This is a genomic window from Vibrio sp. Vb0598 (assembly GCF_033338935.1).
Classification (GTDB): Bacteria; Pseudomonadota; Gammaproteobacteria; order Enterobacterales; family Vibrionaceae; genus Vibrio; species Vibrio alginolyticus.
The window spans coordinates 173,015-230,685 of the sequence record NZ_JAWOTP010000002.1 but is presented as its reverse complement, the minus strand read 5'-3'; the positions used below and the strand labels follow the sequence as shown (position 1 = coordinate 230,685).

Here is a 57,671-nt window from a genome sequence, read left to right as displayed (position 1 = left end):
GTGCACAGTGATAAAGCTGCTTTCTTCAACCGGCTTATCTAGCATTTTCGCTGCTTCACGGCTTACGTAATAGTGGCTTGTGCCGTGAGCACCGTAACGACGCACTTTATGCTCTTCGTAAAGCTCGTAAGGAAGTGCGTACATAAAGGCTTTGGCTGGCATTGTTTGGTGGAAAGCAGTGTCAAATACAGCAAATTGAGGCAGTGAAGGGAACGCCGCCATTGCCGCTCTCATGCCTTCAGCGTTCGCTTTGTTATGAAGTGGTGCAAGTTCAGCAAGGCGCTCTACTTCTTGAATAACTGTTTCATCAACTTTCACAGTTCCTTTAAAGGTTTCACCGCCTGCGACAATGCGATGGCCTACAGCGACAAATTTTGAGCTCAAACCTAGAGTTTCGAGTAGTTTTACCACTCGCTCAACAGCGTACTGATGATGGTTACCGCCAGCTGGAATTGCTTCAACGGTTTTTTCTCCCTGATATTTCCAACTGATTTCAGCTTCAGGTAGACCAAAACACTCACCAATACCTGATACCAAAGCTTCACCGGTTTCAGAATCAATAACAGCAAATTTTAATGAAGAGCTACCAGAGTTGATCACCAGTACAAACGAATTAGACATGAAATAGTTATCCTGTTGTAGAGCAGAGGTTGTAATAGCGCTTGTGCGCTGCGTACTTCTTGTTTGCCCCTCTATTATTCAATAATTTTTTAATCTTTCAACAATCTTTTAGTAAAAGCGATTTGATTGAACAAATTTTGTTGATCTGTAGCAAGTTTTGATTTTATTTGAAGACTAAAAAATATCACTTGTTAAACATAATTTATGAATAGGTCAATTTGTACAAAGTCAGATATATAAGCTACGTTGTTTATTGGGTGAACAAAAATAACAAACCAATCAATAAATCGGGGTAATAATGTGCCCACTATTGCATTTCTATTAGTGATCTTAGGTTTGATTTTGCTCTGCTGGGGATGGCAGATGACAAAAAACATCTGCTCGAAAACTGACGTAACCGGGTGGACTTTCCTATTATTGTTAATCAGCTGTTTCATTTTTGCTTATGCCGTTTTTTTGCACGCTATCATGCAAAAACCTATTGCTTCTCTCTTAGAAACGGGGGTTTCTCTTATACTTTTTGGCGGCAGTATCTTTGTCGTGCTGGTGATTAAGTGGAGCAACGATTCGATATTAGAGCTTCATACCGTTGCTGAAAGAGAGAAGCGCAATGCCGTCCATGACGCTCTTACTGGGCTCCCTAATCGTAAATACTGCTTTGAGTCTATCGAAGGCAGAATACAATCTAGAGACCCATTCTCGGTGATCCTTTTTGACGTGGTTAATTTTAAACAAGTCAACGATGCAATGGGTCACTTTTGTGGAGACCAGTTACTTATTCAAATTGGTCAACGCCTTCAGGGGAAACTGAAAGGCAATGACCAGATATTCCGCGTTGGTGGTGATGAATTTGTCATCCTGACATCTTCTGCATGCGAGGAAACGGGTAAAAAACTCATAGAAGAACTAGATTCTGCAATGTCTGAACGCTTTCATTTAGATGAGTTTCAAGTTTCCTGCCGCGTTGTTTTTGGTATAAGCACCTACCCATATGACGCCCTAACCAATGATCTTTTGATCAAGCACGCAGATATCGCTATGTATCACGCCAAGCGTAATGGCAATCTTTTTGCGTTTTATAATGAGGATATGAACGTCGGGGCTAAGTACCAACTTGAGATATCTTCTCGTATTCAATGTGCGCTTGAAAAAGAGGAGTTTCAGTTGTATTACCAACCGTTGATTGATGCACACACTAACTTAGCTGTCGGTTTTGAAGCAGTGATTCGTTGGCATGACGAAAATGGTAAAACGATCTCACCCAACGACTTCATTCCTATCGCAGAGCGTAGCAATCAGGTGCACAACATTACCATGTGGGTTCTTAACCAAGTAGAAAGGGATCTGCAAACATTTATAGAGAAAGGCATTAAGCTTCCTGTCCACGTAAACTTATCAGCGAAAGATCTCTCATCTAACTTGCTGTTTAATCGCTTAGAAACTTTGCTCAAAGTAAACCCGCAATTCGCTGACCTAATAAGTTTAGAGATCACTGAAACGATGGCGATCGATAGGGTCGTTGAGCTCAACCCCTTAATTCATCAAATTAAAGGATTAGGTATAAAGATCAGCTTGGATGATTTTGGCACTGGGTATTCATCTTTGTCACTGTTAAGAGATCTTCCGGTTGATCAAATTAAAATCGACCGCTCATTTCTCTCCACAGCAAGCCGCACAGAAGGCTCCCGCTCTATCGTTGAGAACACGATTGCGCTAGCACATGGATTAGGGTATTCGGTCGTAGCAGAAGGCGTTCAAGACATGGACACACTGCATTTTTTGAGAAGTCGAGGATGTGACATCATTCAGGGTTACTTGTTCTGTCCTGCCCTGCCCTTAGACGAAGTAATAAGTTGGGTAAACAAACACGATGAAAAGCAAAACCGTATTAGACGCGCATAAAAAAGCCGAGCGCTTTGCTCGGCTTTAAATTCTTTTTGTAGCGACTTAAACCGTCGCTTTAATCACTAGTGATTATGCGTCTGTACGACGGCCACGACCGTGACCACGTTCACCACGATGTGCACCACGGTGATCACCACCACGGTTGCGATCGAAACGACGTTCGCCACCTTCACGATTGCCATCGCGGTTGCCGTCACGGTTACCACGGAAGCCACCTTCGCGACGGCCGCCTTCACGACGATCACCACCACGGTTGCCGCCTTCGCGGTTGCCACGGTAACCACCGCCATCACGACGACCACCATCGCGACGACCACCGTCACGGCGACCACCACGAGACTCGCGGAAATCATCGAAATCACATACTACAGCACCAACATCTTGTTGACGGATACGTAGTTTGCTTAGCTTGTTCGCCGCGTCTGAAGTCATTGCTTTAGGTAGCTGTACGAATGTGTGACCTTGAGCTAGCTTGATCGCACCGATAGAACCTTTACCTAGACCTAGTTCGTTTGCTAGAGCGCCAACGATGTCTTTAACTTGAACGCCTTGCTCACGACCAACTTGAAGCTGGTAAGTATCCCAGTCTTGGTTGTTGAAGTTACGACCGCCGTCGCGACCACCTTCACGGCGCTCTTTACGACGTTGCTTGTCACGCTCAATTGCTTCAACCATTGGGTCTTCGCCAATGTAGAACAGAGGACGTTTGCCTTGCTGACGCTTAAGAAGCATAGCAGCAAGTGTTGCTGGGTCGATGTCTAGAGAAGTTTGTAGTTTCTCTACCAGCTCAGCAAATTTGTCTAGTGCTTTGTGCTCTTTCTCTGCTTCAAGCTCAGCGCCTAGCTTAGCTAGACGAGCTTCAGCAACTTGGTCACGTAGAGGAAGTTGGATTTCTTCCATAGATGACTTAGTTACACGCTCGATAGTGCGAAGCATACGAATTTGGTTAGTGCGAACTAGAAGGATCGCTTTACCCTTACGTCCAGCACGGCCAGTACGACCGATACGGTGGATGTATGACTCAACATCAAAAGGGATGTCGTAGTTAAATACGTGCGTAATACGTGGAACGTCAAGACCACGAGCTACAACATCAGTTGCAACTAGGATGTCAATAACACCTTGTTTGATGTGATCAACAGTACGTTCACGTAGAGACTGAGGAATGTCACCGTGCAGTGCAGCTGCTTTGAAGCCACGTGCAGATAGCCAGTCAGCCAGACGCTCAGTATCTTGACGAGTACGTACGAATACGATTGACGCGTCAGTTTCTTCAGTTTCAAGAAGACGAGACATCGCTTCATCTTTCTCTACACCTTTCACTACCCAGAACTGTTGTTGAACTTTGTCTACAGTGTGGTTTTTACCAGCAACGTCAACCGTTACAGGGTCACGAAGGAAGCGTTCAACGATCTTCTTCAGCATTGGAGGCATAGTTGCAGAAAACAGAACGCGTTGTGCTGACTCTGGAGCGTGCTCCATGATCGCAGTTACGTCATCTACGAAACCCATGTTTAGCATTTCGTCTGCTTCATCAAGAACGAAAGTACTAACTTCGTCTAGGTGTAGACGTTCGCGATTGATAAGATCTTGAACACGGCCTGGAGTACCGACAACTACATGAGCGCCACTTTTAAGAGCACGCATTTGGTCGACAATAGATGCGCCACCGTAAATCTCTAGAACTTTCAAACCTTTGATATTTTTACCAAGGTTTTTCATTTCCGCTGCAACCTGAATTGCCAGCTCACGAGTCGGAGCAAGTACAATCGCTTGCGGTTTGCGTTGGTTTAGATCGAGTTTGTTGAGAAGAGGCAGAGAGAACGCTGCTGTTTTACCTGTACCTGTTTGAGCTTTACCCAGCGCGTCAGCACCTTCCAATAGGTGTGGGATTGCCGCAGCCTGAATTGGAGTTGGTGACACGAAACCCATTCCGTCTAGAGCAGAAAGGATAGAATCATTCAGAGATAAATCACTGAATTGAATAACAGAATCTTGCATTGGGATCCTACTTAATTAAACAAAAAAACAGTCCCATATGCTCTTCCAATTCGATACTGATCCATCCAGATACTGATTCCATTCAGACGGGAACACAGCACAGTACACAACCGCGATAAGCCATTAGGGACGACTAAGGGAGGCGGATTATTCCTTAAAAGCATAAAAAAATCCAGAAAAAATTGAATTACATCACAATTTATTCTCAACAATGGTATTTTTAGCATATTTTTCCACCAGCCCTACCATTCCCCGTAGATTCGCGTAACTCACAGATGAGAATTTCATCAATATTTAAGCCAATTTCTCGTGGTTAAATTGGCAAAATTCACGGCGAAATTACGCTCCACAGGTAGTAATAATAGCTCGCAATGATTATAGTGTGCCCAACTCCATAGGTAATTTAAGAAAAGATGTTTCAAGATAACCCACTACTCGCTCAGCTTAAGCAGCAAATCCAAGAAAACCTGCCTAAAAAAGAAGGCTCAATAAAAGCCACAGATAAAGGCTTTGGCTTTTTGGAAGTGGACAGTAAGACTAGCTTCTTCATCCCGCCTGCGTACATGAAAAAGTGCATGCACGGTGACAAAGTCGTCGCCATTATCCGCACCGAAAATGAACGCGAAGTTGCAGAGCCACAAGAGCTGCTGGAACAAGCCGTGACTCGCTTTATTGGTCGAGTAAAAATGTTCAAAGGCAAGCTCAACGTAGCACCTGATCACCCACAGCTTAAAAAGCTGTCTCTTAAAGCGAAACTAAAGAAAGGTCTTAAACCTGACGAGTTCGCCGAAGGTGATTGGGTTGTCGCACATCTTATTCGCCACCCTCTAAAAGGCGATAACTCTTTCTTCGTAGAAATTTCTGAAAAAATCACTGACGCGAATGATAAAATTGCGCCTTGGTGGGTAACGCTTGCTCAAAACGATCTACCAAACTCTGAGCCAGCAGGCATCGATAACTGGGAACTGAAAGACGACGCGGAGCTAGAACGCGTAGACATGACTCATGTTCCATTCGTCACTATCGACGGTGAATCGACTAAAGATATGGACGATGCGCTGTACGCGAAGAAAACCGTATCTGGCGATTTCGAACTCACCATCGCTATTGCGGACCCAACCGCCTACATCACACCTGAAGATGAAATGGATAAAGTAGCACGTGAGCGTGGCTATACTATTTATCTTCCAGGCCGCAACATCCCGATGTTACCTCGTGATTTAGCGGACAACCTATGCTCTCTGATTGAAGGTGAAACCCGCCCTGCTATTTGCTGTACCGTAACGGTAAGTAAAGATGGTGTGATTGGCGACGATATTAAATTCTTCGCAGCAAACATCAAATCACATGCACGCCTAGCATACGATCACGTGTCTGATTGGTTAGAAAACGGCAGCTCTGAAGCATGGACGCCATCTGAAGAGATCGCGACCATCGTTCGCGATCTTTACGAGTTCTCTCTTGCTCGCGCTGAATGGCGTGAGAAAAACGCAGTGGTCTTCCCTGATCGTCCTGACTACCGTTTTGAGCTCAGTGAAGATAACGATGTAATTGCTATCCACGCAGACATGCGCCGCAGTGCAAACCGTCTTGTTGAAGAATCCATGATTACCGCAAACATCTGTGCAGGTCGTACATTACGCGATAAATTTGAAACAGGTGTCTTCAATACGCATGCAGGTATCAAGAACGAGAAGATTGAAGAAGTGGTTCAACTTGTCAATCCAGAAGGCCAGTTGGAGTTCACAGCGGAGTCTATTGCTACACTAGAAGGCTTTGCTGCGTTGCGCCGCTGGTTGGCAGCTCAAGAAACGTCTTATCTAGATAACCGTATTCGTAAGTTCCAAGCATACAGTGAAGTGGGTAATCAGCCTCTGCCTCATTACGCAATGGGTTTAGACATCTATGCAACTTGGACATCACCAATTCGTAAATACGGTGATATGATCAACCACCGTATGTTGAAGGCCGTCATCCTTGGTAAAGAACCCGTACAAAAACCAGATGACCAAGTAGGCGAAGAGCTAGCTCTACATCGTAAACATCATAAAATCGCTGAGCGAAATGTCTCAGATTGGCTATATGCACGCACGCTTGCTGATGAGCCGAGCAAGAAAACTTGTTTCACAGGTGAGATTTTCGATATTAATCGTGCAGGCGCACGTGTCCGACTTCTCGAAAATGGCGCAGCAGCCTTTATTCCTGGTGCACTAATTCTTGATAATAAAGAAAGAATTGAGTGCAATGGCGACAACGGTACCATCTCTATCGATAAAGAGGTCGTATACAAACTTGGGGATACATTGGAAATTGTCCTTACGGACGTAAACCAAGAAAACCGCAGTTTAGTTGCAAAGCCAACCCAGGTATTCGCTGAACAACCAGCAGCACAAACAGAACAGACTGTAAGTGAATAATACCGAATGAAGTTAAAAGGCGCTCTATTGAGCGCCTTTTTTATTTGTTATGTAAAACGATAAGAACGAGTATGCCGAACATTGAGATCATTCGCTTTAATCACTTCACTGCGCGCAAAAGTGAGCGTTACACTGCAACACATAATGGGTTATATATTGTTGAAGAAGGTGCCCTATTAGTTCATCAACCTAATGGTGAGCAATTTGAACTTAAAGCCGGAGATTTCACACTCTATAACTCCGCAGATCTGAGCAGTGCAGAAGCCGTCTCTAGTGACGGAGGCTTTAAAGCACTGGCTTTAGTCTTCAATCCAAATATATTCTGTGACTTTAAGAAAGCGCACCCGATGCTACGTTCCAAAACGGAAGAAAGGCGCTTCTATCCTTTTTCAACGCAATCCAGTAGCGAAGTAGCACAATTGAAGGACATGTTGGTTAAGTTAGCGAGTCGCAATGCTCCAGACTACACACAAAGCCATATCGCAATGGCATTGCTGTCGTTGATGGTTGAGGTAGAGCCAAACATCCTATCTATCATAGATGATGCAAGTAGCCTGAGCGACTCTCAAAAAGCCATTAAGTACATTGAGGGTAATATTGAAAAAGACATCACGCTAGAAGGCTTAGCGGCTCATATGAGCATGTCCATCGCAACCTTAAAACGTCGCCTCGCCGCAGATGATCTTTCGTTTTCTCAGATATTAAAGGTGAAACGGATAAACTTCGCAGCAACCCAACTGCGCAAGTCAGAAAAATCAATAACAGAAATAGCGTTTGAGTCTGGTTTTAAAAGTGCAGCGCATTTCAGTACAGCATTTAAATCCGTTTACAACATGACCCCCAAAGACTTTAGAAACCAAGTCGTTAAGCCTAAAGTATAAATCATGTCGGCATTCGCATCCGTTGGGCTCACCCTATTCCCAAAAACACGCTTGAGGATCACGCTCCAATTCGTTGAGTAAGTCCTCAAGCATTCGGCTAAATGGAAGTGGCTTATAAGGCACCCACCTTAACAGCTCGTTGTGATATGTGGGAACATAGAAATACCAAAGTTGGTTGTCCTCATCAAACATGATCTTCGCGACGGGAGAAGTATACTCGCTATGCTGGGAGTCGAGGAGAAAATGCGCCCGATGAAGCTCAACGCCATTTTCTACTAGCTCATAGAGGCACTTGCCCTGTTCGACAGGCAAGTTAGCATTACGCGCAGAGCAGAGCGATTGAACTGATTTGTATAAACGACTTGTCGCCATTTGGGACACTGACATCAACGTTCTCCCGATGGATGATAGTTAGAGCTGTCGATCCTAGTATATAACCTTTACATCATCACCGATGGTAGTTATCTACCTAACTCAAGTATAAGATAGCTATATTATCATTTGCCCAGATTATCATCTCAATCCACTTGGAAACGCTAGCTCCATCACCTCTTGACTAGAAACAATTCCCCTGTTTAGCGCTAACAGTTCACAAAAGTGTAACCTGAACGCAATATCATATACTCTGCTTTATCCCGTATATGGAGTTTAATATGTTACGTTTTACTGTGGCGACTTTATTGGCCATAGCAGTCTCCCTCCCTACCATTGCAAAAGAAATCAACATCTCAGGGTCAACGTCGGTTGCTCGCGTGATGGATGTACTTGCTGAGGAATACAACAAAACACACCCAGACGATTACGTTGCTGTTCAGGGCATTGGTTCGAGTGCTGGTATCACCATGGTCAATAAAGGAGTAGCCGAAATAGGCATGAGCTCTCGCTATCTGACTGAAAGCGAAAAAGGTGAAGATCTCAATGTATACCCTATCGCTTATGATGGCCTCGCTGTTGTTGTAAACCGTACCAACTCTGTAGAAAACCTTTCTCAGCAACAGCTGTTTGATATTTACAAAGGTAAGATTAAGAATTGGAAAGAGGTCGGGGGCGCAGATCAGCCTATCGCGGTGGTTACTAGAGAAGCGTCTTCAGGTTCACGTTACAGCTTCGAAAGCTTGCTGGGACTGACCAAAATCGTTAATGATCGCCTCGTCTCGGATATCAGCCCAAACAACTTGGTTGTAAACAGCAACAGCATGGTAAAAACCATTGTTAACCATAACACTCGCGCCATTGGTTTTATCTCTGTAGGGTCAGTAGATCGCTCGATCAAGGCGATTCAGTTAGATGGTATTGACCCAACCTCGACAAACATTAGCAATCATAAGTACAAGTTGGCGCGACCATTCCTAGTGCTATACAAAGTAGATAAGATTAGCGATGCAGGTAAAGGTTTTATCGCTTTCCTTCGTTCAGAGCAGGGACAAAAAGCGATTGCAGATTACGGTTATACGCCAGTAAAAAACTTTAATCAGTAAAAATAAAAAAGAGAGCACCTTGATGCTCTCTTTTCCTATGTAGTGTTCTCTCCGGTTTCGGAATTAGAAATGCAGTTGAATTACAGAGACCACAACCGCACCAGGTCGACGAATACCTTCAATTTCCACTTTAATTTCGCGCTCAATCTCCAAACCTTTTTTGATTGGCGTTACTTTTGTTAACGTGCTGACTGCACGAACATTATTGCCCGCTTTGACAGGGTAAGGGAAACGAACTTGGTTTAAACCCAAGTTAACTACCATTTTAGCTGTTGGGAACATTGGCTTTTCTGGATCAACTGAATCCGTCAGTTTAGGCAGCAATGCTAATGTTAAAAAGCCATGAGCGATAGTTGTCTTAAATGGAGATTCAGTTGAAGCACGCTCTGGATCAGTATGAATCCATTGCATGTCTTCCGTTACCGCACCAAATTGGTTAATACGTTCTTGAGACACATGAACCCAATCACCAGTGTGAATAACTTCGCCAATTTTTTCACTTAACTCGTCATAAAGCTTTTGAGCCTCTGGTGCCATTACGATCGGTGCAGGTTGAGGTGCAACTTCTTCGTTGACGGCTGGCTGCTGGTGATCACGAACTTTTGAGAAAAGAAAGCTATTTTGAGCTTTCCCCAAAAAGTCACTCCAATAATCGCGTAACGTTGGAGACATCCAATTCATAAACTCGGATTGATGAGCAGAAATCGCATCAACTTTGTCTTTAAATAGATTTGTGACCTTCATAAACACCCTTAAGAATTCTAAGCACAACTGGCTATACCAGTTAATTTTGAATTAGTTCACAAAGTCTTGCAAATACTTTCGGGCGAACACATGTACCCTAAAAGCATGTTATATCTTATATATCAGCAAGATAACAATAAAACACCATTTTATTGACGTGCGCCAATATAAAGTAAAAACTCTATAAATTGGTACTTTTTGTCCCTTTTTCACTCCGCTTTCAAAATGTCCAACATCACATCAGTGATCATAAAACAAGCAAACAGTACTTCTATTATAATTCAGCACTTTACAAGTCGGACTATGCTCCTTATTATACCGCCCACAACGGAGAGATGGCTGAGTGGTTGAAAGCACCGGTCTTGAAAACCGGCATACGTTAATAGCGTATCTAGGGTTCAAATCCCTATCTCTCCGCCACATTCAAGCCCTTGATTTATCAAGGGCTTTTCTCGTTTTAAGACGATCAAATGTCACCTAATACAAATAGGTGATACATATGTATTTGATTAAATTGAGCAATAACGTGTTTTATACACGTATTTCCACTCCAGCTATTCTGCAAACTTCTCTGGGTTATCCACGAGAGATTCGCCTCTCTCTTTTCACTAAATATCGTCGATTAGCTACCAAACGAAATGCTCAGCTTGTTAGCGCGATTCACACGCTACATGAACAAGCTTTAGCAGAAAATATCCCTTATACAGATTTTAAGATTAGCTTATATACAAAGGTGGCAGAGATTCGCCAACAGTTCTGCTCGAATCTTCCGCATGTAGACAACCCACAATCAAAATGTACCTCAATGAGTATTGAGACCCGAGCACTGTCTGCTCCTGCTCCTGCTCCTGCTCCTGCTCCTGAAATAATTGTAAACAACAGTATGGTTGGCAAACAAGAACTCACCACAGAGTTAAATAACTTTATTCATAGCAAACGTCTGGAGCAAGTCACACCATTGACTCTTACGCAGTTGAGTCAGCGTTGTACCAATTTCTTGGATTATCTAACCAAGCAAAACGTCAGTTTATCTGCCAAAGCTGCCAGCACCTACAGAGATCATTTGATTGAAAGGGGATTAAGTTGCAAAACAGTGAAGGAATACATCGCAGCAAATAAGCAGTTCTTTGATTACTGTGAACGAATTGAACTCATTGAGAAAAATGTCTTCAAAGCGATTAAAGCGCCGAAAAATCGTGTAGCTAAAGCATCACAGCAGCGTGATCGCTGGCAGTTAAAAGAGCTTAAAAAGTTATTTTCTAGTTCCGAATATCGTAAAAAAGACGCACAATTTAATTGGACAACCAAGATACAGCTATACCACGGTTGCCGCCCTTCCGAAGTTTGCCAGTTAACGACCAGTGACATTCAAATAATTGAAGGTGTCCCATGCATTACTATTTCAGACTCCGAAGCGGATCAACGGCTAAAAACTTCCAATGCTTTGCGTATTGTCCCCTTGCACAATCAATTGATAAACGAAGGGTTTCTTGAGTATGTGCAAGGACGCCAAGAGCAAAAGCAAAAACAGCTTTTTGATTACAAGCCGCATGGAGACAACAAAGATTGGTCATTTCGATATCGCACTAACTTAGGGAAGCTGCAAACAGCAATTGGAATGAAGCCGAATGCGCGACCAACGGCATACTCCTTCAGGCATACCTTTGTCGATGAGTTAAAGATTGCTGATACGCCTGAGCACATAGTGGCTGAGATCGTTGGCCATGCTCATCCCAACATCACTTATGGTCGTTATGGGAAAGAAGCAAAAATTCAGCAGTTGCACGAAGCAGTGAATGCTTTCCCAGTTATAGAGGTGAAGTATGCGTAAATTAGCAAACTTTGAGCTTAAAGCGATTCTAGAATCCATTGAACATGCTGATTTTACAAATAACTATGACTTCTTCAATCTGTTAACTTGTGGGATATCAATTGAACAGATTAGAGCAGTATATAGACTCAGATCAGCTTTGCTGCGGGACTCTTCTAAAACGATCTTCGATTATCCGTTGTTTATTGATCAAATTTACTCAAGTGTTGAGTCCTTCTACTCAGTGAAGGAAGCTCTTGGATACGAGGTTGATACCCAAGAAATAGAGCGGGAAGATAAGCTTATATTTCTTATGCAGTTTCTAGCTGAAAACAAAATGCAACTCAGTATTGACCGCCGTAATACACCGTACTCTATTGCAATAAATCTAGGCTAGGAAGGAACTTTAGTATGGAAGACATTCATGAACAACTAGGTGTCAGCAAATCATATCTCAACGATACTTTTGCAATGATACGCATCGCGAAAGATGGTGAAGTATGGGTGCAGTATTCAGATAAGCTCGATATACCTGCTGGCATAAAGGCTGTACGGATTGCAGCGGAAGTTCTAAAAATCATAGCTACTGAGTCAACTAACTATAACTAACAAAGTTTCTAAATCTAGATAAAAGCGGCTGTAACGAGCCGCTTTTAAGAATAGTTAGGACACGTCTGCGTTAGAAGCGCCAGCCGTGAAGGTTTTGGACAGAAACGTTTCATTGACTTTGCAAGTTTAGCCAAAAGCAGATTAACTCAACGACAGGCAAAAACAAGATGTGACTCCCAGACGGTTATAAGCGCAAAGTCACTCACGACCATCGTGATGGCTGTATGCTAAACACTGGTGTAATGAGAGTTTCGGGGATTTCCCTAGCTACACGTTGGGTGCTATGTATGCCGCGCAGTGTAAGGCTGTTATGAAGAAACCTGTAGATGTAGATCGAGCCATTCGAGAAGAATGGTTTAACACCAACTTCCAATTGGCCGTCAAAGTACAGTTGGAGCAAAGGCAGCTTACTAACTACTGATTAGCTAATAACACAAGCTACAGGAAAAATCCTAAATGTGAACTTCTTTAAGAACTATCTGATTGGCCGAAACTTGAAATAGAACTTCCATTGAAAAGCAGCCAGTTATTACTGGCTGCTTATGGGGCAATTAGATATGCTGAGCAGCTCCAAAATACTTATTGACGTTTGTACTTGGTTCAATTTCCTCATGAGTAAAAACAACTGCCATATTCTTGATGGCTCTAGATAACGAAACATACAACAAATTTCTTCGTTCTGTGTATTCGTCATTTTCTGTATCATCAAAAAAAGCAGATAAATAATCAGTTTTATTGTTAAATGAGTCAGAAAGGAAAACAATTACAGTCTCAAATTCCAAACCTTTTGAATTATGGCATGTCAGATAAATATCTTCGTTTTCAACGTTTGATTTAAGATAAGTAAACCAATTCTTAAACTCTTTTAAATTGATGTCAAATAGATCATTAATGATATTGGCCGCTGATTCAGCATCTTTAGATGAAGATTTTTCTAGTAAATCACTTATACCTCCGATGATACCGTCTACAGTATAATCTGAATCAACACAAGAAATTACTTCGGATAGATACCCGATAAATAACCTACCGTACCCGCCTTCCTTTCCTAAAATAGAAGAAAGGTTTTCCCTTAATGAAAGCTCAGGATCTGCATTTAAACTCTTAAGTTCGTCATAATATTTATTTACTTCAGAAAAACTGATGCGGCCAATGTTATTAGGTAAAATATCAGAAAGATGTAACCCATCCCTATTTATAATACATACAAACTCGATCAAGTTATATATTTCCTTAACAGCTTCATTAAGTTTACTTAAGTCCTTGTTAATAATTAATCTTGGAGCATCGCTATAAAAAAATGCAGACTTCATTTTTCTGTAAAACTGGGGAAAGCCACAAATATCTGATATAGTATCATTCTTCAAGACAAGACAAGATACATTGGCAGTTCCCGTCAAACCAAAATCTTTCTTTATCTTAGAAACAAGATTATCTATATGCTGAGATTCATCACCTTCTATTTTAGATGAGTAATATTTGAACATTCCTCCATTACTATCTTCATATATCGACTTTTGAGATAAGCCATCATTTCTAAACCTGTCAAAAACATCTATTATCTCAGCGTATGACCTTCTATTTTGTTTCTTCTCTACTTTAATTAATCCAGAATGAATTGAATCTATCTTAGATCCTACACCATCTTGGTATATGCTTTGTAACGTATCTCCAAAGTATCCAATGCACAAAGGTCTGTCTCTTTCTTTCGCTCTCGTGGATATCAAGCTTAAGGTTTTAATTACAAACGGGTGTGTATCCTGATATTCATCTACAAAAATAAAAGGAAACTTATCAATAAATATGTCAATCATTTTAGGATAAGAAGAACAAAGTTTATACACATACTCTAGTAAAGTGTCATGACTAATTTCCATCTTATCTAGACGGTCAAAGTTAGAACGTATATTATACTTAATTCTAATCCCACGCTCTTTTCGAACGTCAGTCAATCCATTTTCTAGCTTCTTAAGCTTGGTTGCATACTTGAATAAAGACTCAAACTTCCCTTTGTTTCTTTTCATTATGTAGCCGTACTCTGCAAGTAGTTCTGTAAAATCTTCGACTAGAGTTTTACGTTTTTGACTCTTATAGAATAAGTCAACTGTGTCTTTCTCTACTAATTTTTCGTAGAACTTTTTCCTCAACTTTTCATTGGATTGAGAATAGAACCAATCATAATGAGCCACATTGGGTTTGAAATCTTCACTAAGCTTTTCAATCTCCTCTATGATTTTTATTTCATGAATTTTTTTTAAAGCAGACTGCTGATTGTTAATTATACCCCACATCCCTTCATGAATCGTAGAGACACTAACCAGATCACTATTTCCTACCCTATTTTTAATTTCACTTGCTGCAAGGTTAGTATACGTTATACATAAAATTTTTTGCTTTCGTTTTTCTAGAAGATTTGAAAAATTCAATAACGTGTACTTTATACTCTCTTTAAGAGAATAAGTTTTCCCAGCTCCTGCTCCAGCATTAAAAACAAAATCATCGCAAGACGATATATGACCAAATATTTCTTTTTGACTGCGACATTCGTCTTCCGCTTCAGTCTTATCAAGAATCGTTAACCCCATACTAACTACCTCGCAATTAACCTAACTTTGACTCAAGCCAGACAAGTCCATGTTCTATATAATCAGGAAGAACTGGCTTTTCTCCATCCTTCGAGTAAATGTTATACAAAAGCGTATTTGCAAAGTCACTTTTGCTACTGGAGAGCTTCTGTTGCCATTCGTATGATTGGTGAACTGAGTTTTCGTATTCTTCTTTACCTACTTCCCCAACGATTGATTTATATATCCTTGGCTTAACATCACGTAGAGTCTGATTAAGAATAGTGTTTTTGTAATTGCTTAATATAAATGCTTCTTCAAAACTAGATGCAAAATATGATTCAATCATATCTTTTTGATAGACTATTTTAAATCCCCCATTTTCATCCTCTTTATAATATTCAAGATTGTTGGGAATAATCACTGATTTTTCATCTTCCTCATCAGCCTCAACCGCATCATTTTCAGTAACACCACATACGTACTTTCTCAGGACTGCATTGGTTGTTTTTTTTCCTTCTAAACTTTCAACTTGCAAATACGAAGCATCAGGATGCTTATCAGTCTTGACTCCTTTTTCGTAACTACTCCTCTTGATATCTAAATCAGTAATTGCTAGACATGGGATATTTAGCAAATCAAGTAAAGACTTGTATACATGAGCAAAAGCTCCATTTATATTAAACACACTTATGTAAAACTTACTTAAACCCTCTCTTTCAGAAATATAATAGTTCAATAGTTGTTCTTCAGTAATTCCTTCAACAAGAATCACAGCGTCAGAAAAAAACAAATCGGATACTTTAAACTTTATATGTTTCTTTAAAAAAGTAAGCTCATCAGTAGATATTAACCCTTCTCCACTTTCTTCCCCCTCTGTCACATCTATGTTAGCAATTCTTGAATCACTTAACCTAATAACATTCGAACATTTATCTTTCCCCACAGAGATATAGTTAATGTTATTAAATGTTCCAGATGTATGGATTTTGCTATTCAATATGTGTGATGAGTGTGTTGTAAGTAAAAGTTGACTATTAATATTTTTCTTTGTCTTATTCATTAACACGCTGATTGCATCATCAATATTTTTTATAAACAGCTCTTGCATTTGAGGATGCATATAATTTTCTGGTTCTTCTACACATATTAAGTTAATTTTGTGATGTATATCATCATTATCATACTGCTCCATATAATCTATCAATTGACCAATAATCTTCATTAAATTTTTATAGCCTAAGCCAAATTGATCTTCTGGAATAAAGTAGCCATTTTCCATAAACTCATAATTTATTAAATTATTAAACATGGACTCATATGTTAAATCAGACTGTAGGTGAACTTTCATTTTACTTTCATCAGTCACTTTTGAAACAACACTATTGACCGTTTCGTCGTGTTGCCCACCAACCATGCTAGTTATATCAGAGTTAATACTATATATTTTGTCGTCAATTCTACCTTTGTTTTCAGATTGATCTGCTGAATTAAGTTTGTATTTAACAATTTTATTGAATGTTGTAGAAAGTGTTCGATTTCCGTCATCAAGGTTGGCCTTAATTACTTTAAGGTCAACTATATCACTTAATTTAATGTTTGCACCTAAAACCTCGTCTTGATTAGAGTCATATAGTTTCTTTGTAAAATCAATATTACTTGACAACAGTTTTATATACTCTCGGAACATCTGAGCTTCAGTTAACCCTTTTTTTTTCCAGTTTTCTATACTAACTCGAACAGTTTCATTATATTTGGTTTCTTCTTTAACCTCATATCTAACTTCAATAACAGCCGATTTCTTCTCTTTTTCTAGTTCATCTACACGAATAAAGTCACTAATATTATTTACAGCAAATATATCGGGATCGACATCGAGGCCGATGGTAAAGGTAAATGTCATTTTAGGAGATTTATCTTGAAAGTCAGACTTTCCGAGGTGCATATCAAAAATACTGTTTAAGTAAATATTATTAAACTTATACCCAGATATTTTTTCATCTAAAATTACCTGTTGCAATGCTGCTGTTATAGTTGTCTTTCCTGCGTTATTTTTTCCGACAATTAAAGTTGTAGCACTAGAGACTGAGTCTTTAATATCTTGCTTTTTAAAGGCTTTGTTGGTGTAGGGGGTAACAAATTCAACAATGTTGTCTTCAACACCAAATTTTCTAAAATTTTCAATCTTTAAACTTTGTAAGTACATTTGTCGCTCCACTTTAGTTCATCATTACCTGACTTAAAGCATATTACTACGCAACTAGACACACTTACACTGTGAATTGGCACATATATGATTGATTATACAGAACTTAAATTTATCCTTTAAACTGTCGGAACAGCATCATGACTCAACCCAATGAGTAGTATGAGCACGGGCTTTGACATTATGCAGTAGTTAGAGCAAGCATAAACATGTTGAACTCCATACGAGCAACTACAGAGTCAGCTCTTACCTTTTGTCTTTCTCATTATCTTAGGTATGACAAACTTCGATGAGCACAATGTGAATGAGGTTTTACTCTAATGGAAAATGGGGCAAAAGGAAGCTAGTCCATACGCTATGATATCTAAGCTTTGTCTCCCTCTTCGGGAAGTGACTAAAGTTCACCAAACATGTCTTTCAGTCCATTAAACCAAATCCAATCGTCTTAGCATTTTAGAGATTGCTACTCACCACAACCTTCCCCTACCAACCAATATTCTGGTTATTTTTTGACCAGTCAGATCATTTTTTTCAAAAAATTTTCTAGCTCAAAAATCTCGATAAACTCAATGCGTATAGGTTTGATAAATAATCTCAAATTCGACATCGATTCTTTCTGCTTATAGACAAATGATGTCAAAAGTAAATGTTTTATTGTTAATTTTCAATATTTTACATGGTTGACGACTGTAATTTTTAGCCGTAACTTCCGTTTTGACGAATGACTTGCATTCGATAAAAAACGGAAAATATTATGAAAACTATTACAACTACAAAGTCACCAACTGTAAAAGACTACATCGACGCATATCTCATAGAGAGAAAATATTGTGCTGCTCCCTCGACATTAGCCTCCGACCTCAGCAGAGCAAAGAATATAAACGAGGCATTGGGAGAATTCCCCATCAATGCCGTTAGCCACACTCAGATTAATATGCTTCTGGTAAGTTGGCATGAGCGCTTTCGAAACAAAACCATCAACGAACATCTGACAATCTTACGTCGTATTTCTTTGAAAGCGGTACGTGATGGCGTAATTGCACGAAATCCAATGAAAGGAGTACAGAACTTCAAAACTGTGGATCCTGAGCCAAACCCTTTCACAAAAAAGGAATTAGCACGGATGCATGAGTGCAAGAATGTCTGCACCCAGGGACAGAATGCAGTAATGCTGAATCTGCTGACAGGTCTTCGTATCAGTGAACTGATAGCGTTGTCTTGGCAAGATATAAACTGGGAACGCGAAGTGCTCTATGTCCGTCGAGCTTGTGTATTGAACATTTATAAATGCCCGAAAACGAAAGGTTCTGTACGTGAAGTTGATTTAAATCCACTTGCTTTAAAACTATTGAAAGAGCAGTTGAAACTTACAGGAAAGCGCCGCCCACAAACAATCAACATTCTTGAATGCGACAATAAAACATTTACAAAAGACTCTGTCAGTTTCATTTTCTTAAATACGAAAACGAATAAACCTTTTACTGATGCTAAAGAATTCACTGAGCGATTCTTCATCAAATTTCTAGAACAAGCGGGTGTGGCTCACAGAGGTGTCGGTCAGCTACGTCACACATTTGCTTCCCAGTGCTTAACCGCGGGGATCAGCAAAGACTGGCTCGCGGTTCAAATGGGACATAAAAGCACAACAATGATCGACAAGCACTACGGTCGATGGATTCGTGAAGACTCGCCGAACTACGCAAGAGAGGCTGCGCAACACCTTGAGGAGATATTCGGCCTACCGCAAATAAAGCCAACAGTGACTTTACCTGCTGTTCCTCACTCTTCGTTAGTGTTGTTGAAAAAACTTCAGTCCAAACCACAGCTCATTCAACTTCTTGAAGGCATGTTGGAGAGCGACAGATGAGCACGGTGGCCATTGAGACCAAACATAAAGTCGTACATTTTGAAAATGTGACGACATGGCAACCCGCTACGCTTCCGTCACACTTTTGCTCCGCAAAAGATGCACGGAAGCTGCGGGCAAGAGAAGGCTCTCTTGACTCTCTAACTCGACCTCTTGGAGGTCGAGAATGAGAGCAATCAGATTATTCCACCGACGAATGAATTACTCTTCAACTACAGAAAGTCGTGTGAAATGCGAACACTCTCTTGCGCATTCACTGAGGATTGCTCCTCCAACTAATGCAAAAATATCCAAAAAACTTGAGTGGAATGAGGAGCTAAGCCAACACAATTTCATCTGGATAAACAACCATATTTCTCCGTTAGAATCTTTGACTGAAGCTGAGCGGCTTGAATTCTTGTATAAGATTGTTCCACAGCCACGTATTCACAAACAGTTAAAGCTTCAAACACAGCAGCGCCAGTATCGCCGCAAAATGAAAAACGCAATAGATAGTGAAATTAAAAGTGGTAACACGGATGCTGCTAAGTTTTTGCAGAGTATTTTAGAAACTGATGATCATGTTTCGTACTCATCTATTCAGAAGTTTTCTCTTCTGACAATGCAGCGAAAGAAACAGCGTCTCAAGATGCTAGAGACTTATCTGAACGCTCACAATCAGCTACAACACAGAGCGCCGACTAATAACATATTCATCCAAGAAGGGATTTTTAAGATCCCTCACCGATGGGATGTTGGTAGTGATCTGGTGAATGCATCGGACTATATCGAGTTCACTCGGCTATTCCTTGTTCATTATTTCCCAGACTATGAAATTAAAACAATTATTTGCCATGACGATGAACGGGATAAAAACCAAAACACAGGGTGCCACACGCATTATTTTTTATCTGCGTTGAATCAGAAAACCAACAAATTTGATCTTCACAAACGCCAAATACAAGTTGTGAGCGAATACATAGAAAAAGTTACAGGGGTAAAGGATTTCTTTCCGAATGATTCAAAGTTGACACGTGAGGAGACGCAAGACTTTGGGCATTACTTTCAACGAATGGTTCAGGATTTTGCGAATAAACATTTGTGTCGTTCAAAGGGGTTGTTAGTTGAGTTTTCTACTGAAACAGAAAGGAGAACAAAGCAGCGTAAAGAAATGGATCAGCAAGCAAAACTTCCGAAAAGCCAGAGGAAAAACAACTTAAATAACTACTTGCTCAAAAGACAAGCAATACAACGCAAGGAACTCGCGAGTGATATTGAAGCTGGAAGAAGTGAACTAGACGACATTAAAACGCAAGTTGCTATTTCTACAGGCGAAAACGAAATGATCAATGAACTAAAAAGGCAAAATAGTCGAGATATTTCTGCTGAGAAAAAAGAAATCGTTCAATTGCGTGCTGAAAAGCACGCTTTAGAAAAGTTAGTTCAAAGCTTAAAAGATGACATCATCCGTCCTTTAAGCAAGTTCTGCCAGTCAGTTTTCTTGGGTTTGAAAGCTAAAGAATCAGGTCAAGCACGGATGGTTGAATCATTCTTAGATAACGCAATGAGAGATATGTTGAACCTGCCACCAAGCATGCAGGTTAAAGCAAAGGTACTGTTGGAATCAGTAGAACTGCGCAAAAGTAATTTTGAGCGCAATAAGACCGACGAAAAGTCAGAAAACGATACGTTTGAAAGGTAAGTTAGTTAGGTTCTTAACTTACTAACTTACTAACTTACTAACTTACTAACTTTCATTAAAAAAACAATAATAATGGTGAACAGCATGGCAAGACCGAAAACTTACACTGACGAAGACCTCATCCAAGTCGCTAATGAGCTGATTAGCAGAGGAAAGAAGCCTAGCGGGTGGCGAATTAGAGAGTATTTACAAAGAGGAAAAAGCTCTTCGATTCAGGCTGATTTGGAAAGGCTCATTGCTGACGGTAGGATTCCAGAAGCACAAAATGATATCCCATCAGCAACAACTCAAGTAAGGACCTCATATGAGCTACCAGCGGAAATTCAAGAGCTTCTCGAAAGAAAGGAACATGATATCTCCACATCACTTCGAGATATTATTATCGCTATGAATGACAGTATTCATACCCATTTTGAGTCAATCACTTACACACGCATTAGAGAAGCAGAGGCAATCAGCCAACACGCGATCAAACAAAAAGAGCAGTCTGAGGGAGAAGCTTTGGATATTGAACAGACTCTCCAAAGGGCTACAGATGCAAATGATGAACTAGAGGAGAAAAATGAAGCTCTGCAATCTGAGCTAGTCGAATCACAAAACGAGAAATCTGAGTTATTAAAAAATATCAGTCAACTTACGAGTTCACTCAATCAAGCAAATGACAAGTTAGAAAACCAGCAAGATACCATTTGTGGACTCCAAGCCAGCCTATCAAAAGTCGAGAAAGCGCATTCAGCACTAACGGTACAACTGGAACACGCACTTAACGATGCTAAAAAGCTTGAGTCTCAGCTGACTGAACTATCTGAACGCTATGAGAGTACTTGTATCAAACTAACTGAAAGTTCGACTAAGCTACAGTCAATGACAGAAGCACTGGACAATTCTGAACATAAGTTAAGCACTGTCCAGGATGAAAATACCGATCTTTTAGTAAACTATCGAATCTTAGAGAGTAAGTTACATGAGTCTCAATCTAATATTGCAGAACTTAAGCATGTAAATCATGAACTTGAAAAGCAGCTTACGTACTTTTTAGAAGAAACTGACTCCATTTGTGATGCTGTCAATGACTCATCAAGTGGACGCTAAAGTATGCTATAGTTACTACTATCGTCTACTTATGAAAATAAACAATATGGATATTCAAACGGCGTTAGAACGTCTGCATAAATTTGATAGGCAACGCATTTACGTATATACCAAGCGCAACTTGCGAAGACTATTTTTTGATGACAGTGAAGAAGCTTTTAAGCAAAGTTTACCGCGTTTAATCAAATTCGGGGTACTAGAACGAGCTTGTCGAGGCGTTTACGTGTTTGCTTTAAGTCGCCACAAAGGTGGCTATACCATTGAATATGTGACTAAAAGTCTACGTCGTGGTGAATACAATTACATCTCGCTTGAATCCGCTCTTTCAGAATATGGCGTAATTTCTCAGATTCCTATTGATCGTCTGACAGTAATGACTACTGGTCGAAAAGGTGTATTCAAGACTCCATACGGGGTGATCGAATTTACACACACTGATCGCTGCGATATAGATATTTTGAACAATACAATTCTTTCTGATAGACCTTTGAGAATCGCCACGGAGTCTGCGGCGATTCGAGATTTGAAGCGCGTTGGCAGGAATACTCATATGCTTTGCAATGAGTTTGATTGAGCACGGTAGGTTTACTAGAACTCTCCATTGAGATCGATTTTGTCGTCACCGACGATCTCGTCCATTTCCTGTTTGAGCACAGGTGTGACGATTACTAGCTTCTGGCAGCTGTGCGGGTAATGAAATTAGCCAGAATACAGTAACCTAGTGTCATTACTCACTATTGGAAAAAAGTGAGTTACAAAGAGTTTCTACTTACAATGCCAAAGACATAGAAGATAGATAAGGCAATCTTCTATGTCTATCGACTAAAGTCTTCCGTAGAGATGAAACCAATCGGGGTTTTTGACATCTATTCTTGTACTTGCCGTCGAATGAACTGTAACCGATTCATCCTTTCTATTATTCCGTTCCCATGGACGTCTTGGTATATGTACGGTGGCCTGAACCTTGGCAGAAAGTGGCACTGAGCCTATTACTGAACCAGTATTCAAAGACCATCTTAACTCTTCCCGCATACCAGGAGTTAAAAATGCGCTTTTCATAGATGAATCTACGGTTCGTAACTCCAAGTTTCTTTGTGCTCGAATAAACCCCTCTACACCAGTTAGAGTGAAACATTCACCATGTATCCCGTGGATACCAGGAGCTTTTATGTAAGCTCCAATCTCAATATCCTTATTTGGAAACGGAATTTGGTATGGCATTCTAAACTGAACTTTTAATGGACTAAAAGAAGCCATAAAGTCGTAAGTGGAGTTCACCGCATGGCCAGGGCCTAGCATTTCATCATACTGCAACAAAGTCCTAGCACCACCTTTTGTCCCCCCCCATTTATCTTTATTCCATGGGTCATGGATAATAAAACCTTCTTTGTTGTAACCTACAATAAGAACCCCATGTCCAACATTATCAAGGATTTGTGCCATTTCCTCAGACATTGGGTAATACTCAGTTGTAAAGTGAATTCTAATAAATACTGGTGCTTTATCCTGTACAAGAGTCGCCTTAAAAAACTCCCAATCTTGAGGCATTATTTCCTCCATGTTTCTGTACATAAAATCGCCCATTTTTTCAGCATCATCAGGAAATAGAGCACTTAGTCGTAAGGCTGGAAAGTAAATAGAAGGGATTAGATTTTTTTTTGTTACATAGCGAACCATATCTTCCTCAAGGCTTTCATGATTCATATACTGCCAATCTTCAATCCCCATTTCTGAAGCGATTTCGGCTTGTTCAGGAATGGCTCTACCATGATAAGCAAGGATCATTTGTGCACACGCTGCTCCTGACCAGTGTTTTTTGTCTGCTATATAATATGGTACATCCTCTAACTCAAATTCATCAGGAAGGTCTGGTAGCGTGAAGTCCTTACCAGCTTCTGGTGCTGTTAGATACTCCCTAAGATTTGCTAGAATTTCTTTGTCACTTGGCATGTTATAAATCCTCATTTTTCAAGGCTAACTACAACTCTCTGACTTTTATTGATAAATAGAATCAAAGCTCAGCTAAGTTCATATCAACTTAATGCACAAACAAGCGTAGTTCACCGACCTGTAACTTTATTTAAACAAGCTCACAGAAATGACACCAATTAAGTAATAGGCGAAAACAACTTTAACAAGGAAATGGGGCAGAAATAAGCAGACCGCGCCACTATTATTTGCTAACTCAATGACGATTGTGAGAGAACAACTTGGCTATAGAGTTGGCTTTGTTTTATAGGATTTTACCAATCATCAGGGTCACGAAGCTTTGCCTGTTCACGGCTTACAGCTTTGTCTTGAATATGTAGCTCAAGATCTAGTGATGACAGCAGACGCATCAGACTTTCGATACTCGACGAGGCAGGAGCACGTTCAAGTTTTGATACCGTGGTCTGTTTTAGACCAACAATATCGCCGACTTTGGTTTGGTTGCGCCTTTGATTCCTGCGAACATCACGCAAGTATATTCCCAGTTGCTTCGGACTTGTTATGAGCATATCTGCCTCCAATGTAAATTAACCCCTGCAGAGGATATTAGCATCTTAACCCCTCAAGGGGTTAAGGTTAATTTTACCCGCGTACAGGGGTAATCAGTCATAGCTAGGATTAAGAGGTTTAGTTGACAGGGTAAGGATGTTAGAAAATATTTTGGCTTATATGCTTGATGCTCTTGCTAAGTTCGATTGTTTTCGTATACTGATCGTGATTAACATTCGTCAACGTGACATTTGATTGATGAACGTAGAAAGCTAGAAAATTCAAGAGCTTGATATATATAGGTTTTCAAAGAGATGGGGTTCAAATCCCTATCTCTCCGCCACTTATTTAGAGAGCTCGCATTTATTGCGAGCTTTCGTCGTTTTAGCTCTTACAAAGACGAGATTTAGAAATCCTCGCTCGTAAACGAATCCAGCACTTCACTATATTCCAGTTAAAAGCCCGCTAATGTTTAGCGGGCTTTTAACTTCGATTTTCTAAAGTTTAAGCAAACTTTTTAATCATTTCAGACAGGTCATTGGTGCAATTTTGCACTTTGGTGTTCATATGATTCGTTTCAGTCATCAGTTCATACGATTCACTGTACTTTAAATTAAGCGACTGGATGTTTTCATTTATTTCATCCGTTACATAAACCTGCTCTTCTATCGCGACCGCAATTTGTTGGTTTCGTTCGACAACGTCTTGAACAAGGGATTCCAGTTGTTGAATGCTATCCAAAGCAGTACCTAACAATGTTACCGTTCCGGTCGACATTTCGTTACCTTTCTCTAACGCAGAAACCGCTGATTTGCTCCCATTTTGAATTCCTTCAATGGCCGATTTAATCTCTGTTGTCGATTCCTGAGTTCTTTTAGCTAAGGTTCTCACTTCATCTGCTACAACGGCAAACCCTCTGCCTTGTTCGCCTGCCCTCGCGGCTTCAATTGCAGCGTTCAACGCTAATAAATTAGTTTGTTCGGCAATACCGTTGATGACTTCAACAACGGTTCCAATTTGCTCGGTTTGTTGGTTCAAACGTATGACCACTTTAGATATTTCGCCGAGCTCATCAACCAACTCTAAAACCGATTGGTTAACATTATCGATAACGCTACGGCTGTCTATCATCGTATTTTGCGCTTCTAACGTAGCCTCGGCGGTCGCTTGAGCATTATTTGATATCTCAGATGAAGAGGCTTGCATCTCGTTGACCGCTGTTGCGACCGAGTCAATCTCCACTTTCTGTGCGCTTAAGTTCTCCGTCACTTGCTGGCTATTTGTCGCAGCACTGTTAGCACTTGCGCGCGTTTCTTCGCAAGAGTCTTTTACAGACACGCCAACGCGCCCCAGTAGCGCATTGGCAAATTGCTTACGCATCTTCATACCCAGCTCAATCTCAGCCAGATCGTTGATTCTTCCGCAATAAATATATTCCATGAGTGGATTGTTGAAGTCTTGCCTAGCCTGTTTAGCGAGCTTCTCAACTGGTCTGGTTAATACATAAATAGAGAAAACGGAAAGTAACGCAACAACGCCAAACGCTATCACTGGTGATTGATTCATTTGTAGAATGAGTAAGCCAATAAGGTTTGAAATTAAAAGGAAGAAGGCCGATCTCATCCACAAACGTGTACGAGGAAGATACATTTTCCACGGCTTACGATTATTTCGAAGCTTCGAATACGCTTTTTCCGCTCGCTGGATGTGTATACGCTCAGGTTTAAATCTCACTGATTGGTATTCCACAACTTCACCATTAGATTTTATAGGAGAAGCAAACGCGTCAACCCAATAATAGCCGCCGTTTTTACGTCGATTTTTGACCATTCCCATCCAGTGTTTGCCAGTTTTCAGGTGAGTCCATAAATCTTTAAAAGCCTGTTTTGGCATATCAGGATGACGCACAACATTGTGGGGTTTACCGATAAGCTCCCCTTCATCAAACCCCGCGACTTCATTAAAGTTTTCACTGGCATATTTGATGTAACTGGAGGTATCGGTAATGGAAACTAGGCTGTAACTCGAGGGGTAATCGTATTCCGTTTCACTCATAAACATGTGTCCTTACATTGATTAATTAACAAACGGCAAATATGAATTTATCAGCATAACATATACATGCATAATGATAGGTTGATTCAAAAATAAAACAAAATTATTGACAAGTTTACTTGTTACTTAATGACTCTAGTCGCATTTTTATCCTCTAATACAAGGCTTCGTTAATATGCACAAGACTGAGCACTGTTCAAAATTAATACACAAAAGCGCTTCCGTACTGAGTTCGTAAATTGTTATAAGTAATCCACTAAAACGAAAACAAGGAAGGCAAACGCAATGACTATTCACTTTCGTCAGCTTGCAGCTAAGAGAAACACGACACACTTGTTTATTGACGATTGGAAAATTAACACTCAGCAGTCTTGGGGGATATTCAGCGCGGATGGAGATATTGGCTCTCTGCTTGGAGACCTTATTTGTGATGAAATGTCACCAGATAGTGGGGAAATTGAGCTAAATGGGCTGTCCGTTGCGCAAGTGTCGTTATCAGAGCAACAGCGATTACTGGAAAGAGAATTAGAAAAAGATGATACGGATTTTCTTGATCGTATCGACCAAGGGAGCACTGTTTATTCATTAATCCTAGAGCAGAGCCAAGACACCAACTTAACTGAACAGCTAATTAATGATCTCGACCTAAGTCATCTTAAAGATAGTGGCTTCCGTGTTCTCTCTACCGGAGAAACCAGAAGAGTAATGCTCGCCCGAGCTTTAGCCACACAACCTGACTTAGTATTACTAGATAATCCATTTACTGGCTTAGATATTGCGCACCGAGCTGCTCTCGCTCGCTATTTACACTCGCTTTCTCAAAATGTGCAACTACTCATAACCTTCTCTCGCGAATCTGACATGCCTGAGTGGATCAATAGCATCGCGCTTTTCAGTGCAGGAAAGCTTGATAGTACAATGGATAAGTCCAGTTGGGATAATCATCCAATCATTGGACAAATTAAATCTCAGTCAAAGCAACAGAGTGAAGAAATGATGAGCTTGATACGTCAGCATCAGCACTCGACGCCATTCAACAACCCAATATTTGAACTAAAGAATGGGGCTGTCGAATACACCGATAAGAAGATTTTTACTGACTTGAACTGGCGCATAGACAAGGGCCAACATTGGCAGGTCAAAGGCCCAAATGGTTGTGGAAAGAGTACCTTACTTGGATTGATCTTTGGCGATCATCCGCAATGCTACAGCAATGACATTGATATTTTTGGTAAAACGCGTGGTACTGGCGAGACAATCTGGGAAATTAAGCAACATATCGGCATGGTGTCTTCAGCGCTACACCTCCAATATCGAGTCAATTGCAGCGCATTAGAAGTCATTTTGTCAGGATTTTACGATTCGATTGGGTTGTATAACCAGCCAACTCGCAAAGAGATGAATATTGCAAACGAGTGGCTCGATATCTTACATATGAGCCAGTACAAAAAAACCTCATTCAAGCAATTAGAGTACGGTCAGCAGCGACTATTACTGATTGCAAGAGCCATCGTGAAACAACCCACATTATTGATTTTGGACGAGCCGTATCAAGGGTTAGATTTTTTGGGTAGACGGTTAGTTAAGAACACACTTGAACTCATCGCTAGAGAGAATTTAAGCCAACTATTGTATGTGTCTCACTACCAAGAAGACCGCTTAGATAGCATCAAAAATGAGTTAGAGTTTGTGTTTGATGAAAATGCTCAGTGTTATAGAGCTAACGTCTACCAATCATAATGACTTCGCTGCGCAAGCTGCTCATAAGGTAATGGTTTGGAGTACAGGTATCCCTGATGATATCTCACTCCCATCTGCTTTAAGTGTTCAGCTTGCGCTATGGTTTCCACGCCTTCAGCGATCAATTGTACTTGTAATTCTTCCGCGAAGTGAACCATCGCTTTTAAGACAGAAGCACTAAGGCTAGGAATACCAATGGTTTCGACAAAGCACTTATCGATTTTTAAGTAATCTATGCGCATGTGCTGTAGAAATGCTAACGAGGTTTGGCCAGTTCCAAAATCATCGATCAGCACATCAATACCATGCACTCGCAGCGCTGCAATGCATTTTCTCGCCTCTGAATCAATGAGCTGACGCTCCGTTATCTCTACCCCTAATGAGACTTTGTTTCGGCTCAACTGTCTGTCGAGCAATTGAATTTTTCTGATCGCGTTTGGTCCGACTAAATAACCAGGCGGCACGTTAATACCAAGGTGGACAGGCTGATCAAAGCCTAATTTACTGAAGTCCTCTGCCGCTTTATCCAGAACGAAATCAGTAAGTAAAAAAACCAATCCACTTTGCTCTGCCGCAGGGACAAACTCATCCGGAGAAATGAACCCCTTACTTTGATGCTCCCATCGCACTAGCGCTTCAAACCCGAATAACTGACCGGTATCAACGTTAACTTGCGGTTGGTAATACAGGGTCAACTCTCCTCTTTTTATCGCTCTTTTAAGATCCAGTATCAAATTGCGATGGGGATCAATAAACTTATTCAACGCATACAAGCAAAGGTAGATAACGAAAATAATTGGAATTGAGTACAAAAAATAGGAAAGTGTTCTCTGTTTGACGAAAAGATCGCTGGCTTCGCTCAAAGCTTCATACTCAAACATTTGCGACGATTTGATACCGATAGGATTACTTCCCGCTCTTAATGCTCCTTCAGGTGAAACTTGATCATGGATAAACAGCGCAGAGCGTTTTAGGCGTAAATCGTTGTTAAACCCTATTGTCGCATTAAAGTAGTCATGATCGATAATCGTTACGGCTTGATAACCCCGCTCTCCCTCCGTTACCACAAGCAAGAACTGATCGTACAAGCTATCAACACTACCAAACGCTAGCGTTTGTCCCTTAGGAAAGGTGATGTGCTCAGCTAACGGTTTAGAGATACTTCCCAATTTCGAAGAACAAGTAATGACTCCCTCTTTCACAATGAGCATTTCTTCAATATCTCGTTCAAACATTAAGCTTTGCTGGAGCTCTTCACATCGTTCAGGGTGTAGCAGCGCCGTGCGGTTTTCTGTCTCTATTTGGAATAAAATTTCATCTGCAATTTGCACATTTTTTTCTAATAAATGATTGAGATTGTTTTGCACGCTTTCACGAGCTAAATACAAAACCTCTCCAATAACCAAGGGAATAGGCAGAAGAAAAATGATGGCTTTTTTAAAAATCGCCTTATTCAGCATATAAAAGTAACCTTTTATAAAACCGATTTACTGAGATGGTACCTCGATTCCGATACCCGCTAGCAACTCACGTTTTTTAACATTATTTGTTTGGATTAACTCAGTATGCGAAACGCTGAGTAATACCGCAAACTAAACAATGTCTTATTCACTCCTGTTCCAATTTAGTATCAAGCGCCTCAAACCTGAGACTTTAATTCGACACCATGTTATGTCTATCGGTACTTGCGAAAGTCTTTACCTGTCTGTTTCTCATCATGTAAGAATTACCCATTAAAATTATTTTTCTTTTCTCAGTGATTAAGAATTATATTTGTCGTAACTCCTACAACACGTTACAACACTCTCATGACGACAAACAAAGCTAATGCTAACCAGGTAAACGAAAAATCACTGCAGTTGTTAATGCAAGTTGCAGTTAGTCCGTTCCCAGTTTCTGCGAAAACGCTAAGCGAGCAATTGAACGTTCCTTTAAGCAGCCTTTACCGACACTTAAAACTGCTTAAAGAATGGAACTTGATCGAAGAAAGCGTTCACGACAAGACATTTGTCGTTGGTCCGGCGGCATTATTACTCATGCACAGCTATGAGACCGCGCAACATGGACTCGACATGGTCGAAACCATACTGGCTAGGTTGGTACAACAAACCGGGGAAATGGCCGCTTATATGGTACCAGCGGGTTATCGTGCGCTTTGTGTCAGACAGAAAGAAAGTATGCAGGCGCTGCGTTGCAGCTTCGTCCAGGGTCAAAGTCAACCTCTGCTGCGCGGTGCCTCATCTAAAGTGATGCTCGCTTTTATGCCTCAAAGTCGATGCGAGAAAATCTTGAGATACTTTAATCAAGATCACCGACGCGACGAGTGGGAAAAAGAGCTCACAACCATCCGTAAACACGGATATGCCGTCAGTACTTCTGAGATTGACCCTGGTGTTTCAGGTATTAGCGCACCGGTAATGAAAGGAAGCAAACTGATTGGCGCAGTCTCGGTGATGGCTCCGGCCCACCGAGTCGAAAAGGATAAGCAGCGCATTATTTTACATGTACTGCAAGCGGCAAGGGCACTACCACCAGAAAGGTAATTCATCATGTTAAGCTTTTTCAAACGCTATAAACTCCATCACACAGTGAAACAGCCGCAACATTACCCTTTTTCTTTTATGACAGTGTGCGAGTATTTACCTCCTATGTCGAAGGGTGCGTTTGAATTAGCTGACCAAAATTTGGAAAATGCTAGTGATTGGCTTTACCAACAACATGATCATGAAACCGCTGAAAACTATGGGCACTTCAACCACGACAAACTGGAGAATGGCGAGTTTCAAGAAGCGTTAAGCCTTTCGCTTTCTCGCCACTCAATTCCTGTTTTAGTAACTAACTGTACCGAGGCAATCTTGTCCATGTTACCTGTGGTCGTGTCCTATCGAGACGAAGTGGGTGTGGTAAATATTGGACATGACATGAACTTGAAACCAACACTTGAACCACGTTTAGGCTCGGCATTCCATTTTGCTCTTTCTCGCTATCAAAACGTGCGATTATTTTTTGCTGGTGTTAGCGAACAAGATACAAAGCAAGAAACGTGGGAATACGCGGAGGATCAAGGTTGTGACTGGGTAACCGATAAAGAGTTTTCTTTTCGTCATCGCAATAATGTTAAGCAACAGATCGGCAATTACCTAGACCACTGCGACCAAATAATCATTAGTATCGACCTTGGTTCTCTAAAAACCAAAAACAGCCTTGATGGCGCGTCAGAAATTGATATCCAAATGGTTCTACGCACGATTAGGCAATGTTTGGTTGCAGGTAAAGTGAGAGCAATTCAGCTCGTTGGAGATCGAGATTGTCTGGTGTATTCGAGACAAACGAAAGCCATACTAGAAGAGTTATATCAGATGGCTCCACTCATCGTTCACGCTGCCTAGCGTTGTAAACGTTCAGAATCAGGATCGCGTCCTTCCTGATTCTGAACCAACATGCTTACTTATTATCCTTAACTAACAAATAGTTACACATATAAATCGACACACATCACACTTGCCTCTTGAACTAACCTGACACTTACGTTGTAATAAGGCCGCTAAACTTTGGTATGACATACGAAATAAAAAATAACCAAAGTTCAATAACTAAGCGGCTTCAGAACAAAAAAGTACCGCAGCTATTCCAATTTCAGTGAGCATTTGCTCACGCTCGCTTGATGCCATCTTGTTCCACTCATTAGGACATTTGATGATGCGTCTTTGCAGTATTTTCACTGCGGTTCTTTTTTTACCGCTAACCTCACACGCCACCACTTATGACGTAAAAGATCTATCTGAGTTAGGTCAACTTTGCTCACACAAGAGTTTTAGTATCGAAAGCGATGGCACGACTTATCGCTGTACAGGGAAACTAGTCCTACCCGCTGGTGATAAAATTGTCTCCTCATTACCGGAAAAAGAGATAACATTAAAAGCAGATTATGGAATTGTGTTAGAGGGGAATAATACAATTGGTGAACCCAATAAACGTATCTCTCTACACGCCCTCGCTACCGGATTAACGGTTAACAATGAGAAAGCATCAAACCTCGACGATTACCAAAACAAGCACACTGTTATCTATGGTGATCTTCTATCGGCTTATCCAACAAAGCTGCATAACGTACTCATCGATGGGGATATAGAGCTAACAGGTGAGGCCCTTCATATTAATGGTGAGTACAACACCATTATTGGTGACATTTTGACTCACAGCACGACCAATATATTTAATACAAACATCTGTGGTAAGGTCGAATCACAAGGCGAAACACTACACCTAAAAACAAACCATCCTTTACAAGACCATTTTGTCGTCGGTGATGTTTCTGCGCACAAATCTCTGATTATAAAAGATATGTCGATCTATGGTACGGCTGAATCTGTAGGATCGTCAGCTACATTAAGTGGCTCATTCTATAGTTCCACCGCAGCAATTAAATACTTCCAAACATTGAACTTCAACAACGCTCCAAATCAGCCTAGTCAAGTTTGTGGTGAAATCCAACAAACGCCAGGAAGTGCACAAACGAAAGCACAAGACAACAAATACACGCAATACTGTGGATTGGGCGAGGCTGATTGTCACTACTCTTCCCAAGTCTGTCCAATCACCCCTCAAGATGTTCCGAATTGCAGCATGCAGCCTCCATCGGAGAACGACTTAAACCTCAGCGTCACACCATCGGACGACATGGCACTGATGTGCGGCGACGATCTTCCGCAATTTACAGCAACAACAACCAATAATGGAGAAGTTGTAAGCGCAGAAGTCAGTGCTGTCCTATCACACCCTGACTTGTTCACTTTAGAGGTGGTTAAAGGTCAGCAGACATTAGGAGCCAACCAATTTATATCTGACGAGAATGGTGAACTTGTTGTTCGAGTGGTTCCGAATAATATTGATACGATCTCGTTAGATACCAACTACACACTAACTTTCACTATGGCGAAAGACACGAGCAAGCATCAAACTGTTCGCTTTATGTTTACGCCATTTATGTTTGAGGCCTACTCAAAGACGAAAAGCGCAACTTTAAATGAAATACGCGTTATTGCAGGTAAACCAGAAAACGTGCATACGCGATTGCTTGCTTGTGCCTCCACCGGCGAACCTGTAGTGGCAAGCAACTACAATGGTACGCCTAAGGTTTTTCATCCATTGGTTCAACCATTAGGAGGAAGTGAAGGAAACTTTAGCTATTCAGCGGAATTTAAAGACGGCTTGTCTGAACATGGTCTTATCACGAACGAGTCCGGCATATTTGAAGTGACATTGTCCGATCATTTTGAATGTGAGGGATTTGAAGAGTGTCCAGAAGAAGGCAAAGTGGAAGTGAAAGGGACATTTAATGTGCACTCGCGACCATGGACACTCGCTATTTGTGACGACCAACGTGCTTTGCCTTCTGGCACCTCTGAACAAGGAGAAGGGTTTCTTGCTGCCGGAGAACTTTTCTCTCTAACGGTGAAACCAATCATTTGGCAACCTGACGGCTCTGTGAGTGGGTCTGTTGAATCAGCACGCTATTGTGATGCTTCTATCACCCGTAATTTTACGCTTGATGACGCTCCAGCAGCATCCGTTGTCTTGTCGAGTGAGCAACATACGCCATCAGAGACAGCGAACCAAACCTCAAAATTGCTAAAAAGTAGTGACTCGCTAGCTCAGGCGCATAATTCAGCCAAGAATGATCAATTCGTCTTTAATGGATTATATTGGGAAGAAGTCGGGAGCTTGAGAGTAAAAGCAAACCTAGAAAGTAAATATCTAGGTATGACTGTGAACGAAGGCTATCGTTACGTTGGTCGTTTTTACCCAAAATATTTTCAAGTGCAAGACCAAGAATGGCACTACCCACATGGCCAAACTTTTGCTTACATGAATCAACCTTTTGAGAAAGTCACTTACGATATTGTCGCACTCAATGCGAATAAGGAAAACGTGAAGAATTACGTCCACTTTTCGTCTAACCTTCAACAACATTTCGATTTAGGCGAGCTAAGCTCATACTCCGATCGGTTTTTGCCGCCTAAGCCTAAGAAGGTAGACTGGAAACTACTGGGTAGCGCGAGTGTTGGAACGTTTGTTATAGAGAAGCCCTCGACCAATGCGACTTGTAACAATAGCCCATGCTGGAAAAAGAACACGACAGATAAGCAATATCCTGATGGCCCATTTAATAAAGGGACTAACAGTGACAGCAGCAAAATAGGTATAGTCACGACTAAAGCCGTTGATGAGGTAAATTTCTTTGATAACAGCGAAATGCTCACTCAACAACCGGACATTCGATTCGGTCGTTTGAACTTTCAAGATGTAGGTGGCAACCAAGGCATGGTGATCAAAGTGCCACTTGCTGTAGAAACTTGGCAAAACGGTCGATTTACGACTAACTTCGATGACAGCTCAACAACGGCGAGTGGTGAATATTACTTCAGCACGCCAATTTGGTCTCATGCGCCAGCAAACAACGCCCTGCTTTCTGGCGTTGGAACGATGAGTATTGGCAGAATGACCGATATCGTTGCAAGCCAAATTGACTCAGCACGCGAGCAAATACAATTCCACCTGGATTTAGACGGCTCAGGTAATCGCATCCCTTGGCTGAAATACGATTGGGATAACACGACAAGTGAAGAGGAAAATCCACCTGTTACAGTTACGTTTGGTATTCACCGAGGAAACGATCGCATTATTTATCGTGGTGAGCCAAATATGCTTGGCCTAAATTAACGCGAAACGACAAAACAAAAAAAGCCCCTCAATTGAGGGGCTCTTTTCACACAGACTGTGTAATTTACTTTGCGCCACGACGCGCTTTCAGGCGCTTCACCATAGCAAGACGACGCTCTGCCGACCCTTGGTCTGTTGCCGACTGGTTCGGATTATTACGACGACCTTGACGATTCTTGAATGCTGGTTTTGAGTGCAGCTTTTCAATGTAAGATTCACGCTGTTTTGGTTCATAGCCAGCAAGCTCAATACGGCGAATTCGCTGCTGGATTAGATTTTCAACCTGAACAACCGTGAGTTCTTCATCTCGATTTACAAATGAAACGGCATGACCTTGTTTACCTGCACGGCCTGTACGACCAATTCGGTGAACGTAATCTTCCGCTAGGAAAGGCATGTCATAGTTCACAACGTGAGGTAAATCTTCAATATCTAGACCTCGAGCAGCGACATCGGTAGCCACCATGACACGTGCTTTACCGGACTTAAACTCTTCTAGCGCACGACGACGAGCGCTTTGAGCACGGTCACCATGACAAACCACCGCTTTGATACCATCAAGTTTCAGCTCTTTTACCACTTCGTTTGCGGTCTCTTTGTAGTTCACAAATACCAACACTTGTTTCCAGTTCTTACGACCAATCAGCTCCGAAAGCAGTTCCGTTTTTCGCTCTTGATCAACTGGATATAACACGTGAGCAACTGTCTGTGCTGTCGTATTCGCTCGCTCAACTTCAATACGCTTAGGCTTACGCAGGATATCTTTTGCTAACAGATTTAGTTGGCTCGAAGTCGTTGCCGAAAACATCATGATTTGTGGGTCTGTATCCACATCCAGCATGATCTTACGAACTGCATGAATAAAGCCCATATCCAAGATACGGTCTGCTTCATCAAACACTAAAAACTCTAAGTGTGCGACCGAGACATTACCTTGTTCAATGTGCTCTTCCAATCGACCAGGTGTAGCCACTAGGATATCTACACCGTTTTCTAATGCCGTTACTTGAGAAGACATTTTACGGCCACCGAAAATCGCAGCCACCGACAGGTTCGTGTACTTCGTGTAAGCTTTGATGTTGTCAGCAATTTGTTCAGCAAGCTCACGAGTTGGAGCCAAGATAAGTGCGCGAGCAGTCTTACGAGAAGCGCTACGGTTACTGTCTAGCAGCTGCTGAATCATAGGCAGAGAAAACGCAGCCGTTTTACCAGTACCTGTTTGTGCTGTAGCGAAAATATCATGGCCTTTGCGAGCCATTGGAATCGCCTTCTGTTGAATTGGCGTTAACTTTTCATAACCGCATTCTGCCAGTGCTTTAACCACTTCTGGCGCAAAACCTTGAGATGAAAATGACATTGAGCGTATTCCTTAAACAAACCACTAAAAATAGCTTTAAAAATTTAGCCGTGCACTATACCCGAATTTGAGTGATTTATCTCACTTTTCTCATTGAAACGCTACAAAAGCAAAAACGGCGAACACAGGCAGATTGCTGGCTCACCGTTTCCGTTTAACATTTGTTCGATTTAACGCTTGATGCCAGACAACTGAAGGAGAATTCGCTCAAGTTCATCCCATGGCAACAGCTGAGAATCTATCACTTCTAATCGTGATTCAAACCCTTCTAAGCTGATTTCATTCACCGACACGACTCGGTTGGCAACATTAAACGCGTAACAACCTTGATCCGTATTGACCACCGCTTTAACACGCTCTGCGGTCAAGTCCGAAAGCATAGAGAAAAGCTTTTCAAAATCAAACTTATACTCTGCCCCAAACAACCACCCGCAACTAAAATACCCTTGCCCTTTGTTCTCTTTACGCACAAAGGCTTCACCTGGCGGCAACTGGAATTGAGGCTCTAGGTGAGCATGGTCATGATGATGTGACTCGATATGGGAAGAAGCGCTGCCGTAAACCCGTTCGATATCCAAGACTTCTATCGGTAACTCACCATCATGAATAAGCTTACTGAATACTTTTGAGGGAGATTGGTCCGTCACCCAGTCATTAAACACATCAATGTCGTGACTGGTACAAAGGTCAACCTTACTGCCTATAACCACATCTGCGCTGTCTAACTGGTCCACGAAATTTTGGTTAGAAAGGTATTTTTCATCACTTAAGTTACGCGGATCAACCAGAGCGATCGTCGCTTTTAGATCAACGTAAGGTTCATACTGTTCTGAGGTAAGCGTCGCGATAACCTGTTTTGGATGACCAAGGCCTGTCGGCTCAATCAATAAACGGTCCGGTTTTTGGCGCAGTAACGCCGTAATACCGACCGACATTGGCACGCCCGCCGTACAACACATACAGCCACCCGGCACTTCTTTAATCAGCGCACCTTGGTCGGTCATCAATGCACCGTCGATGCCAATCTCACCAAATTCATTGACCAAAACCGCCCAGTTTTCGTTTTCCGGTTTGTTCTTCAGTAGATTTAAAATCGTGGTCGTTTTACCGACACCCAAAAATCCGGTCAGTATGTTGGTTGGTACTCGATTTGACATGCTTATCTCCGACACGTTAGTGCATTAATGCTCCAGCAAAGTATACGGAGAATGTGACTCGCTTCAACGCTTTTTATCGCGCTCATCAAGCTCATTGCGTGATGCGTGGGTATACATTTTTTGAGAATGATCAGAGTGACTTATCAACTCTGAACGCTTCATATCAGAAAGATACATACTGGTGTAAATGACGCAGGCAAAAAACGCGATAATAGCGACTACAATGGGAAGAACTCCGAGTGTGTTTTCGAATTTAAGCGCAGCGATAGCCAATGCGAAAACAACGACAGAGATAAATGCGATAGACTGACTTTTGTTGCTTTTCATGATAACTCGCCTTTCGTAAGGGTAGCCCCTAATACCTCCTGTATTAGGGGAGTGCCAGTTTGAACAACATCCAACCTGACTATTCAATGCTACTCCTTTCGCTACTTGTGAAATTTGACAAAGCTAACATTTATTACAACATCAAACGATGAACTTATTACTAGCTTTCAGACACTTAGTGGACTGTAAAGCACTTACTAGCAAATCGACCCGCCGCTGACCAATATGTCGTTTTCATTGGCAATACAAACTTGCGCCACCAGCCTTAGCCCTTCGACTATCATCTCCAGAGACATGGAAGGCTGACTGCCATCTACTGCTTGTTCTGGCAATAATGGGATATGAACAAACCCATGACGAATAGGTTTGTCTTTTAGATAATGTTGGATCCCATAAAAAAGGTGGTTACATACAAATGTTCCGGCACTGTTGGAAATCTGGCTAGGTATCCCCTGCTTTTGCAGAGTTTGAACAATACGCTTTATCGGCAGTGTCGAGAAGTAAGCATCAGGACCATCAGCCACCACGGGTTCATCAATCGGTTGATAACCAACGTTATCTGGAATACGAAAATCATCGACATTAATTGCGACACGTTCTGGGGTTATCGCGCTACGCCCGGCCGCTTGCCCTACAGTAATTACACAGTCTGGCTGGTGCGCTTCTATTGCTTCAATAACGACTTTCACCGAGTCATATCGAACTACGGGGACTGGGCAAGTAACTATCACACCACCTTTTATGGCCGCAGCCTCTAATTGCTTGACCGCTTCTAAGGCGGGGTTAATGGCGTCACCACCAAAAGGTTCAAAACCGGTAATCAGGACTTTCTTCATAACAGCCTTTAGGAAAAGAGTTTTACAAATTATTGCACTCCCCTTCACCCCATCCAATAGCAAAAGTATTGATGAGATAAACCAGACAACATTATGTGACTCATGTCTAACCAGAGAGTGTTTTCTGCCCCATTGAATCTAGGCAAGTTCCGGACTATCGAGACTAACTTATTGATGATTAGTGGCAGGGCAAGGTTCTCTCATTACATGACGCACGTAGAAGCTTGGTTTCCACGCTTAACTTAGGTAGAGTACGCGACCGCAATGCAATTCGAAGAGATTGAATACAATGAATATTGATAACCATGTAATCGAAACGATTGAAGAGTTGGAGGCATTTCTGCATTTAGTAGAAAGCGGAGCTCTAGGCCTTGAAGGTGTCACTGGCGTTGCGCTAGCCACCTCTAATACCGATGGCCGTCCATTTGTTGCCGTATTAGGAGAAAAGCACCAATTGCTCCTTGGCCGCTGGGTTTCGCAGCACGTATATGACAATGGTAAAGACATCGTTCGTAACGGCCCAACCAGAAAACACTAAGCGCTCGACGCCACCTATAACATCACGCCGTCTTATACACCAAGCGTATGCTTTGAAAGCAATGCGCTTGGTGTACTCAAAAAATAAAAAAGAAAAGGCTAGCCTTTATTAATTTTGTCGGTATACTGCACATCAGCTCTTACGGAAAGAGCTATTAATGTAATTAAAGATCAAAGTTTCTCTCAGTTCCACATCGAATTCCTCGTTTACGTTCCTGCGACAAAATAGTTATCTCTAAAATCATATAGTAGCACTTGATATTAGCTAAAAATTCAATATTTAAAACAATCAAATATAGAGGTATCTATGTCTAATAAATTAACTGGTTCAGTAAAATGGTTCAACGAAACTAAAGGTTTTGGTTTTATTTCTCAAGACAATGGCGGTGATGACGTATTCGTTCACTTCCGTTCTATTGTTTCTGAAGGCTTCAAAACTCTTACTGAAGGCCAAAAAGTATCGTTCGTTGTTGAACAAGGTAACAAAGGTTTACAAGCAGCTGAAGTAACTGCACTGTAATTCTTTGTGTGGCATCAATGTTGTTGGTGCCACAACCCCCTTCCACTTGTTACTGCCCTTACTATTCTCTATCTAAGTTTATATAGCCAAATCACTTACCTTACCTCTCCCACACCATCATTAATCACTTTCAATAAAGTCACTTTGGTATACATCTTTAGGTAATCACACAACCTACCTTGCAATTCCAGTTTGGAATTAAATTAATCTCATTCATATCTGAATCACTTCGCCTCATGCTTTGCTCATAAAAATAAAGTTTATAAAATAAAAGCGATTGGCGAATATAAGAGAAAAAATAAAATTAAATATATCTGCTCAATCAATAAATTCTAATAACTACGAGCACATAATCCCTAGCTGAGAGGTTGAGTCAGCACTGAAATGTCATTACATGAAGCCATTTATCGGACAACACTTCATAGGGACAGCGTGTGGAGTCACACACTTCGGGGTATTTGTTGAGTTAGAGGAACCGAACCGAAGGTCTCATTCCTTTATCAAGTTTCCAAAATGGTGAGTTCGAATTTGATGCAGTCAAACAAAAAATTTCCAGCCAGAGCGCCACGTTTACTTTAGGGACCAAAGTGCACGTGTTGGTTAAAGACGCCGATTCGAGACAAAGAAAGATCATGTCCAACTTAAAAGACGCGGAACACGCGGTAGGTTAGCCTGTTTTAGGTTACTTTCTAATCCATTAATCAAAAATAAAAAATAAGCTTTTAATACCGCAATTAACTTGTGACATTTCGCTGACATCGACTCATTCTAAAACCCTAATATCTGACAAAGGAAACGAATCTAATTTTTGTTTCCAGACACCATCGCAGAGTGTATTTCCAGCATTCTGTTTGCCTCGAGAGGTTCTTATGACAGCCTAGGATCTCTCGAGGCTTTTTTGCACCTATTCAAACCACCTGATTCTACATCACAACTATTATCCCCCACACAAGCTGTACTTTTTAACTAGTGCACTAGATCGCGAACTCTGATTTAAGCAACTGATCACACAACCACTTCTAAATTTTGGGTATAAAAGTATCAATACTTTCGTTAACTAGGATGTAAATAATGAAAAACTCGTTTGATCTCACTATGCCCAACGAAGAAGGATACTTTGGTGAATACGGTGGTAGCTTTGTTCCACCTGAGCTTGAACAAATCATGCATGACATCAACGCAGCTTATGAGGAATGCAGCAAAGATCCTGAATTTAAAGCGGAACTCGCTCGCTTGTATAAGCACTTTGTTGGACGACCTAGCCCAATCTTCCATGCGGAAAACTTGTCTAAAAAATACGGAGCAGACATCTACCTAAAGCGCGAAGACTTAAACCATACAGGCGCACATAAAATTAACCACTGCTTAGGGGAAGCCATTCTCGCTAAAAAGATGGGTAAGAAGAAACTGATTGCTGAAACTGGCGCAGGGCAACACGGTGTTGCGCTTGCTACAGCCGCGGCATTGGTTGGCTTGAAATGCGATATTTACATGGGTGAAGTTGATATCGCCAAAGAACATCCGAATGTCGTCCGCATGAGAATCCTTGGTGCTAATGTCATTCCTGCCACTCATGGGCGCAAAACCCTCAAAGAAGCGGTAGATTCTGCATTCGAAGCTTATCTGAAAGATCCTGATACACAACTTTATGCGATAGGCTCTGTCGTTGGCCCTCACCCATTCCCTAAAATGGTGAGAGATTTCCAATCAATTATCGGTAACGAAGCACGAGTTCAATTCAAAGAAATGACCGGCAAGTTACCCAATAATCTCGTCGCATGCGTTGGAGGTGGTTCTAACGCGATGGGGCTATTTACTGCTTTCTTAGAGGATGAACAAGTCGCCATTCACGGCGTTGAACCTGCGGGCCGCTCTTTGCAAAAAGTTGGCGAGCATGCTGCAACACTCGCACTCGGTGAGCCAGGTATCATGCACGGATTTAAGTCTTACATGCTTAAAGATGCGCAAGGCGAACCTCAGGAAGTGTACTCTGTAGCAAGTGGCTTGGATTACCCATCGGTTGGGCCTCAGCATAGTTACTTAAAAGACATTGGCCGTGTCAATTACGGCTCAATCAGTGATGACGAAGCGATTGATGCCTTCTTTGAGCTGTCTCGTGAAGAGGGAATAATCCCTGCTATTGAATCCTCACACGCTGTCGCTTACGCAATTAAACTCGCGCAGCAAGGAGAAACCGGCTCGATTTTGATCAACTTATCAGGCCGTGGTGACAAAGACATTGATTTTGTCGTTGAACACTACGGCGCAAAATACGGCATTGAATCACTCATATAGCCTAACTCCGTAGCCTAACCCTACATGCAAAAAGCTACCTGGTACTAGGTAGCTTTTTGTTTTTGTCTACTATTTTAAGAAGCAAGCCCCTTTACTCACTGCTCTCACTATACCTTTAGAGCATAATTCGATTAACCGATAAGAGCTGGAATGCCTGGAAGCTGACCAACAATAGCAAGGGAGCCTGCACAAACGATAAACGCAGTGCCAGGAATCAGATATTTATCTTTGCGCGATAGTTCGTTAGCACGCTCATGGTCGCCGATAAGCCCGAGGTTATCCAACAGCATCGTGATTGCCCAACCGAAGACTGGATTAACGAATGCACAGGCAAAAATACAGATACCTGCACTGAGTGAATCTTTATGCTTATGGATCATCTGCATACCCGCTTCAAGAAGTGGTAAGAATACACCCACAATCAAAGCAACGCGCAGAACAGGTTCCCACATTGCTAGATCCATTGGGTAGCCAATTACCGCCGCCGCAATACACATGAAACCCGTCAACAGAGCGCCACCTGGAATAGGACGCTTGGCAATTGCGGCAGGAATCATGTACGTTCCCCAAGAAGAAGCTAGGTTTCCGCCCCCTAAGAGTGAACCAACCCCCTGACGAACAGATGCTCCGACCATCGTGTCATCGACATCCATTAGTACGCCTTTCGCTTCTTTCGGGTAGTTAAGTTCTTGAAACACACGATGGCCGAGATAATCAGGGGACCACATAGCGACTGCCAGTAGAGCAAATGGAGTCACGGCAATAAAGTGCTCTAGGGTTGGCCAGCCTAGTTGCCAACCAGTATTTTCACCCCACCAATAAAATGGACTGAAATTAGGTAGGCCGGGCTCAGTAGTAAAAGTGAATTCCGCCCCCATCATATAAGCAACAATACCCGCGAGTGCCGAACACAGCGGGATAGCGAGCCAACGTTTATTGACCTTGGCTAAGTAAGCGTAAACCATAACGGTTAGGCCTATGACCACAAACGAAATGTAACCTTGGTCCGTACTTGCAGCCCACGCTTCCGTCTTATTAATTTGCCCGAGCAACCCAACAGCACCAAGGTAGATCAACAACCCTCCTCGAACCCCGATACCAGTCAGAGTCATGAGTTTAGAGCCACCTTTGGTTAAAGCGAGAATTAAACCAAAAACACATACCATCAAACCTAACGCGAGAGGGTGTCCTCCTGCAGCTGCAATCATAGGAATCAGCGGTATCATTGGGCCATGGGTGCCCGCTAAGTTTGCATTCGGGTTTAGGATGGCAGAAAACAGAATGACGAACAGGGCTCCAGCGATAAGTAATTCGTAACGCACGTTTTCTGCAATGAATTCCGGAGATAAACCAAACTGAGCAGCAAAAGCGGAAACCATGGCAGTGACCATCACCACCTTACCAATAGTTGCTGCTAATGCAGGTACCCAGTCTTCGATTTCAATACTGTAATCACGTGAGGGCAAATGAATTCCCCAGCGACGGAAGCTCATGACGGTTAAATCATGATTTAGAAAGTCTTCTCGGTTTTCAAATTCATGCGGTTTTTTGCGCACATCCCTGTAAAAAGTCTTACTTTTGTCAGACATTGAGTCATCCTTTTATGTTTCAACGTTGAACTACGTCAACTAGAGTTTCGCTTGGTAGACAGACCTTCGACCAATACGAGACAACACCCACATCAAACTTCTAGGCCATACTAAGAAAGCGGCATGAACCAATTTTGATTTTGAGCTTATTAAGCATGTGTTGCTATGGGTAGGAATATTAGACATTAGTAAAAGAACAACAAAAATCTCACTTATCACACAATGATTTAACATCAAGCTAGGGCGCTTGAACTTTTATGAGTCATTTTTGAGCAGAGAGCCAAGTAGAACGGCCAATTCCGATTTATACTTTCAAGGTAGAGATCACTGTGCTCGTATCCATCGCAAAGTAACTATAGATATCTCTGCATTGTATACTTTGTTAAACTCCGCCCTTTAATGAGTAAGGCCCTTAAAAATGATGACTGACGAAGAGAGAATCGAGCTGCAACAGAACAATCCACTGCACGGGTTGAAGCTAGAGACTATGTTGCAAGAGTTAGTGGATTTTTACGGCTGGGACATTCTAGATACAGCAATGCGTTTTAATTGCTTTAACACTAAGCCTTCGATTGCAAGTAGCGTGAAGTATTTAAAGAAAACCGAATGGGCGAGAGAAAAATTAGAAAACTTTTACCTTTATCGCTTTAAGCGCATGCCACGCGCGAGCGAAGAAGAATACAACTTACCACCAAGAGCTCGTACCTTCCCTCATGGCCTTGAACCTAAAGAGCCAATGCCGCTAACCATTGACTCTATTCTTAAGTCACAAGCCAAAGCAGCGTCTGCATTTAAAAAGCGTTCACCTCGCGGACGCCCTGCTCGTCGCCAATAACACTATCTTGAAAAGCAATAGAGCCCTACTGGTAGCTCCAGCAGGGCTCTATTGTTCTTTAAAGGAATGGCTAGAAGCGATGACTCAAGCTAGTGAGCATTCCCTTTCTCCAGCAACTCCCGTAAGTAAACTCACATGTAGTTTACGTTTTCTATTGATTACGCTTTTTCTTCTTTTTACCCGTACCTGCTGGCTTCGCTCGCGGCTTCATTGGTAAAAAGTAGGCTTCACTCTGATCGTCTTCCACTTCAAAACCGACTACCTGCTCGCGTTCAAGTTGGAACTTATTTTTCTTTTCTATCACTTTGAAATGGTGGTAGTCGTCGTAATCGATAAGAGATAACCCTAAACCTACTTCACCAGCACGACCACTACGACCGATTCGATGCATATAATCAGCAGGGCTACGCGGAAGATCGAAGTTAATCACCACTGGAAGTTTTTCAATATCAAGGCCGCGTGCTGCGATATCGGTGGCAATAAGAACTTGAATCTCGCCAGACTTAAAACCGTCAAGGACACGAGTACGAGCGCCCTGCCCTTTATCACCATGGAAAACTTCAGCGGTAATACCGCGTTTTGACAGCTTTTGAGCTAAATGGTTACAGGCATTCTTAGCATTCACAAAAATCAAAGTCTGTCGCCACTGATGCTGTTTGATTAAGTGCGCGAGTACCGCCGTCTTCTCACCTTTATTTACACTAAACACGCGCTGCACCAAAGTGCTGGCTTCTGCGCTCTGCAACTGAACTTCAACAGGGTCGCGGAGCAACTGCTGAGCCAGCGTCGTGACTTTATCAGGGAAAGTAGCAGAAAATAACAGCGTCTGTTTCTTCTCTGGTAGTAACGCAAGAATCTTATTCAGTTCTTCGGTAAATCCGAGGCTCAACATTCGGTCGGCTTCGTCAAGAACAAGCGTTTTTACTTGGTCCAACTTAATCGCGTTACTGGATACCAGATCAAGTAATCGACCCGGCGTTGCAACAATGATGTCACAGCCACCACGAAGCGCCAGCATTTGTGGGTTCACCGATACACCACCAAATACGGCAACCGTTTTGATCTTATCTCTGAGATGGTATGAGTAAGATTTGACGTTATATGCCACCTGTGATGCCAACTCACGAGTTGGTACTAAAATCAGGTGGGAAACGAAGTTGCCACGGCGATTGTTTGATTCGTCTTGCTGAACAATTTTTTGCAAGATTGGCAGCGAAAAAGCAGCGGTTTTACCAGACCCCGTATTGGCACCACCAATAATATCTTTCCCTTCAAGGATATCAGGAATAGCACGGGATTGAATGGGCGTCGGTTGGCTGTATTCCAACGCTTCTAGTCGCTCGACTAATGTTGGAATCAGGCCAAGATCGGCAAATGTCGCTTGCTGTGTTTTATCTGTCATTACGATGAGTGGCTCAGTGCTAGTAAAGGCCGTGTATCTTATGCTATTTCGCGTCTGGATGTTAGAAATAATGGCCCAAACAGAAGATTGGTGAAAGAAGCACTATAGGGTTCAGGAATTTCCTTTCACTAACATGAGTTAATGGTTTCGGTAACCAATACTCTACGACCAAGATGGTAGCGTTCGCGACGAATCTATCATCCACTTCGAAATTGATTTCAGCTCATTTGGGGTAGAAAGAAGCTAGAAGCACTTGCTTATGTTGGGTGAGTAAATGTATGTAAAGCCTCAGTACATAAAAACGAACCTAATTTAGGTAAGCTCTGGCAACTATATGCCACGACTCGAAAAGTAACGCGTGGGTGAATCGCCATAGACCCGACGAAACATCGCAATAAAGTTACTGGGCGTCGAATAACCTAAAGCATGTGCAATATCTCCCACCGATTCCCCTCGAGCTATCATTTCTAATGAATGTATTAGCAGTACTTGTTGCCGCCATTCACTAAAACTCATGTTTAACTCACTTCGAATCAATCGTCTTAACGTCCGAGATGAGACTGCCCCAATATTGGCCCAATGCTCTACAGAATGCTTGCTGTTTGGGTCTATTAAGATTGCTTGAGTAACTTTTTGCAGTCTCGGATCTCTGGGCAGTGGGATGTGGAGTGACTCATGAGGGCTATTGACGATTTCATCGGATATTACGGCGAGAATACGTAAAGACTGTATGGATAGATCGTCTGTTTTGCTCCATATCGATGCTCTAACCGATAGGGCTTTCAACACATCGCTCATTTGGATAACACAAGGTCTCATTGGAAACCGCTCACAACTCTCTGGAGTAAACAGTAATGAACGACCTTTCAGAGAACCACAAAAATAAACACTGTGCATCGCACCCGGGGGGATCCAACCAGCTCGGTGAGGTGGAAGTATCCACGTTCCTTCATCGGTTTTGACCTGAATTAGCCCTTCATCTATACACAGTAACTGGCCTCGATGATGACTGTGCCAATTATGTGGCCGTTGATCCAAATGGTTGAAGTCGCTCCTTTCATGCTGCCACTCCTTAACGATCAGTGCGGCGCCATTTTTCCATTCGCTGTAATCAGAGTTTGTCACTTTATTTACTCAATTCCATTTTGGCCATTATTCATTATTTTCTGTCCTCTTAACGTTACCATAGCAAGTTAGCGTTCGAGTAACATTTTAGCAACGATCATTTTATCGAAGGCAGAACCATCATGAACGAACCTATCTTTATTATCTATTACATTACAGCAGGCTTGGGCATTGGCTTTCTCGCTGGACTCGTTGGTGTGGGTGGTGGTGGAATGGCCGTCCCTATTTTTGCGTTTCTATTTTCACTACAGGGAATAGCTGATACGGAAGTAGTGCATCTTGCGTTAGGGACATCAATGGCTTCGATGATTATTACAACATTGGGCAGCATGCGCGCTCACTACAAAAAAGAGAATGTAGACTCGACAATGGTAGTAAAAATGTTGAGCGGAGTTCTAGTCGGAACATTTTGCGCCACATTCGTAGCATCGTATCTACAAGGAGTCTATCTGGCAGGCTTTTTCAGCGTATTCATGTTGTATGTTGCTTATAAGATGTTTCTCAACACTGAAAATGAGTACAACCCTAACCCACATGGGGCTATCGGTAATATCACTGTAGGCTCGGTGATTGGCTCTGTATCAGCACTTGTCTCTATAAGCGGTGCGGGGTTGATCATCCCCTATCTTGTCCAGCAAAATTTTGAGGTAAAACGTGCTATTGGTACCTCTGCTGCGATAGGTTTCCCTATCGCACTGTCAGGAAGCCTCGGTTACATGTTAAACGGATGGGGAAACACAGATTGGAACAACTTAGTATTAGGATACATATACCTTCCTGCAATGCTCAGCTTCTCCATTAGTAGCTACTTAACTACTAGCCTCGGCGTACGTTGTGCAGAGTATTTCCCAAATAAAGTTCTTAAGAAAATCGTTGGTATTTTGTGTGTTCTTCTAAGTTTCAAAATGTTGGTACAAGTACTTAGTTAGATCAAATAACACGGTCACTAGTAGGCCTTGCACTATGGTGAAAGGATAAGCCTGCAAAAACTTACTTCTCGCTTTGCTGGTCCAAGCACACAATGTGTAAGAAAGCTCCTCATTGTTGCACTCTTATGACTTTGTTAACCTGACCAGAATTACATCCAAAATGTGCTGATGATTGTCCTTTCTGGAAACCTCGTCACGCTCCTGGCAAAGTGCTTCCTCCCCTTCTGATGCGAGAATTTTAATGCCACGCTCAGTACATTCTGCGAACGCACTAAACTGACTCGCACTAGGAATCTCTTGAAACGTCACATTGGGAAGAGCAACAAGTGATTCGGCTGGTGTCAGTGCGGGATGTAGCCGATCAGAAAGCGTCACGACGGTGATAGCATTGTTCATCAAGGCCAGAGTTTCAGGGACAAAAGTTTTCGTTAGCTCAGGGTTGATAACGACGACCGATTTCAGTTTGTTTTCAGACTGAAATCGGGGGAATTTTTGATCCGGGATGCTGGTAATATCAACGTTATTTTCACGTAACCAATGACAGTCTACATTGGTGGCGTTGTGACACGATGTTCGATATTTCTCCGGGCTTATTTGCGCTCCGGAGAGCATCAGCATAGATGTGCCGCCCAGAAAAAAGCCGACCCCCTGCACTGCATCAGTATCTACGCCTCCGGACAGTATCCCGACTGAACTTAATTCGTTCAGCCCAAGCATCAAATCACTGGTTCTGAATGTGATTTCATCAACAGCCATTTCTGCATTGATTTCGTTTGGTGCAGGAGGCTTTGGTACCACAACGACATAACCTTGTTGCGCCAGGCTCGAGGCTATCCAACCACTGTGGGAAAACGCTGACCGTGTTCCGCCCTGCGACAAAAGCACAACGGGAAATTTTCCACTTGCTAAAGGGGCATCTAACTGCGTTTCGACTGATTTGAAAATGTTCCCCCTACCAAACGTGAAATTGTTTTTTTCGTTCGTTGTGGGATACCAATAATAGACTTCTACTGGCTTATCTCTGTCTTCACTGAATCCCGTTTTGATTGTTAGCGCAGAATGGTATTTCGGCTCATTCGTACTGGCGCTGGCACTGACACACAATGTAGCGAGTAGAAAAGACATTATTATTTTGGTTTTCATTTTTCCCTCAGCCGGTCAACACATTATTCTGCACGGCATCTAGAAAAATAACGCGCAGGAGATTCTCCATATATTTTGCGAAACATAGCAATAAAGTTACTTGGAGTCGAGTAACCCAAAGCAAGTGCCTACTTTGAACTGCGCCAGCACTCTCTTGGACAGAAATACGTTAGAGTGTTTGCTTGATTTAGCAAATCATGGATTAGTTCAGCTATGGCAAACATCATTGAACTTAACTTACAGAAGAGTAGTATTAAACAGAACAATTTTGAATAGCAAGTCTTGAGAAGGCTGGATTGACTTTTTATCGCTGACTACTCGAATAAACTTTATGCAGAATGAGCGTTGTCTAACGCCGTAATGACTAAGCCGCAAAGTAACGAAACTAGCTGATGACAATCATTACAAAAAGCAGTTTGGGACTAGAAAATAAAAAAGCCAAACAGTGTTGGCTTTTAGCAATTAGTTCGTTACATCATAATAATATTTTATTAATTTCAAACTAATCTCTTTCTTGAGAGATTTAGCTAAAACTAAATTAATTCCATTGACGAGGGTTAAATTGTCTTTTATCTTTAATGAAAAAATCAAGAACTCGAGCAACCGTTGTTTTGAAGCTTTAACCCCTGAATGACCAGAGCCAAGCAAAGGCATATTTACAGGATAACCATTTGAATTATTCTCAATAAAATCAATGAGTTTTATTACAACTTCTTGGTATTCTAAGTTCGTCAATTGGGCTCTATTATTTTCATCAAATCTAGTGAAAGCAACGAGGAAAAATATTTGGTTATCTCTTTGTATTTTTATGGTAGTGCCTAGTGGATACTTTACTTTATTGCCAACTTCTCTACTCGGAACAGATTCACCCTTATAATTACTCAGTTTAAGCTTCATTTCTGAATCAAGAAGTTCAATGTCATCTGAAAAGTATTTTTCTATTAGTTTTCCATGTAAAGTATTTCTTGAGATAACTTCATCATCAACCAATACATCGAAGAAATCATTTACAGGTATGACTGTAATTCCATTTTCCGCAAATATGTCACCATATTTAACATTCAACATAACTCTATCAGAAATTTTAACATCTATATTGCTTCTTTCTCTTGTTATAATCAAAGATATAATAGAACTAAGAATAGCAATTCCTATATAGGTTTCAATCACATATCCAGCGTAGTAGGTGGAGAATTGGCTGTTAACAGAACTAAATATCGTCAACAAAGCACTAATCGCACCAATTACTGAAAAGAAAGCTCTAAAAAACAATGTCATTATCATCCTTACTTTGTGTTTTTTCTTCCTCAGATTCTTCTTTGCCGTAATATTTTAGCTTGGAAATTTTAAATGATTCCTTAGCCAGCTTAGTAAAAACGGCGTCACCATACTTGTCTCGAAGAGATCTATAGAAGTTATCTTCGATACTTTTTATATATGACAATGTTCCATGTAAAATGGGAATATCCTGTTCATTCAGTTTATCATTTAAATATAAGTGGAGCATTGCTCTTACTTTTTTTCGTTTATATCTCCCTACAGATAATTTATTCTCATGAGTGATAACTACTCCAGTTACTCTTTTTGATCTGTTTCTACCAATTAATACACGTTTTTTGTCATTCAAAACCAATAATGGTGTTTGTGTTTCTTCAATAAGTACCTTTAACTCTTCTTCAGCTTCTAGCAAACACTCTCTCGAACTTGCTGATAAGGTTATATCATCTGCATATCGAGTGTAAATCACACTATACTTTGAGCAGATATCACACACACTTTCGTCAAAGTTGTACATGACGATATTCGAAATAATTGGAGAAGAAGGTGCTCCAATGCTCAGTTTGAGCTTCCTGTCTGTCCTATCTAACCAGAACAGATAGTGGTTTAATATATCAACCTCTATACTAGATATGTCTTCGTACGCATCCAATAAGAAAGACTTAAGATGCTCAGGCCTTATTGAATGGAAGAAGTCTTTAAAATCTAACTTAAGAATCCATGATGATCCTTTGTGAGGTAGAGCATTGTGATAAATTGATTTCGAATCTCGATATGCAGTAGCAGAATCGTGAATGGATAAGTTCTTGAGAATCTTTTCTATAATTGCATATTGATAAAACTTGACATCTTTTGAAGGTTGAGAAATTGTTCTCAACCCACCATTTCTTTTTTTTATTTTAAATTCTTTATATTTTCTAGGTGCAGTTAGATAATTGGCTATTATTTCTTCAACACTCTTTTCTGTAAATTCAGAAATATCATATAGACTTTTCATATTAACGACCTAACCCCATAGCATACTGCCTTTCTTTATCATTTTTCAAATATAGAGAAAGTAAGGTGGACTTCACTGAACTTACAGAATAGTTTAGTTCCTTATCAGGTGTGTTTCTAAATTGATATTTTATAAAACCCTGATTCTTATCCGTAGGCAAAAAATATTTTGCCCCTGCGTATTTCTCTTTAATCAACCCCAAATTTTTTAAAGAGTACAAATACTCTTTCAAAACCTTTTCTTCAAGATCTATTTTTAAGTGATCATTTATGTATGATTTAATTTCCCTCAGCTTAAGTGCAGAAAAAACGTATATTAAATCAGCAACGAGTAAGCACATATTTGAAGGGTTTTCTTTTGAAAAAGAGGAGGTCTGCTTGCTCTTTTCTTGAATATCATTCGCCAATTGATAACCAATCAGATTTATTAGCGATTGGAAACCTGCATCGTTTTCTATGACTTGAGATATGGTATTGTTTGTTACTTGATAGTTAACACCCCACTCGTGCCGTAGAACTGTTTTATCATTTTTTTCGAGATACTTAATCGGTCCCCATTCAATAAATGTCCGTTGACCATCACTAACATCGTTTGTGTTGTAGATTGTTATGAGCTTAGAGGATATCTCTGGCATAACACTAAAGGCTCCAAGTTCAGCATGGGCTCCGGGTCCTTCAACAATGAGTACAACTGCTGCGGCAAGACCTGCTAATAAGACTTCAAAATCAATAAGGTTATTGATGTTAGCGTCCTCTAGCCAATCATGAAATTCCTCTGCAAGAATCACATTTTGGTATAATTCTTTTTCTCTACTACTGAGATAGTGCAAAACTGCGCTGCGTAAAGACTTGACTTGATCTTCTTGCTCCTTGCCTATATTTGACAAGTCGTCACCATTTAGTCCTCCACCACAAAAGAAAACGTAGTTTGGGAGGTTTTTAAGACTAATTTTTTCTACTTCAACATTGGTAAGAAATGCTGAGGTAAGTTCTTTAATATCTTCCATATGACCAACAATAACAGAAACGGCCTCATAATGAGGCCGTTCTAATCTTTACCTAGATGGGCACGGTTGCGACAACAAATCGCGAAGCGATTTTTGTCGTGACCGTGGTCAAAATATAAACAATCAAAATATTCCAGTGATACACCAGATGAAGTCAACAACGCTTCTAACGCGTAAAGATTAATAGCTATTTTTAGCTTAACTCTCGGATTTGTCAAGATTTTAAACTCAGATCTTATGTGCGCTTCTAGTCGTTAAACATAACAGTGTTCCTTCCATCACAAATCATATCGAAATGGTCCATCACAAAAGAGAAAATGAACCCCAAATATCAAGTCCACACACAACGGGCTCTGGTTTGCCCTGCATTAGCTCAAGTATTGAAGACACAAATCCTCAATGCTTTCAAGCTTTCCGACGTTAACAAACTTTGGGGCACTTTTGCGTTGGAAAGTACTCAACATAAAGGTTCTCGACAAAGATGAATCAACTCGATGCTGCCCAAAAGACGTCCAAACGAGTTTCAGATTTCAAGTAACTTTTGAGACTTTGAGCACAACTTCGAGCACTTTATGTATATCGGTGTGTTCAATCCTAATAGAGCATTGAATAGTTAGATATTGAGCAATCCATGTGAACTATGAAACTTAAGTTAACCGTTTGATTTGCTCTCTTACGATATCTAAAGCTGATTGCAATTGTAATCGGCTTAATGGACCTGCAAGTGATATCCTCACTGCTGCCGGCACTTCATACCGACCCACAGCAAACATTTCCGCTTCCCTCACTCTGACACCATGTTTCAACAACGACTGGTTAAAGTGATATCCTGTTAATGGCTCAGGCAAAGGTAGCCACACATTGTAACCAGGAACACCAATCTGGATTTCGGGAAATACTGCCTTCCAGATCCGATGACGTGCACTGAGTTCCATCGCTATCTCTTTGTCCACGGCTTGCATAGCTCCGCTAGTTAACCAACGACAAACAAGGTCGATTATCAAAGGGCTAACATACATACAACTGGCTCGTAGCGCACGTTGCAGTAAATCTTTGAACGACAAAGGCAGAATGATGAAACCCAGCCGCAATCCACCTGCAAAGTACTTAGAAAAACTGCCCACGTATAAGGTAATATCTGGAGCGATAGCAACTAAGGGACTCTTTCGATGAGACGGTGGGCAGTAGAGAACATCGTCCTCAATAATCAACACATTGTAACGACGACATATCTCTATGATTTTTAGTCTTCGGCTATCCGTTAACTGAGCTCCGGTCGGGTTCTGTATTCCCGGCGTAAGATAAAGCAGTTTTGGGCGATGCCTCTTACAGTGCAAAGCCAGATCTTCTGGATCTAATCCATGTTCATCGACTTTTACTGGCACTAGCTTTCGTTCGGATTGCTGACATGCATAGATGAACTCTGGATAACACAGTCCTTCAGCAAGAATTGTATCTTTAGGGCGGCTTAGAGATTGAATAATCAACGATATCCCGTGTTGCCCTCCATGAGTCCACACTAGACGCCGTGCATCAATATCGATATTGAATTTGGTCATCAGCCATTGTCGAAGAGTCTCGTTATGACCCCGAATGCCATCAGCGGAGTAGTAATCCAGCACGGCTGCCTGCGCAATTTCCTCGTGTGATAGCTCTTTCAACGCATTCGCAAGAAATTTCGGCTGCGATAATAGCAAAGGTCGGCAACGTGCCAGATCAATGCCTTTTTCTTCCAATACCGGATGATAAAAGTGGTTCAGTTCAGTTTCTCTGTTACGTACATAAGTACCGCTTCCTACTTTTGGTTCCGTTAAGCCCCTCCGCTCTAGCTCCCTATATGCCCTCGTCACCGTTCCAACCGTCACACCTAAGCGATAAGATAAAATACGCTGAGGAGGTAATTTAGTGTCTGGTTCGAGTTCACCACTCTCTATCACCTCTGCAATCGCTTCAGCCAGTGCCATAAACTTAGGTCCGGAACGACCCGATATATCAGGGACTAACATTGTCTCTCTCCGAAGGGGTACAATTAACTCTTGTATTCAGGATAAATAAGGCCTGACGAAAATGAAATCAAAGAATTGTCACCATGACGCATTAACTGTAGGTCTCTCTCACTTCATCCCTTTATTCTTGGCTTATCAGCACTAATTTGAGAAGAAAAGAAATGACAACATTATGGGACCTAACTCCAGCGATGAGTTTATTTGCGTTTGTCACCGCCATAACACCCGGCCCAAATAACTTATTGCTCGCCAACTCAGGGGCACAATTTGGTATAAGGAAATCATGGCGACACCTAATTGGTATCCGTATTGGCGTAATAGGGTTAATTCTGCTTTGTGCATGTGGTGTCGGTGTTGCCCTACAGACTCATCCAAGTTGGTATCTCGCTATAAAATACATCGGTCTGGTTTACATGTTCTGGCTGATGATTAAGCTGCTATGTACTAACCCTTTCGCAGGCAAACCCACTAAAAGCAAACCAATCAACGTAACTCAGGCTACGTTGTTTCAACTGGGTAATATGAAGGCTTGGATGGCATCACTTGCTTTGGTCACAAGTTATAGTCTCCCTTCTAACTATTGGTTCTCTGTTACATTGATTACTTTCGTGTTTACGACATTCGGACTGTTTGCAAATATTACTTGGGTCTGGGTTGGTAAAAAAATTCGTATTTATCTCAATACCGTATTAAGACAGCGCGTGTTCAACATCAGCCTAGCGACGATAACATTCATATCATTGTTACCAGTTTTGGGGCACTCTGCCTGAATGGCAAAGAGCAGAGTTTTGTATGTATAAAATTGCCAATTATCTAAATTCGCATTTCGAGGCGTAACACACTTTGGGGCCAAAAAGAGTCAGCCTAACGGTCTGGCTCTTTTGAATGAAAAAATAGTCTGGTGGGAGAACTTGTAAGGCTGTGGCAGGTTACACTCACTTACTCCTTAGGCAGGTGACCAGTTTCCTTCGCAAGCTTTTGCATCGCCTCAGCAAACGTTGTTGTCCCGCCTTTAGCTTTAACCTGTATTACCTTATATCCCAACTTTTCCAACGCTTGGCGCTCTGCCAAAACAGCTTTGTCATCTTGCTGGCTACCTTGAGCTGGCTGATGAATGTAACATCCCTCTAATTTACCATCTTCGACCAATTGGTGGTGTTTCAGTGCATCGATATCAAAATTCATAATAAGTCTTTTCATCAAGAGTGGGCGTTTCTGTAGCTAATTACATGCGCTTCAAAGGCTTCACGACACTATCTAAGCCTTCAATTTTGAGCGCTAAACATAGCTTGAGCAAATCCCCTAGCTCGCCGCTTGGCCAGCCCTTTTTATCAAACCACAGTAAGTATTCTTCAGGCAGGTCGATTAACACTCGCCCTGCATATTTCCCAAATGGCATTTGCATTCTAGCGAGTTTAATGAGGTTTTCTTTTTCTAACATAAGTGACAGAGAGTTAAGGTAACTCGTGCAAGGATAACACTGGTTCTCCCTCCTCACCAGCAAATCGCAGTCACGTTTATTTTGGCGGCCTTGACTCGCTTTGTGCTAGAGTACGCGGCATAAAAAATGAGAACGAGAAAGCAATGAAGTCACCTTGTCGAGCAGCATGTAAAAATAACGCCGGAATATGCTCTGGTTGTCACCGGACGATGGATGAAATCATCCAATGGAAAGACAAAACCGATCTCCAACGAGATGCGATTATCGAACAAATCGCAGGAGAAGATTCAACGCATAGTTGTCCTGAGTGCGGGACTCAAGCCCATTGTGATATCGCCGCAGGCAAAGAGACATGCTGGTGCTTTACTATTGAAACCCGTGATTTACCCAAGCCAAGCGCCAACCAGCTGTGTTTGTGCCGAAAATGTCTAGAAAAAAAGCCAGTCGCGTAATACGACTGGCTTACTGATCATCGTTTTCTGACTGGTGTTTATTTAGCGGTTAAAGCGGACGCTTCAAACTTAATGCCTTCCCACCCTGTCACCATAAAATTACGAATATTCTGGTGATCGCTGTTCTCTGGATGCTGCAATACATCTTCACGATAAAAACGGCCAAAGCAGGCTAGCGTCGCTTCTTTGTCTAGGTTGTTTAGCAAACCGAAAGCGAAGATCTTACACGAACCGTTGTTCTCGCCTGCATTGTTTTGTGTCTCACCATTTACAAAAGCGGTTGGCTCAAACGTATAGTTATCTTCGATCACCGCCATCGTTGCTTCAAATTCGACCTGCTCTGGTGACGCTGCCAATAAATCTAAAAACGATTTTAATTCCATTATTCCTCTATCCCTATTTCATCATATTGATGACACATTAGTTTCATAAAAAGCCAATATAAGAGTCATCAATCATACATATATTCAGAGCCTTACCAAATCAAACGTCATTCAGCGCTCTATCATTCCAGTTGCGGAAATGGACAGCAGCATAAAACCCATGCTGATTGAAAACCTATCGGATTGATAAGGAGATATCATGATCACCCCTTTAAAGGCAATCGGTGCACTCGCATTGTCATCACTTGCCATCGCGTGTTCATCACAACCCGAAGATACCGTGGCTTCATTCGCTACACAATGCAAACCTACCACTGCACCCGTTACTGGGGAAACGTCAATTCAAGGTTTAACTTTTATCGGAACATCCGTTGCTGATGCACCATTCGACACATCGGCAGCTGAAATCGTCAGTTATGACGCCTGTACAGATAAGCTCTATGTGGTTAATGCTCAAGCAAAACGTGTCGATGTAATGTCTATGGATGACAACGGCGTACCAACGCAAAGCGCATTCATCGATCTCAACAGCGCTGGCGAAGCAGCAGGCATTGAAATTGGCGCAGCAAACAGTGTCGCTGTATTCAATGGCTTGGTAGCAGTTGCGATTGAAAACAGTAATAAACACGCGAATGGCATTGTTGGCTTGTACCGTTCGGATGATTTGTCGCTGATCACCACCTTCCCTACTGGCGCATTGCCAGACATGGTTGGCTTCTCAAAAGATGGCAGATACATTGCGACAGCAAACGAAGGTGAGCCAAACGGTGACTACAGTGTCGATCCAGAAGGCAGCATCACATTGATCGACTTGAGCCAAAGCGTCAACCAAGCAGAAGTCACGCAGATTGGTTTCAATGAGTTTGATGGTGCACGTAAGTCTGAGTTGCCTGCTGATGTTCGAATCTCTGGTCCAAATGCAACGGTGGCGCAAGATCTAGAACCAGAATACCTCACTTTTGCAGACAACGGCAAAATCTACGTTGCACTGCAAGAGAACAATGCGATGGCAATCGTAAACCCAGAAAGCAAATCGGTAGAAAAAATTGTTGGCTTAGGTGAGAAGTCTTGGTCGGGCGCTAAACTCGATGCATCCAACAAAGACAAAATCATTGGGAACTTGAAAAGCTACCCAAAACTGGTTGGCTTATTTATGCCTGACACCATCGACAGCTACTCAGTGA

At 41.6% G+C, this 57,671-nt stretch carries 48 protein-coding genes, 1 tRNA gene and 2 pseudogenes (2 of these 51 running past the window's edge); 26 read left to right on the top strand and 25 right to left on the bottom strand.

Features of this window, described 5'->3' with window-relative positions; genetic code table 11:
- A protein-coding gene (locus R7Q38_RS03530; protein WP_005386205.1) for an acetate/propionate family kinase crosses the window boundary here: on the bottom strand, positions 1–621 show its 5' portion. It extends 573 nt beyond the left edge of the window; the window shows 621 of its 1,194 coding nt (coding positions 1–621); its start codon is at positions 619–621; its stop codon lies beyond the left edge, outside the window.
- 363 nt (positions 622–984) lie between these two features.
- Here R7Q38_RS03530 and R7Q38_RS03525 point away from each other — a divergent pair, with 363 nt between their 5' ends.
- Positions 985–2,523: a putative bifunctional diguanylate cyclase/phosphodiesterase gene (locus R7Q38_RS03525; RefSeq protein WP_031781023.1), complete on the top strand. Its 1,539-nt coding sequence runs from the start codon at positions 985–987 to the stop codon at positions 2,521–2,523.
- Between the two features lie 72 nt (positions 2,524–2,595).
- Here R7Q38_RS03525 and R7Q38_RS03520 read toward each other — a convergent pair whose 3' ends face one another.
- A complete protein-coding gene (locus tag R7Q38_RS03520; RefSeq protein WP_005375680.1) occupies positions 2,596–4,527 on the bottom strand; it encodes a DEAD/DEAH box helicase in 1,932 nt (643 codons plus the stop codon).
- Between the two features lie 413 nt (positions 4,528–4,940).
- Between R7Q38_RS03520 and rnb the strand changes: the two genes are divergently transcribed.
- Together rnb and R7Q38_RS03510 are read left to right on the top strand one after the other, a co-directional pair.
- Positions 4,941–6,944 carry an exoribonuclease II gene (gene rnb / locus R7Q38_RS03515; RefSeq protein ID WP_047104463.1) on the top strand — a complete coding sequence of 668 codons (2,004 nt, stop codon included), beginning with the start codon at positions 4,941–4,943 and terminating at the stop codon, positions 6,942–6,944.
- Positions 6,945–7,015: 71 nt separating this feature from the next.
- On the top strand, positions 7,016–7,825 hold the full coding sequence (locus tag R7Q38_RS03510) for a helix-turn-helix transcriptional regulator (RefSeq protein WP_053307810.1): 810 nt from the start codon (positions 7,016–7,018) through the stop codon (positions 7,823–7,825).
- A 33-nt stretch (positions 7,826–7,858) separates the two neighbouring features.
- On the opposite strand, the gene R7Q38_RS03505 is transcribed toward R7Q38_RS03510, so the two are convergent.
- Complete coding sequence (locus R7Q38_RS03505; protein WP_017635751.1) at positions 7,859–8,212, bottom strand: DUF3024 domain-containing protein; 354 nt, start codon at positions 8,210–8,212, stop codon at positions 7,859–7,861.
- A 266-nt stretch (positions 8,213–8,478) separates the two neighbouring features.
- On the opposite strand from R7Q38_RS03505, the gene R7Q38_RS03500 reads away from it, so the two are divergent.
- Positions 8,479–9,303 (top strand): phosphate ABC transporter substrate-binding protein, encoded by an 825-nt coding sequence (locus tag R7Q38_RS03500; protein ID WP_017635752.1) that lies wholly within the window; start codon positions 8,479–8,481, stop codon positions 9,301–9,303.
- 63 nt (positions 9,304–9,366) lie between these two features.
- On the opposite strand, the gene R7Q38_RS03495 is transcribed toward R7Q38_RS03500, so the two are convergent.
- Positions 9,367–10,047: a MaoC family dehydratase gene (locus R7Q38_RS03495; RefSeq protein WP_005386198.1), complete on the bottom strand. Its 681-nt coding sequence runs from the start codon at positions 10,045–10,047 to the stop codon at positions 9,367–9,369.
- A 329-nt stretch (positions 10,048–10,376) separates the two neighbouring features.
- On the opposite strand from R7Q38_RS03495, the gene R7Q38_RS03490 reads away from it, so the two are divergent.
- The 5 genes and pseudogenes from R7Q38_RS03490 to R7Q38_RS03470 all read left to right on the top strand — a co-directional run.
- Positions 10,377–10,467: transfer RNA gene (locus R7Q38_RS03490), tRNA-Ser, on the top strand.
- 79 nt (positions 10,468–10,546) lie between these two features.
- Positions 10,547–11,878 (top strand): tyrosine-type recombinase/integrase, encoded by a 1,332-nt coding sequence (locus tag R7Q38_RS03485; protein ID WP_318114067.1) that lies wholly within the window; start codon positions 10,547–10,549, stop codon positions 11,876–11,878.
- A complete protein-coding gene (locus tag R7Q38_RS03480) occupies positions 11,871–12,254 on the top strand; it encodes a hypothetical protein (protein ID WP_025500925.1) in 384 nt (127 codons plus the stop codon). Before R7Q38_RS03485 ends, R7Q38_RS03480 begins: the two co-directional genes overlap by 8 nt.
- A 14-nt stretch (positions 12,255–12,268) precedes the next feature.
- Positions 12,269–12,466, top strand: coding sequence for a hypothetical protein (locus tag R7Q38_RS03475; protein ID WP_025500924.1), 198 nt, complete (start codon positions 12,269–12,271; stop codon positions 12,464–12,466).
- Positions 12,467–12,698: 232 nt separating this feature from the next.
- Positions 12,699–12,969 (top strand): annotated as a pseudogene (locus R7Q38_RS03470) (carboxypeptidase M32); the annotation flags it as partial.
- Between the two features lie 48 nt (positions 12,970–13,017).
- On the opposite strand, the gene R7Q38_RS03465 reads toward R7Q38_RS03470, so the two are convergent.
- Positions 13,018–15,051, bottom strand: coding sequence for an ATP-dependent helicase (locus R7Q38_RS03465; protein WP_318114065.1), 2,034 nt, complete (start codon positions 15,049–15,051; stop codon positions 13,018–13,020).
- Positions 15,052–15,067: 16 nt separating this feature from the next.
- On the bottom strand, positions 15,068–17,236 hold the full coding sequence (locus R7Q38_RS03460; RefSeq protein ID WP_318114063.1) for an AAA family ATPase: 2,169 nt from the start codon (positions 17,234–17,236) through the stop codon (positions 15,068–15,070).
- A 754-nt stretch (positions 17,237–17,990) separates the two neighbouring features.
- On the opposite strand from R7Q38_RS03460, the gene R7Q38_RS03455 reads away from it, so the two are divergent.
- The 4 genes from R7Q38_RS03455 (at position 17,991) to abiEi (ending at position 22,450) form a co-directional block, all read left to right on the top strand.
- A complete protein-coding gene (locus R7Q38_RS03455; protein ID WP_318114061.1) occupies positions 17,991–19,103 on the top strand; it encodes a site-specific integrase in 1,113 nt (370 codons plus the stop codon).
- Between the two features lie 166 nt (positions 19,104–19,269).
- Positions 19,270–20,784: a hypothetical protein gene (locus R7Q38_RS03450; RefSeq protein WP_025570810.1), complete on the top strand. Its 1,515-nt coding sequence runs from the start codon at positions 19,270–19,272 to the stop codon at positions 20,782–20,784.
- Positions 20,785–20,868: 84 nt separating this feature from the next.
- Complete coding sequence (locus tag R7Q38_RS03445) at positions 20,869–21,876, top strand: hypothetical protein (protein WP_318114059.1); 1,008 nt, start codon at positions 20,869–20,871, stop codon at positions 21,874–21,876.
- 46 nt (positions 21,877–21,922) lie between these two features.
- On the top strand, positions 21,923–22,450 hold the full coding sequence (gene abiEi, locus R7Q38_RS03440; protein ID WP_318114058.1) for a type IV toxin-antitoxin system AbiEi family antitoxin: 528 nt from the start codon (positions 21,923–21,925) through the stop codon (positions 22,448–22,450).
- 248 nt (positions 22,451–22,698) lie between these two features.
- On the opposite strand, the gene R7Q38_RS03435 is transcribed toward abiEi, so the two are convergent.
- The 3 genes from R7Q38_RS03435 to R7Q38_RS03425 all read right to left on the bottom strand — a co-directional run bounded on the left by R7Q38_RS03435 (position 22,699) and on the right by R7Q38_RS03425 (position 26,409).
- Positions 22,699–23,826, bottom strand: a complete 1,128-nt coding sequence (locus tag R7Q38_RS03435) for a C39 family peptidase (protein ID WP_222771826.1) — start codon at positions 23,824–23,826, stop codon at positions 22,699–22,701.
- Between the two features lie 293 nt (positions 23,827–24,119).
- Positions 24,120–24,374, bottom strand: a complete 255-nt coding sequence (locus tag R7Q38_RS03430; protein ID WP_078580609.1) for a helix-turn-helix domain-containing protein — start codon at positions 24,372–24,374, stop codon at positions 24,120–24,122.
- Positions 24,375–24,858: 484 nt separating this feature from the next.
- A complete protein-coding gene (locus tag R7Q38_RS03425) occupies positions 24,859–26,409 on the bottom strand; it encodes a PAS domain-containing methyl-accepting chemotaxis protein (RefSeq protein ID WP_213916936.1) in 1,551 nt (516 codons plus the stop codon).
- Positions 26,410–26,694: 285 nt separating this feature from the next.
- On the opposite strand from R7Q38_RS03425, the gene modF reads away from it, so the two are divergent.
- Entirely contained in the window at positions 26,695–28,149 is a 1,455-nt protein-coding gene (gene modF / locus R7Q38_RS03420; protein ID WP_005386196.1) for a molybdate ABC transporter ATP-binding protein ModF, read from the top strand.
- Here modF and R7Q38_RS03415 read toward each other — a convergent pair.
- On the bottom strand, positions 28,137–29,609 hold the full coding sequence (locus R7Q38_RS03415) for an EAL domain-containing protein (RefSeq protein WP_054574374.1): 1,473 nt from the start codon (positions 29,607–29,609) through the stop codon (positions 28,137–28,139). The genes modF and R7Q38_RS03415 overlap by 13 nt on opposite strands.
- A gap of 348 nt (positions 29,610–29,957) precedes the next feature.
- Here R7Q38_RS03415 and R7Q38_RS03410 point away from each other — a divergent pair, with 348 nt between their 5' ends.
- The 3 genes from R7Q38_RS03410 (at position 29,958) to R7Q38_RS03400 (ending at position 34,872) form a co-directional block, all read left to right on the top strand.
- Positions 29,958–30,692: an IclR family transcriptional regulator gene (locus R7Q38_RS03410; RefSeq protein ID WP_005386192.1), complete on the top strand. Its 735-nt coding sequence runs from the start codon at positions 29,958–29,960 to the stop codon at positions 30,690–30,692.
- Between the two features lie 6 nt (positions 30,693–30,698).
- Positions 30,699–31,538, top strand: coding sequence for an arginase family protein (locus R7Q38_RS03405; RefSeq protein WP_213960757.1), 840 nt, complete (start codon positions 30,699–30,701; stop codon positions 31,536–31,538).
- 307 nt (positions 31,539–31,845) lie between these two features.
- Entirely contained in the window at positions 31,846–34,872 is a 3,027-nt protein-coding gene (locus tag R7Q38_RS03400) for a DUF6701 domain-containing protein (RefSeq protein WP_239938546.1), read from the top strand.
- Positions 34,873–34,936: 64 nt separating this feature from the next.
- On the opposite strand, the gene R7Q38_RS03395 is transcribed toward R7Q38_RS03400, so the two are convergent.
- The 4 genes from R7Q38_RS03395 to pcp form a co-directional block, all read right to left on the bottom strand.
- The gene (locus R7Q38_RS03395; protein ID WP_005375652.1) at positions 34,937–36,229 is read right to left on the bottom strand and encodes a DEAD/DEAH box helicase; all 1,293 of its coding nucleotides are present in this window, start codon (positions 36,227–36,229) and stop codon (positions 34,937–34,939) included.
- 170 nt (positions 36,230–36,399) lie between these two features.
- Entirely contained in the window at positions 36,400–37,386 is a 987-nt protein-coding gene (locus R7Q38_RS03390) for a CobW family GTP-binding protein (RefSeq protein ID WP_239938547.1), read from the bottom strand.
- 63 nt (positions 37,387–37,449) lie between these two features.
- Positions 37,450–37,713: a hypothetical protein gene (locus R7Q38_RS03385; protein WP_239938548.1), complete on the bottom strand. Its 264-nt coding sequence runs from the start codon at positions 37,711–37,713 to the stop codon at positions 37,450–37,452.
- 197 nt (positions 37,714–37,910) lie between these two features.
- Positions 37,911–38,549: a pyroglutamyl-peptidase I gene (pcp, locus tag R7Q38_RS03380; RefSeq protein ID WP_025998708.1), complete on the bottom strand. Its 639-nt coding sequence runs from the start codon at positions 38,547–38,549 to the stop codon at positions 37,911–37,913.
- Positions 38,550–38,838: 289 nt separating this feature from the next.
- Here pcp and R7Q38_RS03375 point away from each other — a divergent pair, with 289 nt between their 5' ends.
- From R7Q38_RS03375 to trpB, 4 genes and pseudogenes are all read left to right on the top strand, one after another.
- The gene (locus R7Q38_RS03375) at positions 38,839–39,087 is read left to right on the top strand and encodes a hypothetical protein (RefSeq protein ID WP_005375646.1); all 249 of its coding nucleotides are present in this window, start codon (positions 38,839–38,841) and stop codon (positions 39,085–39,087) included.
- 306 nt (positions 39,088–39,393) lie between these two features.
- Positions 39,394–39,606: a cold-shock protein gene (locus R7Q38_RS03370; protein ID WP_005375644.1), complete on the top strand. Its 213-nt coding sequence runs from the start codon at positions 39,394–39,396 to the stop codon at positions 39,604–39,606.
- Positions 39,607–39,970: 364 nt separating this feature from the next.
- Positions 39,971–40,277: pseudogene (locus tag R7Q38_RS03365) on the top strand (S1 RNA-binding domain-containing protein); the annotation flags it as partial.
- Positions 40,278–40,677: 400 nt separating this feature from the next.
- The gene (gene trpB, locus R7Q38_RS03360; protein WP_213964130.1) at positions 40,678–41,901 is read left to right on the top strand and encodes a tryptophan synthase subunit beta; all 1,224 of its coding nucleotides are present in this window, start codon (positions 40,678–40,680) and stop codon (positions 41,899–41,901) included.
- A gap of 131 nt (positions 41,902–42,032) precedes the next feature.
- Here trpB and R7Q38_RS03355 read toward each other — a convergent pair whose 3' ends face one another.
- Positions 42,033–43,490: a DUF3360 domain-containing protein gene (locus R7Q38_RS03355; RefSeq protein WP_225491733.1), complete on the bottom strand. Its 1,458-nt coding sequence runs from the start codon at positions 43,488–43,490 to the stop codon at positions 42,033–42,035.
- 418 nt (positions 43,491–43,908) lie between these two features.
- Here R7Q38_RS03355 and R7Q38_RS03350 point away from each other — a divergent pair, with 418 nt between their 5' ends.
- Positions 43,909–44,325: a VF530 family DNA-binding protein gene (locus tag R7Q38_RS03350; RefSeq protein ID WP_053350637.1), complete on the top strand. Its 417-nt coding sequence runs from the start codon at positions 43,909–43,911 to the stop codon at positions 44,323–44,325.
- Positions 44,326–44,476: 151 nt separating this feature from the next.
- Here R7Q38_RS03350 and R7Q38_RS03345 read toward each other — a convergent pair whose 3' ends face one another.
- Together R7Q38_RS03345 and R7Q38_RS03340 are read right to left on the bottom strand one after the other, a co-directional pair.
- Positions 44,477–45,727 (bottom strand): DEAD/DEAH box helicase, encoded by a 1,251-nt coding sequence (locus R7Q38_RS03345; protein WP_213873946.1) that lies wholly within the window; start codon positions 45,725–45,727, stop codon positions 44,477–44,479.
- Positions 45,728–46,057: 330 nt separating this feature from the next.
- Positions 46,058–46,852, bottom strand: coding sequence for an AraC family transcriptional regulator (locus R7Q38_RS03340; protein ID WP_213912126.1), 795 nt, complete (start codon positions 46,850–46,852; stop codon positions 46,058–46,060).
- A gap of 122 nt (positions 46,853–46,974) precedes the next feature.
- Here R7Q38_RS03340 and R7Q38_RS03335 point away from each other — a divergent pair, with 122 nt between their 5' ends.
- Positions 46,975–47,781: a sulfite exporter TauE/SafE family protein gene (locus R7Q38_RS03335; RefSeq protein ID WP_033907508.1), complete on the top strand. Its 807-nt coding sequence runs from the start codon at positions 46,975–46,977 to the stop codon at positions 47,779–47,781.
- A gap of 123 nt (positions 47,782–47,904) precedes the next feature.
- On the opposite strand, the gene R7Q38_RS03330 is transcribed toward R7Q38_RS03335, so the two are convergent.
- The 5 genes from R7Q38_RS03330 to R7Q38_RS03310 form a co-directional block, all read right to left on the bottom strand.
- Positions 47,905–48,924 (bottom strand): alpha/beta hydrolase family protein, encoded by a 1,020-nt coding sequence (locus R7Q38_RS03330; protein WP_239939262.1) that lies wholly within the window; start codon positions 48,922–48,924, stop codon positions 47,905–47,907.
- Positions 48,925–49,386: 462 nt separating this feature from the next.
- Positions 49,387–50,202, bottom strand: coding sequence for a macro domain-containing protein (locus R7Q38_RS03325; RefSeq protein WP_318114053.1), 816 nt, complete (start codon positions 50,200–50,202; stop codon positions 49,387–49,389).
- Complete coding sequence (locus R7Q38_RS03320) at positions 50,186–51,199, bottom strand: retron St85 family RNA-directed DNA polymerase (protein WP_318114052.1); 1,014 nt, start codon at positions 51,197–51,199, stop codon at positions 50,186–50,188. Before R7Q38_RS03320 ends, R7Q38_RS03325 begins: the two co-directional genes overlap by 17 nt.
- A 1-nt stretch (position 51,200) precedes the next feature.
- A complete protein-coding gene (locus R7Q38_RS03315) occupies positions 51,201–52,205 on the bottom strand; it encodes a retron St85 family effector protein (RefSeq protein ID WP_318114051.1) in 1,005 nt (334 codons plus the stop codon).
- Positions 52,206–52,852: 647 nt separating this feature from the next.
- Complete coding sequence (locus R7Q38_RS03310; protein ID WP_137283130.1) at positions 52,853–54,211, bottom strand: PLP-dependent aminotransferase family protein; 1,359 nt, start codon at positions 54,209–54,211, stop codon at positions 52,853–52,855.
- Between the two features lie 161 nt (positions 54,212–54,372).
- On the opposite strand from R7Q38_RS03310, the gene R7Q38_RS03305 reads away from it, so the two are divergent.
- On the top strand, positions 54,373–54,981 hold the full coding sequence (locus R7Q38_RS03305) for a LysE family translocator (protein WP_005389411.1): 609 nt from the start codon (positions 54,373–54,375) through the stop codon (positions 54,979–54,981).
- 169 nt (positions 54,982–55,150) lie between these two features.
- Here the strand turns inward: R7Q38_RS03305 and R7Q38_RS03300 are convergent, their stop codons facing one another.
- Positions 55,151–55,396 carry a hypothetical protein gene (locus R7Q38_RS03300; RefSeq protein WP_017821096.1) on the bottom strand — a complete coding sequence of 82 codons (246 nt, stop codon included), beginning with the start codon at positions 55,394–55,396 and terminating at the stop codon, positions 55,151–55,153.
- Between the two features lie 40 nt (positions 55,397–55,436).
- On the bottom strand, positions 55,437–55,652 hold the full coding sequence (locus R7Q38_RS03295; RefSeq protein WP_005375557.1) for a DUF3820 family protein: 216 nt from the start codon (positions 55,650–55,652) through the stop codon (positions 55,437–55,439).
- Positions 55,653–55,795: 143 nt separating this feature from the next.
- On the opposite strand from R7Q38_RS03295, the gene R7Q38_RS03290 reads away from it, so the two are divergent.
- The gene (locus R7Q38_RS03290; RefSeq protein ID WP_080276966.1) at positions 55,796–56,104 is read left to right on the top strand and encodes a cysteine-rich CWC family protein; all 309 of its coding nucleotides are present in this window, start codon (positions 55,796–55,798) and stop codon (positions 56,102–56,104) included.
- Positions 56,105–56,142: 38 nt separating this feature from the next.
- Here the strand turns inward: R7Q38_RS03290 and R7Q38_RS03285 are convergent, their stop codons facing one another.
- Positions 56,143–56,487, bottom strand: coding sequence for a HopJ type III effector protein (locus R7Q38_RS03285; RefSeq protein WP_005375560.1), 345 nt, complete (start codon positions 56,485–56,487; stop codon positions 56,143–56,145).
- A 199-nt stretch (positions 56,488–56,686) separates the two neighbouring features.
- Here R7Q38_RS03285 and R7Q38_RS03280 point away from each other — a divergent pair, with 199 nt between their 5' ends.
- Positions 56,687–57,671, top strand: partial view of a choice-of-anchor I family protein gene (locus tag R7Q38_RS03280; protein WP_318114049.1) — the 5' portion only. 785 nt of this gene lie beyond the right edge of the window; 985 of the gene's 1,770 nt are visible here — the first part of the coding sequence; its start codon is at positions 56,687–56,689; the stop codon falls past the right edge of the window.

Coding starts and splice junctions, on each gene's coding strand:
- R7Q38_RS03445 (WP_318114059.1), top strand. CDS start 20,869: ATGGCAAGACCGAAAACTTACACTGACGAAGACCTCATCCAAGTCGCT.
- R7Q38_RS03510 (WP_053307810.1), top strand. CDS start 7,016: ATGCCGAACATTGAGATCATTCGCTTTAATCACTTCACTGCGCGCAAA.
- R7Q38_RS03375 (WP_005375646.1), top strand. CDS start 38,839: ATGAATATTGATAACCATGTAATCGAAACGATTGAAGAGTTGGAGGCA.
- R7Q38_RS03400 (WP_239938546.1), top strand. CDS start 31,846: ATGATGCGTCTTTGCAGTATTTTCACTGCGGTTCTTTTTTTACCGCTA.
- R7Q38_RS03320 (WP_318114052.1), bottom strand. CDS start 51,199: ATGAAAAGTCTATATGATATTTCTGAATTTACAGAAAAGAGTGTTGAA.
- R7Q38_RS03435 (WP_222771826.1), bottom strand. CDS start 23,826: ATGCCAAGTGACAAAGAAATTCTAGCAAATCTTAGGGAGTATCTAACA.
- trpB (WP_213964130.1), top strand. CDS start 40,678: ATGAAAAACTCGTTTGATCTCACTATGCCCAACGAAGAAGGATACTTT.
- R7Q38_RS03290 (WP_080276966.1), top strand. CDS start 55,796: ATGAAGTCACCTTGTCGAGCAGCATGTAAAAATAACGCCGGAATATGC.
- R7Q38_RS03385 (WP_239938548.1), bottom strand. CDS start 37,713: ATGAAAAGCAACAAAAGTCAGTCTATCGCATTTATCTCTGTCGTTGTT.
- R7Q38_RS03460 (WP_318114063.1), bottom strand. CDS start 17,236: ATGTACTTACAAAGTTTAAAGATTGAAAATTTTAGAAAATTTGGTGTT.
- R7Q38_RS03415 (WP_054574374.1), bottom strand. CDS start 29,609: ATGCTGAATAAGGCGATTTTTAAAAAAGCCATCATTTTTCTTCTGCCT.
- R7Q38_RS03370 (WP_005375644.1), top strand. CDS start 39,394: ATGTCTAATAAATTAACTGGTTCAGTAAAATGGTTCAACGAAACTAAA.
- R7Q38_RS03450 (WP_025570810.1), top strand. CDS start 19,270: ATGAGAGCAATCAGATTATTCCACCGACGAATGAATTACTCTTCAACT.
- R7Q38_RS03350 (WP_053350637.1), top strand. CDS start 43,909: ATGATGACTGACGAAGAGAGAATCGAGCTGCAACAGAACAATCCACTG.
- R7Q38_RS03525 (WP_031781023.1), top strand. CDS start 985: ATGACAAAAAACATCTGCTCGAAAACTGACGTAACCGGGTGGACTTTC.
- R7Q38_RS03330 (WP_239939262.1), bottom strand. CDS start 48,924: ATGAAAACCAAAATAATAATGTCTTTTCTACTCGCTACATTGTGTGTC.
- R7Q38_RS03410 (WP_005386192.1), top strand. CDS start 29,958: ATGACGACAAACAAAGCTAATGCTAACCAGGTAAACGAAAAATCACTG.
- R7Q38_RS03495 (WP_005386198.1), bottom strand. CDS start 10,047: ATGAAGGTCACAAATCTATTTAAAGACAAAGTTGATGCGATTTCTGCT.
- R7Q38_RS03325 (WP_318114053.1), bottom strand. CDS start 50,202: ATGACATTGTTTTTTAGAGCTTTCTTTTCAGTAATTGGTGCGATTAGT.
- R7Q38_RS03455 (WP_318114061.1), top strand. CDS start 17,991: ATGAAAACTATTACAACTACAAAGTCACCAACTGTAAAAGACTACATC.
- abiEi (WP_318114058.1), top strand. CDS start 21,923: ATGGATATTCAAACGGCGTTAGAACGTCTGCATAAATTTGATAGGCAA.
- pcp (WP_025998708.1), bottom strand. CDS start 38,549: ATGAAGAAAGTCCTGATTACCGGTTTTGAACCTTTTGGTGGTGACGCC.
- R7Q38_RS03405 (WP_213960757.1), top strand. CDS start 30,699: ATGTTAAGCTTTTTCAAACGCTATAAACTCCATCACACAGTGAAACAG.
- R7Q38_RS03345 (WP_213873946.1), bottom strand. CDS start 45,727: ATGACAGATAAAACACAGCAAGCGACATTTGCCGATCTTGGCCTGATT.
- R7Q38_RS03465 (WP_318114065.1), bottom strand. CDS start 15,051: ATGGGGTTAACGATTCTTGATAAGACTGAAGCGGAAGACGAATGTCGC.
- R7Q38_RS03485 (WP_318114067.1), top strand. CDS start 10,547: ATGTATTTGATTAAATTGAGCAATAACGTGTTTTATACACGTATTTCC.
- R7Q38_RS03430 (WP_078580609.1), bottom strand. CDS start 24,374: ATGCTCATAACAAGTCCGAAGCAACTGGGAATATACTTGCGTGATGTT.
- R7Q38_RS03295 (WP_005375557.1), bottom strand. CDS start 55,652: ATGTTAGAAAAAGAAAACCTCATTAAACTCGCTAGAATGCAAATGCCA.
- R7Q38_RS03355 (WP_225491733.1), bottom strand. CDS start 43,490: ATGTCTGACAAAAGTAAGACTTTTTACAGGGATGTGCGCAAAAAACCG.
- R7Q38_RS03285 (WP_005375560.1), bottom strand. CDS start 56,487: ATGGAATTAAAATCGTTTTTAGATTTATTGGCAGCGTCACCAGAGCAG.
- rnb (WP_047104463.1), top strand. CDS start 4,941: ATGTTTCAAGATAACCCACTACTCGCTCAGCTTAAGCAGCAAATCCAA.
- R7Q38_RS03305 (WP_005389411.1), top strand. CDS start 54,373: ATGACAACATTATGGGACCTAACTCCAGCGATGAGTTTATTTGCGTTT.
- R7Q38_RS03505 (WP_017635751.1), bottom strand. CDS start 8,212: ATGTCAGTGTCCCAAATGGCGACAAGTCGTTTATACAAATCAGTTCAA.
- modF (WP_005386196.1), top strand. CDS start 26,695: ATGACTATTCACTTTCGTCAGCTTGCAGCTAAGAGAAACACGACACAC.
- R7Q38_RS03520 (WP_005375680.1), bottom strand. CDS start 4,527: ATGCAAGATTCTGTTATTCAATTCAGTGATTTATCTCTGAATGATTCT.
- R7Q38_RS03390 (WP_239938547.1), bottom strand. CDS start 37,386: ATGTCAAATCGAGTACCAACCAACATACTGACCGGATTTTTGGGTGTC.
- R7Q38_RS03480 (WP_025500925.1), top strand. CDS start 11,871: ATGCGTAAATTAGCAAACTTTGAGCTTAAAGCGATTCTAGAATCCATT.
- R7Q38_RS03475 (WP_025500924.1), top strand. CDS start 12,269: ATGGAAGACATTCATGAACAACTAGGTGTCAGCAAATCATATCTCAAC.
- R7Q38_RS03300 (WP_017821096.1), bottom strand. CDS start 55,396: ATGAATTTTGATATCGATGCACTGAAACACCACCAATTGGTCGAAGAT.
- R7Q38_RS03395 (WP_005375652.1), bottom strand. CDS start 36,229: ATGTCATTTTCATCTCAAGGTTTTGCGCCAGAAGTGGTTAAAGCACTG.
- R7Q38_RS03425 (WP_213916936.1), bottom strand. CDS start 26,409: ATGAGTGAAACGGAATACGATTACCCCTCGAGTTACAGCCTAGTTTCC.
- R7Q38_RS03310 (WP_137283130.1), bottom strand. CDS start 54,211: ATGTTAGTCCCTGATATATCGGGTCGTTCCGGACCTAAGTTTATGGCA.
- R7Q38_RS03315 (WP_318114051.1), bottom strand. CDS start 52,205: ATGGAAGATATTAAAGAACTTACCTCAGCATTTCTTACCAATGTTGAA.
- R7Q38_RS03500 (WP_017635752.1), top strand. CDS start 8,479: ATGTTACGTTTTACTGTGGCGACTTTATTGGCCATAGCAGTCTCCCTC.
- R7Q38_RS03335 (WP_033907508.1), top strand. CDS start 46,975: ATGAACGAACCTATCTTTATTATCTATTACATTACAGCAGGCTTGGGC.